Below are 55,028 nucleotides of genomic sequence, written 5' to 3'. Positions count from 1 at the left end.
ATCGTAAGTTCCCGGTGAATGATAAAGTTTACGATCAATATGGCTGCAGCCACCATAGATGTAAAGAGAACGACGACAATATACTTTGAACTGACAATTTCTTTTCGTGTATAAGGCAAAGAATTGAGAAGCATATGTATAGAAGACTTTTCATCTATTGACATGGCATTCATAAAAATAGCAATACTAAATGCAATTCCAACCCAGATGGGGGAAGCATCTAATGTTAAATAAACACATAACCCCAAAAATAAAACTGCCAATGTTTTTTTCTGCAAGACAATGTCCTTACGTATTAAGTTGAACATGCTCTTTAGCTCCTTTCTTCGTATAAAACATAATATCTTCCAGAGTCGGTTTTTCAATTAACACCATATCCCCAAAAATGTTTTCTGTTCGTGATTTATTCGCAGTCAATGCTTCAAATCCATGAGTTGATTTTCGAACCGCTATAAACTCCTGTTCGGTTTCCCGGTCCAACAACTCCATGCCGCCTTTTACAATTGCATATTGTTCTTCAATCTCGTAAAAGTCCTTTGTAAAGATATGCTCTCCTTTATGAATGAACGTGATATAATCTGCAATCTTATCTAAATCAGTTGTTATATGAGTTGAAAAAAAGATCGTCTTATCCCCATCTTGCATGAGCTGATGCAAGATTTCCAACAGCTCACGGCGGAAAATCGGGTCCAGTCCGGCCGTCGGTTCATCCATAATAATTAGTTCCGCATGATGGGACAAAGCGACGGCTAATGATGCTTTCATCATCATCCCTTTTGAGAACGTCTTGATTTTTTTAGTGAGCGGCAAGTTAAATGTGTTCACATAATCATTGAATACTTGTTCATCCCAATTGACATAGGATCTTTTCACAATATCTTTCATTTCAGTCAATGTTAAATGTTCATAAAATATGTTCGAATCAAATACAAAGCCAATTCGTTGTTTGATTTCTTTCTCATGCTCCTTGTAATTCAAGCCAAATACCGTAATCGTTCCGCTGTCAGGCTGCAATAAGTTCATGATCAGTTTAATCGTTGTCGATTTCCCCACGCCATTTCCGCCGATAAATCCGGTGACAAAACCTTTTTTTACATTCATTGAAAAGTCCTTTAGTTGAAAACCATCGAACGATTTATGAACATGCCGGAGTTCAATTACATTGTCCATCATTCTTCCTCCTGATATAAAATGGTAAGCAAATCTTTTAATTCTGTAAGGGGAACGCCAATGTCTTTGCTGTTTTTTATCGCTGCTGTCAACTGCTCTTCAATTGCTTTCATTTTTCCTTCTTTCATCATTTCGTTATTCTGATCTGATACAAAAGAGCCTTTCCCGACTACGGAATAAATGAAGGCATTCTTCTCAAGTTCTTCATAGGCGCGCTTTGACGTAATAAGGCTGACATTTAGATCTTTTGCCAATTGGCGCATAGAAGGCAGCGGCTGTCCAGGCTTCAATTCATCGGCAAGAATATGATCCTTAATTTGGGTGTAAATTTGTTCATAAATGGGTTGCTTTGAACGATTCGAAATTATAATTTTCATTTCAAAACCTCTTTTATTTATACACAATATATACAATATGTACAATATACACAAAAATTGCCTGAATGGCAACGATTTTTTGTACTGAAATTTTCTTGATACTCTACTCACGTCACCTTTTACACTTATATTGAAGAATAGATAGGAAAGGTGACTAAAATGGATGAAGAGCCATCAAAAAAAGCAATCTTTTCAGTACAATTAATGCTTGGAATTTCACTTATTCTTGGTGTTATACCTCCCCTTATTATGTTTTTAATTTCAAGAAAGAAAGACTTATATTACGGTGAATCAAGTCGCAAAGCACTTAACTTTCATTTGACGATTTTCCCATTGTTTGTAATTGGTAGTTTTCTGCCTTCATGGGTTAAGTACGTTATATTGGCTATAGAAACATTAATAATCATGTATGCTATTATTCGAATAGCTTTTCAAAAACCATATTATTATCCAGCCATTCCTTACATTAAAAGTAAAGATGAAAATATAGAAAAGAGGTATTCGCATGTCAAATAATATGTTGACAATCGGACAATTGGCTAAACGAACAGGAGTTTCTATAAGAACACTTAGGTATTACGATAAAATTGGTTTGCTAATACCAACCGACTACAAAGAAGGAGGACACCGACTTTATAGCCTTGATGAACTCTCACGTTTACAACAAATACAATCTCTTAAATTCATAGGCTTTTCACTTAAAGACATCGCAGATTTATTAAAATCGCAATTTATAGAAGAACAGCAACTTAGCTATTCAATTTCATTCAAAAAAAGAGAACTTATTGCAGAACAAGAAAGAATTCGTCAAACGATTGATCAGTTGGATCATATGAAAACTATTATCTCAGGGTATGAAAAGGTAGATATAAAATTATTTAGCTTTATTATTCACTCTATTCTTTTTGAAGAGGAAAATTTTAATGAATATAGTCAAGCTAAAGGTTCTATTCACAATTTTAGAAGCAGTGAAAGAGCTAATTTAGATAAAGAGTACTTTTCATTGTTTATGGATTTGAAGGAACTTATAGCAAACGAAACAAATCCTGAATCCGATGAAGCATTAAAATTTATCAAACAGTTGGTAGATATTTCTAACAGAACGTTATTAAAGATTGATACAGCAGAAATAGAATCAACGGTTCAATATAATGAACCTAATATACTCAATCCCTTCACGGAAGAAGAAAGAGCCTTTCTTAAAAATGCTTTTGCTTATATGTCAAAGTTACAAGAATGATTAATTGAAAAAGAGTACACCCAATGGCTAAAGAAAAAAATTGGCGCTCCCACTTTCTGTGTATAAAGCTTATTTACGGAGGTTTTAGTTTTGGTTCAAGAAATTTTCCAAAGGGTAGAAGAAGTCAATATTATTTATCAATTTATAGCAGTATTTATAATTGGATTTGTGCCTTTCCTTGAGGCTTTCGTAGCTGTACCAATCGGAATACTTTTAGGCCTACCATTTATTCTCGTAGTTTTAGTGGGGGCTACCGCTAACTGGCTGTCTGTTATGGCTGTAATAGTATTTTCTTCTTTTGTGAGATCTTGGTTTTCCAAAAAAGAAAAGAATAACACTGATCATTACATTAACAGACGTTTTCAAAAAGCAAAGTCATACTTCAATAAGTACGGAGTTCCCGGGATCTCACTTTTGGGTCCTATAATAGGAACAAATCACATTGGAGCATTGGTATGTATAATAGCGAAAGCAAATAAAAAAAGGATCATCGTTTGGCAAACTGTCAGTATAGTTATGTGGGCTGCGGGAACTGGAGTTCTGTTAATTTTCGGAGTTGATATCTACAATAATATAAAGAACTAGAATATACTCAATACACCAAATTTTATAATTCTCGATTTGGAAGAGGGTATCGCTTTTTGTTAGAAATATTATCTTATCCTTCACTCCGTCCAAAGTGTGGTGCTATTGCAAACTTATATAAGTATGGCAACTAACAATTATTTTTCGATCTACCAACGTATGCGTGTTGGTATTCATGTCAAACGCCAACGGTAAAAAGGTAGGGAATGTGTCGTTCAAGAAGTAAAAATTACCGTTGTATCATCACATGTTATGAGTGAGTTTATAAAGAAATATATGTTGCTGTCTTTTCCAAAAAGCAATGGTGGAAGTTTTTTTAATCCTCTTTCACAATATTTCAATTACCCGAAGAAAAAATAAACGGGCATATAACATATTGACAATTTGCGATATGAAGATATAATGATTGGTATGGAACCTATTGAAGTTTTCAAAGCTTTATCAAATGAATCAAGGCTGCAAATTTTGCAATGGCTGAAGGAGCCTGATCGTCATTTTGAACCCCATGAAGGGATTGATATGAACACAATCGGGGTATGTGTCAGCCAAATCACAGACAAATTGAAAATGACGCAATCAACGGCTTCTCAATATCTCGCTATTCTTTTAAGAGCCGGCTTGATTAAGGCGGAACGAATCGGAAAGTATACGTACTACAAAAGAGACGAAGAGGCCATCAGAAAGCTTGCTGACTTTCTTAAAACAGAGATATGAGCATTCAAAAAATAAACATCTCTAGATGATGTTTATTTTTACACCATACATATCGACATATTCCGATGTGTTTATTTTTTGATTTACATATCGTTATTTCGTGATATGTAAATGTATAAAACGAAGAAGGAGCGAACGATGATGTTTAGTGCTTGGAAAATTTATATTTTAGCGATCATCAGTTTTTTGGTAGGGACCTCAGAGTACATTATTTCCGGGATTTTGGATCAGATCGCCCAAACACTCGGAATAACTTTAGCTGCCGCGGGCCAGCTGATTACGATCTTTTCACTTGTGTATGCAGTTTTCACACCGGTTCTCATGGCGTTGACGGCAAGTATGGATAGGCGCAAGTTAATGATGTATGCTCTCGCTTTGTTTGTGATCGGAAATATTCTGGCCTTTACCCTGCCTGGCTATGGCTGGTTTGTTGCAGCGCGGGTCATTATGGCATTGGGGGCAGGCATGGTTGTGGTCACGGCATTAACGATTGCCGCCAAAATCGCTCCGGCGGGTAAGCAGGGCAGTGCAATTGCTACAGTGGTCATGGGGTTTACCGCTTCTCTGATCATAGGTGTTCCACTCGGAAGAATGACGGCAGAAGCATTAGGCTGGAAGTCTGTATTTGGAGGAATTGCTTTACTGGGATTCATCGCAATGATTGTTATATTCTTAATCTTGCCGCATACCGAAGGCGATAAGCCTGTTCCTTTGCTTCAACAGCTTTCTCTTTTAAAGAACCGGAAAGTAGCAATGGGGTTATCAATCACTTTTTTCTGGCTCGGAGGGTATTCCGTTGCATATACTTATCTGTCTCCTTACCTTCTGACCGTTTCAGGGATAAGCGGCAATTTGCTTAGCGGCTTTTTGCTTATATTTGGAATCGCCAGCTTGGTTGGATCGAAGTTTGGCGGATATAGCACCGATAAATGGGGCGTTCCTTTTACACTCGTTGGCGGGATGGCGCTGCATATCATCGCACTGATTTTACTGTCGCTTGTCACCCATTCCTATGTCGGAGTACTGTTGATTCTCATATTATGGTCGTTTGCCGCATGGTCTATCGGCCCGACACAGCAATATCACTTAGCGACGCTCGAACCGGAATTGTCAGGTGTATTGCTCGGCATCAATCAATCGATGATGCAATTCGCCATGGCCGTAGGTGCAGGCATCGGAGGAGTTTTTGTGGAAAAAATATCGCTCGCTTCTATTACATGGTTTGGGGCATTGGAGGTTACGATTGCGATTGTCGCTGTTTTGGTGACTTTCAGTTCGCATTACAAACGGAAAGCAGGACCTGTAAGAGAAATCAGCTCATAATACGTTGCCTTGATTGGTGTTGAAGATTCAATGGGTTCATTCCTCATATCTTACTTGTTTTTTTTCGAAGTCTGGCAGGTAGTGTTGAGCCGAAAAATCTAACACCCGCCCGTTGTAAAACGAGCGGGTGTTTTTTATTTAGTCCGCTAAAATCCGCAAATAAGCCCTCCAAGGGCCGACATCATCCTGATACCGTTTCGCCAGCACTCTTGCAATTTGCGAGATGTGAGTAAGGTCGTGGGCAACCCATGTCGAGATCTGTTCTCTCAGTTTGACGATTCCAAACTCAGGGTGCATCCCCGTTTGTTCGAAGTCGGTTTCAGGATCAATGATCTGCTGTAATGTTTTCAGGTTCGCCCGTCTGATGTCTGCAAACTCGTTAAGCAACTGTTCCATCGTTTTTCCGTCGTTTTGATTCAACTGGCTGAAGCGGTCGAACGGCGGAAAAGGTTCTGTTGCTCCTTCTGTCACGATCAATTTGATGCGCGGTAACCAATTGTTTTTTTCTCCTTCAATCAGATGGCCGACGACATCAAAGGCGTTCCACGTGTCTTCGCCTTCATTGCAGCTGATCCAGGGACTTGATAATCCGGTCAGCAGCTGACTCAGCGTTTGTGGTGTGCGCTCCAGGATTTCGATTGCTTCCTCGAGTTGAAAGTTCATGTGAATGACCTCCATTCATAAAAGTTCACGTCAACTGCCGCTCCGCAAACTCACGATACAGCGCATGCGAAGCAATCAGCTCGTGGTGCCGCCCCCGCCCTGTGATCTCGCCTTTTTCGATAAATATAATTTGGTCCGCGTTCACGATTGTCGATAGCCGGTGGGCGATGACGAAGGTGGTGCGGCCTTCCATGAGGCGGGCAAGCGCCTGCTGGACGATGGCTTCTGATTGGCTGTCGAGGCTGGCTGTCGCTTCGTCCATCATTAAAATTTTTGGGTCACGCAGAAAGGCGCGAGCGATGGCGATCCGCTGTCTTTGTCCGCCGGACAGCTTGACGCCGCGTTCGCCGACTTCCGTATCAAGCTGCTCTGGAAATTGTTTAATAAATGTGTCGGCATAAGCCATTTCCGCGACTTTCCACAGTTCTGGATCGTCAATGCTGTCGGCGTAGTCCAAGCCATAGCATAAGTTCTCACGGATGGTGCCGGATATCATCGGGCTGTCTTGAGATACGTAGCCGATCTGGCTGCGCCACGATTTCATCGACAGTTTGTTGATCGGTGTTTCCCCGATGTTAATGGCCCCTGAGTCCGGTTCGTAAAATCGTTCCAAGAGGCCGAACATCGTCGTTTTTCCGCCGCCGCTCGGACCGACAAATGCAATCATCTGCCCGGGATCGACGTCGAAAGATACCTCCCGCAAGACAGGCTCGTCATCGCCGTAAGAGAAAGATACATTCTCGACATGTATCGGAAGATTGGAGATATCCATCTCAAGCCCTTCCTGGCCCTCTTCCTCTTCAGTATGCAAAATCTCGATGATCCGCTCTGTTGCCCCTTTTGCTTTTTGCAGCTGAGTGAAAAACATTGTGAACGATGTGATCGGGAAGATGATTTGAAACAGATAAAGCAAAAAGGCGATCAGTGAACCTGCCGACATCGTCCCCTCAGAGACGCGGATGCCGCCGTAGCCGATGATGGCGACGATCACAATCATAATGACAAGGTGCATAAACGGGGAGACAAGCGCAAATATACGGGCTTCCTTGAGTCCGTATTGAAAGAGCTTCGAAATGCCTGATAGCCCTTTCATTTTTTCTGTATGCTCGGCGTTTGATGCTTTCATTAATCTGATTTCGCTTAATGTCTGCTGGACATGTCCGGTGAAGGAAGCTGTTTCATCCTGCAGCGTTTTGGAGATGCGCTGCATTTTCATGCCGAGCGGGATCATGATGAAGGTCGTGATCGGAACGGAGATCAGCATGAGCAGTGTCATTTTCCAATCCATGATCAGCAAAATGATCACCGATCCGACAATGGTGATGATGCCGGAAACAAACTGCGGAAAATGGTCGGAAATCAAGCTTTCAACAATGCCGGTGTCATTGACAACACGGCTGACGGTTTCACCGCTCGTCTTTTCGTCAAAGTAGCGGACAGGCAGGCGCAGCAGCTTGAACCACATACGCTCGCGCAGGGAAGCGACCACTTTTTGCCCGGCATAGGAAAGAAAATAGGTCGAAAACCCGTCGCAGACCGCTTGAACAATAAAAACGAGCGCAAGGATTCCCGCTAAGGCCAGATTGATCGAATGGACGGAAAAGCCGTCAACCATTTCCCTTGTCAACAGTGGAATGGACAGGCCGACCAATGTAGTGACGAGGCTTGCGGCCAAACCGACGGTTAAAGCCAGCCTGGGGACGCCGGATGTGAGAATCATGGTGAAAAACGGTTTCATGCTATTGTTGTTTTCTGTTTTCATTTGATAAACTCCTTATCGATATAATGTCAAAGAAGTGGATGGCGCAAGCTGTAACTCATCATATTACGATATACACAGCAGAAAGTTCCCGATCATTGCCGATTTTAGCTTCATGCTAAAAAGATTGACAGGAGAGATAATTGTAACTATTATTGTTACATATGGTTGATTGCATATAAGAAAGGAAGAAAAAACATGACGATAAATATTAAAGTATATTCCGATTATGTCTGTCCATTCTGTTTCCTCGGAAAAGACCAATTCGAAAAAGCGATCGAAGGCAAAGATGTGGAAGTCGAGTGGCTGCCATTCGAACTGAGGCCGCGTCCATCTGAGCAGCTTGATCCGTTAAACGACCCGTCCAAATTGGCAATGTGGGACGGCGCCATTAAGCCGCGAATCGAGGCTTGGGACGTCAACATGAAGCTGCCAAACGTCTCACCGCATCCTTATACAGATTTGGCTCATGAAGGCTATCACTTTGCAAAAGAACACGGTAAAGCGAAAGCGTACAATGACCGGGTTTATCAAGCCTTTTTCCAGGAAGATCAAAATATTGGCGACATCGACGTATTAACAGCGCTGGCTAAAGAAGCCGGACTGGATGAGCAGGCTTTTAAAGAAGCTTTAAGCTCCAGAACATATCAGGACGTGCAGCGGAAGGCGCTCCAACACGCTTACGAAGAAGCAGGCATTACGGCCGTTCCGACATTTATCATTGGCAATGAACGGATCGCCGGGGCCGCTGCGAGGGAAGTGTTTGAACAGGTGATCGAAAAAGAAAGCAAACAAAAACCTGTTGACGGCTTGCAGTGCGACCTTGACGGAAACAACTGCTAAGCAGGAAAAATGAGCCATTTGAAGAACCCTTTAATAGGGTTCTTTTTTTATACAGGAAAGAAGAGGGAAGACAGTTGACACTCCACCATTTTATTGCAGCCGATCAGGAGCTTCCGTTGGGGAGCTTCCAGGACCAAACAAAAGAAGGTTTGATTAGTATCGCTGAGCTTGATCAAGGGTACGAAATGGTCAAAACAAAATTCAGCAAGCCGTTTGTATATGAGGCGACCGGCTGTTTACATAGACCGGGAAATGACATAAGGGCGCTATTCAGCTATATCAATTCAAATATGCCCGAGGGTGAAGATATAGAAGTTTACTCTTGCTGGGACGGTGAGGAAGACAGAGAAAAAGACGACCGCTTAGACTTTTTCATTGATATAAACGCTCTTCAGCTGGGCAAGCATGTCAAGCTGGATAAAAAGAAATACATGGATGAAATTGCAGGCATGTTTTATTTTGAGGAGCGGCAGCTGGTCAAGATTCGTAAATAAAACATTTGCTGGCGCAGGGTTTTCACACCTTTTTTCGGCCGGTTCATTTAGATGTTCAATCAGTGCACGCGCATTGTCATAGCTCACAGGCTAAGTACGATTAAGGATGCAGATCTCATATTAGTGCTAAAAGACGGAGAGATTCAAGAGATGGGCAACCATTTACAATTGATTCGCAACCAAGGGTTTTACACCAAATTGTACAATTCAAACAATGACCAAGCGATTGTGGGAGGAGGCTAAAACAGTGAATGATTTATTTGATGAAATAAGAGATGAGTCGATTAATATTGGGGGGATTGATGGTTACAAATTCGGCTCCTTAAAAGAGATATTGCGAAATAAAAGATTTGTATTTCTTGGTGAAAGCAGCCATTGCGTCAAAGAATATATTGAGGCGAAGGCAAGCTTGATCAAATATCTGCATCAGGAATTAGGATTTCGTATTCTTGCTTTCGAAAGTGAATTGGGAGATTGCAGCATAGGAAATTATCTTTCAGAAGAACTTAGTGCCAAAGAAAATATGTCCGGTTCCATCGGGAAAGTTTGGCAAAACGAATTTATGCTTGATTTGTTTGAGTATATGAAGGAAACTCAACAGCGGCAGCCTTTGCATTTAACAGGCGTTGATGTTCAGCAGAGCATGGATAAGCACTTTTCCTCCTACATGCGTTCGCATTTGACAGGGGATCTCAGGAAAACGTTTGTAACATTTGATACGCGTACAAATGAGATGCTCGATAAAGATTATATGTTAAAGCGGCGTTTTAGGAAAACAGTAGAAGAAATTGAAAGAATAGGCCAAGGACTGATAAGGGAGCTTGAAAAACAGACTTTCCCCTCTGCTATGCTTCGTGATGTCGTGTTACAGACGATGAAAAACAGACTCAATTATTTTAAGGCGAATTTTACAAAAGGTTTTTCAAAATTGTTTGAATATCGTGATGAATTAATGGCGAAGAATCTTGAATTTTTATCTCAGCATGTTTATCCTGATGAGAAATTTATCATTTGGGCTCACAACCTTCACATCAAAAAACAAAGCAGCGTCAATCGGTTTTCACCATATCGATCATTTGTAGAAAACCTTCCGGAATTTATGAAAGAGGACAGTTTTGTTATTGGTCTTTACGCGGGAGAAGGAAGAATGGGTGACAACCAAGGAGGCGATCATCCTATCAAAAAAGTTAACAAAAAGCACATGGAGTGGCTGCTCAGCAATTCACCCCATCCCAATTTTTTTATACCATGTGCTTCAAAGTGGGGGGAAAAAAGTGGAAGGCTTTTGAGGGAGGAGGCTTGCGTATTTCTTTCAAGCCGGTTCAACAGTATGACGGAGTTTTATTCTTTAAAAAAGTAACCCCAGCAGTTGTTAATGTTGAATAGGATGTTGACGGGTTAAGCATAACCTCTAAGGTGAAGATCTCTGCTTATAGGAATTTTTTGTTGGGAAAAGAACTTTTTCGTTATATTAAATTGCTGGTGGCGGCCAAAAGGAGGAAAACTGAAAGCTGTTTTTTTGGTTTTCAATGGTGAATGGGATTATTGCATAGAGTGCACAAGTCAGACCCAGGGTAATTTCATGGACGTATTAACTTTTGGTAAAGGCGTTTATCAGGACATCCATGAAAAGATATGTTCGGCAGATGAGGAAGGGAATCCTGTTCCCGAGATGCCGGAGATGGTGGTTGAGGAGAAATATGAAGAACTCCAAAGGTAAACTGGTAACGCGTTCACAGTTTCTTGAGAGGAAGATCTTCAACAAATCATGATAAAGGGATGGCCGAAGGCTTTTCTTCACAGCTGGATCGCCTTGAAGACGATCTGAAAGCCATTCGTTAAAAGAGGGAGGGTATATTGATGACGACGTTTCCTGAGCATTTCATATAACCACGTAATCGCGGACCTCCTCATCAAGTTTTTCTATAACCATTAAAAAGAGGAGGTTGATATACATGCGTACAGAGCAGGAAATCATCGATTTGGTGCTGAAGGTCGCACGGGAGGACGACCGCGTTAGAGCGGTCGGTATGAACGGTTCGCGGACGAATCCGAATGTTCCGAAAGACCCTTTTCGCGATTATGATATGGTCTATGTTGTAACAGATATGCAGTCTTTTCTTGATGAGCCGGGCTGGGTTGACGTTTTTGGGGAGCGGATCATCATGCAGACGCCGGAAGCGATGGAGCTGTTTCCGAATGAGCTTGGCAACCGCTTTTCTTATTTGATGTTATTTACTGACGGTAGCCGCATTGATTTGATTCTTGTGCCTCTTGAAGAAAAGCTGGAATACTGCCGGGAAGACGGATTAACCGTGATCCTGCTCGATAAGGATCAGGACCTGCCCGTTATCCCGCCGCCGACGGATCGGGAATATTGGGTGCAAAAACCGTCCCCGCAATGCTTCGCCGACTGCTGCAATGAATTTTGGTGGACGTCGACATATGTGGCCAAAGGGTTGTGGCGGCAGGAAATTCTTTATGCACTCGATCATTTAAACCTCGTCAGGGCCATGCTGCTGAAAATGCTCGAATGGAAGGTCGGTTTTGAAACGGGCTTTTCGCTGAGCATAGGCAAGAATGCAAAGTTTCTTGATCGCTATGTTGATCGAAATACGTGGGAAAGGCTTTTGGAGACATATCCGCCAGCTGGTTATGAGCGTGTATGGAACAGTTTGTTTAAGATGTGGGATCTGTTTGAAGAGACAGCGGCAGCAGTCGCTGAACATCTGGCTGAACAATATCTTTTCGCAGAAGCCGAGAAAGTCAAACAGTACGTGAGACGCGTTCAGCAGCTGAAGCCTGATGCAAAGGTAATTGACTAATCAGATGATGGCCGCACTCCCGGCAGGTGAGCCGGGAGTGTGTTTTTTGCGGAGGTGAACGCCATGTTCAGTCTTAAAAAAATATTGAAGGGCCATTATGGAATCGACAGTGTGAACATTTCTCCCGAGCAAGGGGGATGGACAGCACTCGCTTATCAAGTAACCGATGGAAAAGCCGCTTTCTTTCTAAAAGTGTATGATAAAAATAGGGCATCGACAGCGAAATGGACGGCTCTGATTGATGATTATATGCCTGTTCTCAGGTGGCTGAGTGACCGCACCGCTCTCAGCGGGAAGCTGCCTGTGCCGCTTTTAACAACAAATGGAGAATACAAGTGCGAAGATGATGATGCGGTTTATGTGCTTTATGAATACATCGCCGGGGAAACCATTGGTGGCCGGCCGCTCGGCAAAGGCTGCGAGGAGAAGCTCGCCAGCATCATAGCGGAGCTGCACCGATATGACGAGACGATCCCGGTGAAGACAGAAAGAATAAAAGAAAACTATGATATTTCGTTTTTAGGCGAGATGAAACAATGGCTTGATCACCTTCCTTGTGAGCTGGCGCCACTCATTCAACCCTACATCGGATCAATCCGCGAGATGATGGAGGCAGCCTTGTCCCTGGCGGATGATTTGAAATGCAGCGACAGAAGATTGGCTTTGTGCCATACAGATATTCATGGATGGAATATGATGAAAACGGGCGGGGAATTGATTCTGATCGATTGGGAGGGCTTGAAATTGGCCCCTGTTGAAGCGGATCTGATATTTTTTGCCAATCAACCGTATGTACAAGAGTTTTTGCGGGTTTATCGCGAGACTCATAAAGGGTTTGAAATTGATCAGAACGCATTGCGGTTTTATCAGATCAGGCGAAGACTGGAGGACATATGGGAGTTTACAGAGCAGCTGGCGTTTGACATTCAGACAGAAAATGAAAAGGCAGAGACGATGAGCTTGCTGAAAAACGAGCTTGAGGCCATAGAGGACAGCAAGATCGACTGTTAAAAAGCTAAATGGAGGAACATCTGTGAAAAATTATCGTACTTTATTTTTTGATGTGGATGACACACTATTAGACTTCGGTGCAGCGGAAAAGTCAGCACTGCGGAAGCTTTTTCAGGAACAGCAAATTCCTTTAACAGCTGAAATAGAAGCGAATTATAGACGTATCAATCAAGGTTTATGGAGGGCGTTTGAAAAAGGGGAGATAGACCGCGGCCAAGTGGTCAATACGCGTTTTTCCCTTTTATTCAAAGAATATGGTCTAGAGGCTGACGGCGTTTTGCTTGAGGAGAAGTATCGCAGCTTCCTTGAAGAAGGGCATCAACTGATAGACGGCGCTTTTGAATTAATTGAAAGCCTGCAGGATCAATATGATTTATATATCGTGACGAACGGTATTTCAAAAACGCAGTATAAGCGTCTGCAAGCTTCGGGATTATACCCGATGTTTAAAGGGATTTTTGTTTCAGAGGACACCGGTTTTCAAAAACCGATGAAAGAATACTTTGATTACGTTTTTGAACGAATTCCTCATTTTTCTGCCGATCAAGGGCTGATCATCGGGGATTCATTGACAGCGGACATAAAAGGGGGGCGGCTGGCCGGATTGGATACATGCTGGATGAATCCAGACATGTCAGCGAATCATACGGACATTGAGCCGACTTATCAAATTCAAAGGCTTAATGAACTCCAGCACATTTTAAATCATGGAAAAGTACCTTCGGCCTGATTGCTGCCGATACGAGTAAATCGGTTTTCCATTACCTTTGTCTGCAAACTGCAACAGGGAGGATGCGGAAGCTGAACTTCCGACGGCCGAGTTGCGGTGGATTTTCCGGGAGCTAAATTAAAACCAAGCAGAGGAAGCCTGGTGAAACATGCAACGAAGAAAGGTTTTGAAAACTGCGGTTTTTTCGTTAGTCGCAGTTTTTGTTCTGTTATTCAGCGCGTTTTTTGTGTGGAGCCGTTTCACATATGAACCATCAAACAAACTCAAAAAGATGATCAACCTTGATCAAGTCGAAAGTAAAAACGGTGTTTACACTTTTCAAGCGGATGGGGCAAATACCGGGATCATTTTATATCCTGGGGCAAAAGTTGAACCGCTTGCTTATGCTTACATCGGCGAAAAGCTGAAACAAAATGGTTACAGTGTCTTTATCCCGCGCATGCCTTTTTCTTTGGCCATATTCAATCCGAATCAAGCAGAAAGAATGATAACAGATAACAGTAATATTGATCATTGGTATCTCGGGGGACATTCTTTAGGAGGTGCGGCAGCAGCCATGTACGCCAAAAAGCATCCAGATAAGATTGACGGGCTTTATTTTCTCGCCTCCTATCCTTCTGATTCACAATCGATAAAAAGTGCGCCGTACCGTGTTCTTTCTATATCAGGTGAACGCGATGGCCTTTCAACTCAAGAAAAAACAGCAGCCTCCGGAAAGAACCTGCCTGATACAACAGTGTTTGAGGAAATCAAAGGGGGAAACCACGCCCAATTTGGTATGTACGGCGAACAAAGGGGGGATCGTCCCGCGAAGATCCCAGCTGTTAAACAGCAGGAGGAGATCGTGAACGTGATGCTTGACTGGATCAAATCATAAAGAAAGCTCTCGCTTTTTGCGAGAGCTTTTTTTGTTTATGATCCTCTCCTTTAAAGCGCTTTAACCCGTTTCTTCATTTGCCGGCTAAGGCCTATACGGAGCCGTTTGAATCATTTGAATAAAGTTGCTGGCGGAAGGAGCAAGGTGATCATCTCTTCTAATGCATAATGAAATAGGATTTTTTAAATCGACTTGTTCGACATGAACCCGCGCTATATCTCCCCGGTCAATATATTCGTTTACTTCAAGAGAGGATGTGAAAGCGACTCCATAACCTTCCATAACCGTTCTGATCGTTTCATTCAATCCGTTTATTTGTATACCTATTCTGGGTTTGTCGACATGATGCAATGTGCATAAAGAAATTAATTTCTCCCGGGAAAGACTTCCTTCTTCACGAAAGATAAAAGGTTCTTTCACTACTTCTTTCAATGTCGTGTACTGTGATGCAAGCCTATGATTTTTATTGACGACAAACAGCATGTCATCTTCTAAAAGCAGCGTCCCTTTTATGAAAGGATCGAATTCCGTTGTCCCGCCGATCAGGCCAATGTCCGCTTCATAGTTGATCAACTGCTCACAAGCTTTTTGAAAGTTCGTTGTCGTGATTTCAACTTCTGTCTTGGGAAATTGCTGTTTATAGCGGCTGAGCCATCTTGGCAGCAAATAATTGGCGGGGAGGAAGGTGGCGGCAATACGCAGTTTTCCAATTGACCCTTCCCTTAACTGTTCCACGTACAATTCAATTTCTTTTTCAAGTGAGAACAGCCGCTTTGCCTGTTTTGCAAGCTCTGCGCCGGACTGTGTCAGCAGAATCCCCCTGCCTTTAGGAACGAATAAGGTGCAGTCGATCTCGCGTTCTAATTTCTTAATTTGAGAGGTGACGGCAGGCTGGCTGATGTTTAACTGTTTGGCAGCTTGGGTGACGCTGCCTGTTTCCGCGACCGAATAGAACAATCGCAGTGCATGAAGATTCATATTTCACACCTCTATTTATAAATAAAAGTTATCAATATCAAATAAAGATATATTAGAGTTATCTAAATACTTTTACTATTATAAAGTTGAACAACATGTTTTACAAGAAAGGAGAAACGGCTATGAGTACGCTTATCCTAAATAAAACAGCTTATTGCAAGTCTCCGTATGATGTATGGATGGAGGAATTGAACGAACCGGTGGCCATGCTGACTTCAACCGATCGTGCGGATGAATGCAGAAATTATGATGTGATCGAAGCGTTTGACGATTATCCGGTTAATGGATGCATCGAAATGCGTGCTTTGGAGCTGAATGAAACGTATCACTTTAAAACGATTATTGCATCATCAGAATTTGATATGTTGAGGGCGGGGAAGCTGAGGTCGCTTTTGGGTATAAAAGGGCAGTCTTACGAAAGCGCTCTGTTGTTCCGCAACAAAATATTAATGAAAGAGCAGGTCAGAAAAGCCGGTGTAAAGGTTCCGGACTTTAAGAAAATCGACTCGGCGGCCGACTTATATACGTTTGTTCAAACTTTCGGTTTTCCTGTGGTCGTTAAGCCTATTTGCGGATCGGGGTCTGTTGATACAACCGTTTTAAGGGATCGGCAGGACGTGTGGAATTTTCTTTCGAAAGGTCTTCCTGATCATCTGGAGGTTGAGTCGTTTATCGAAGGGGATATGTATCATATAGACGGTCTGATCCTTGATGGAGAGACTGTCCTCAGCTGGCCGTCGCGTTATATCAACGGATGTCTGGCTTTTCAGGAACAACAGTTTTTAGGCAGCCTCCAGCTTGAACGGGAAAATCCGCTCACCCGGCGGTTGACTGATTTTGTTCAAAAAGCGCTTGCTGCCCTTCCTGTTCCGGATATTACAACATTCCATGCTGAAGTGTTTCATACACCGGATGATGAACTGTTGTTTTGTGAAGTGGCCAGCAGAACCGGCGGCGCTATGGTCCGCGAAGCTACTGCGCAGACTTTCGGCTTTGATATCAATGAAGCGTGTGTTAAAGCGCAATGCGGCCTGGACTTTCATATTCCGGCGGTGAACAACAATCCGCACCGCCTAAGCGGCTGGCTGTTGATTCCACCAAAAGACGGCGTGCTGAAAGAAATCATGCCGGCACCAGCTACAGACTGGCTAGCGAAACAAAATATTTTCGCTCAAGCCGGAGACAGGTTCCACGGCTCGTCTTCCAGTGTAGACGCAATAGCAGGCTGTTTGATTACCGGGCACACAGAAGCCGAATTAAGCGGCCGCATCAGCCGGCTTGCAACGTGGTTTCATGATCATACCGAATGGGAAAAGACTTCGGATGTTTGCGCAATTTAAAGCATTCAGCCGCCTTCACCCGTTGATCCGATTTTTGCTGATAGGCACGCTTGTCACAAAGGCGGCTAAGTCGATGACAACCCCGTTTTTGGCACTCTATCTTCATATGAAAACGGGAGCCGATTTTGGAACCATCGGGCTTGTGATCGGTTTAGGCTATTTTTCAAGCACTGTAGGAGGGGTAGTCGGAGGAGCGCTTTCAGATAAAATCGGCAGAAAAAAAGTGATGCTTTCATCCATTTTCATTTGGAGCTTTGTATTCATTCTTTTTGGACTTGTCCATGATTTCATGTGGTTTTTATTGCTAAATATTTTAAGCGGGCTTTGCCATTCGTGTTTTGAACCTGTGTCAAAGGCTTTGATGGCTGAGTTATCGGAACGGGAGATGAGATTCCGCATTTTCTCTTTGCGGTATTTGGCCATTAATATTGGAGCCGCTGTCGGACCTTTATTAGGCACTTATTTCGGTCTTGCCAAAACCGGAACGCCGTTTATCATCACAGGGCTTGTCTATTTTGGCTATGCTGCACTTTTAAGCTTGATGATGATTCGGCTGATCACGGTGAAAGAGACAAAAACCGCTTCTGAAAAAATTCAGGCAGGTTCCGTTTTGAAAACGTTAAAGCAAGACAAGGCTCTTCGATTTTACATAGCCGGCGGCATCCTTTTTTTGTTCAGCTATTCGCAAATGGAAAGTACTTTGCTGCAGTATTTAAATAACGACTTTGCAAACGGAGTTAAAATATTTTCGACTTTAATTACGTTAAACGCAGTGACGGTCATCCTTTTACAAGTGCCGCTCACCCGTTTATTTGAGAAGTATAAATCCTTAACAACAATATCAATAGGAACCGTTTTTTGCATGTTGGGGAATGTCGGTTTTTCTGTCGCAAATGGCTGGATTGTTTTTATGCTTTCAATGTTTGTTCTGACAATCGGCGAAATTTTATGTTTTCCTTCAATGAATGTCCTTTTGGACGAGCTTGCTCCGGATCATATGAAGGGCGCGTATTACGGCATGCAAAACTTATACAACATCGGTGAATTTTTAGGGCCTTGGCTGGGGGGAATGATGCTTGCCTTGTACGGGGGAAAAGCCGTCTTTCTCATTGCTGCGTGTTCAGTCTTCTTCGCTCTAGGTGCCTACCATCTGGGAAGGAGAAAGTTTTTATCTGCACAGCATCATGGTGTATCACCTTTTTCTTATTGAAAATTTAGGCCGCTCATGCATGAATCATCAAGAATTCACCCAACCTATAAGGTAAAAAAGGAGATTGAATCATGGACACAACATTGGGCTACCTCCGTGAGTCACTGTCGAATCACCTTGAACACGGCATAGGACAAAACATTTACAGAAAAATCGTTTCCGGGCAATATGCCAATGAGGAAGAGTTTGTCGAACACTTGGAGGTGCGGGAAATGGAATTTCTGAATCAAGTGCTTGAACATGAGATGAAATATGCGCTGAATGAACAGGACCATAAACGAACAAGAGAATTAAACGAAGTGTATGAACTGTTGTTTTGAAAGGCGGGCATGATCAATGGGTGCAATAGAGCGGAACGGATACACGTTTGAACCGGAATACAGCGTGACCAGACAAAACGGCGCCATCCATGTATACCGGCGCGGCCGGTTTGTCGAGGAGATTCCCTTTGAGTTTCACGGAGAGTTTCCAGAACATGATTTAATTGAAGAGCTTGTCAATCATTATTGCTATGAAAATAAAATATAAGGTTTGAAGAGGCTGCCGACCGGGCGGCTTTTATTTTTGGATTTTGATATCTATAATCCGCTTGCAGTTTTTAGAACGGCAGCAGAAAAGCTGCCATAAATAAATATGACAGCTCATGCATCGCTATTTTTTCTTTTCGTCGTAGTATTGAACAGGGTACATGGATCCTTCCGATACCATTTTGTTATCTTCGATATCATGCGGAGACGGATGGCCTGCTTTTTCAACCGGGAATGAATCTACGTTGGGTTTTTCCGAAAAGTAAGGGATCTTTTCTTTAACGCTTTGCAAGTACGATTTCAGTTTTTGTCTGTTTGTTTCGTCTTTGAGCATATATGCGGTGACTCCGGCGACAACGGCGAGACCTGAGATCAGATTCTTTTGCTTCATGGTCATAACCCCTTTCTGATTAGGTGTTTGCAGATGTTATTCCCATGATGGCATCCGTTTAAACCAACTGATCGAGTGCTTCGTCTATATTCGTCGTCGGCTGTCTGCAGGCGAAGTTTTCACAAATATAGACAGTCGTTTTGTTATCGACTGCTTTGTATTCGGCCGCAAAGTCGGCAATCCCTTTGAAATCGTCAGGCGATTCTGCGGCGAGGACGGCGTAGTTCGGCTGGAAGGCCTGCTGCAAAGCGCTTACGATCTTCTGTCTGTCCGGGTCATGGCGCTTTCCGAGCACAACGATTTCTTTTTGCGGCATGACATGGCTCAGCAGGCCTTGGAGAAAGTTTGTATGGCCGCTCGGATAAGCGGAGACATCTCCATTGAATGCCGAAAACATTTTTGCCGCTTGATCATGGAGCGATAAATCGCCTGTCAGCCGACCCAGCCGGGACAGCTGCACGGCCAGGACGCCGTTTCCGGACGGGAGGGCGCCATCATATACTTCTTTATCCCGTACGATCAACGCCTCGGCATCGCTTCCCGTAAAATAAAAACCGCCGTGCTCTTCATCCCAGAACAGCCCGGTCATGTCCTCTGCCAGCTTTTTGGCTTTTCGCAAATCGGTTAAATCAAGGGATGCTTCATACAATTCGATGTAGGCCCACAGCAGGAAGGCGTAGTCATCGATAAACCCTTTATTTTTCACCTCGCCGTCACGGTAGCGGACCATGACGCGTCCGTCTTGAATCAATTCATTCTCGATGAACGCGACTGCAGCTCGCGCCATTTCCAGGTATTCGGGCGTATTGTAGACTTTCGCCGCTTTGGCAAGACCCGCGATCATCAGAGCGTTCCAAGATGTCAGCACTTTGTCGTCAACATGGGGATACGTTCTTTCCTGCCGTTTTTCAAAAAGTTTTATTCTCGCTTCTTCAAGCTTGTTCTGAAGCTCTTCATCTGTCAGCGCGAATTCATCTTTAATGTCTTCCAGCCTGGTGTAGATCAAGTTTGGAATATTGCGGCCTTCAAAATTCCCTTCTTGCGTGATGTTGTAGACAGCGCAATACAATTCGCCGAGTTCATCCCCAAGCGTTTCAAGGACTTCGTCTTTTGACCACACATAATATTTGCCTTCTACGCCTTCCGTGTCGGCATCAAGCGCTGAATAAAAAGCGCCTTTGTCATCGGTCATTTCGCGGCGGACAAATGTGATGATCTGCTCGGAAATCTGTTTATATCGTTCGTTTTTCGTGATTTGATAGGCTTCAGTATATGCGATCAGCAATAAAGCGTTATCGTAAAGCATTTTTTCAAAGTGGGGAACGAGCCATTCATCGTCTGTCGAATAGCGGGCGAACCCGTAGCCGACATGGTCGTAAATGCCGCCGTTCGCCATGCTGTCCAACGTTTTCGTCACGCTGTACAGCGCGTTCTCCTCGCCGCTGTATTGGTGATAGCGAAGCAGAAATTCCAGCATATGGGGGATCGGAAATTTCGGTGCGCTTCCGAAACCGCCGTATGCCGCATCGAAGCTGTTGATCAGCTGTTGATACGTCCGCCTCAACATGTCTTCGCCGAGCGAATCACCGGCATCGCTTTTCGCTTTGATTCTCAGGTTGTTGGCGGCTTTTTCGGCAATATCCTCAACATGTTCCCGGTTTTTCGCAAAAGTATCGGAAAGCTGCTTCACCACCTCAACAAACCCCGGGCGGTTAAACCGGCTTGTCTTCGGAAAATATGTACCCGCATAAAACGGCTTCTGATCAGGCGTTAAAAACACGTTCAGCGGCCAGCCGCCCTGCCCCGTCATCATCTGGCAGATCGTCATATAAATTGAATCCACATCAGGCCGCTCCTCGCGGTCCACTTTAATAGAGACGAATTTTTCATTCAGGAGCTTCGCGACTTCTTCATCTTCGAAGCTTTCATGAGCCATGACATGGCACCAATGACAAGTCGAATAACCGATGCTGACAAGTACCGGCTTGTTTTCGTGTTTCGCTTTTTCGAAGGCTTCTTCGCCCCAGGGGTACCAGTCGACGGGGTTGTGGGCGTGTTGGAGTAAGTATGGTGACTTCTCAGCGATTAATCTATTGGGTTTACTTTTGTTTGGCATGGGATCACCTTCTTCCTAGAATTAGTGTATATTTAACTTAACACATTTTTTCAAAAATAATCCCTGTTTCTTTATACAGCTGACTGTTCTTTAGTATTGTACTTAGGAATGCGTATTACCCCCGAAGCAGTTAGAACGCCCAATATAACTAACACAGCCCCAATAACTTGCAATGCCTTTATCGGTGTTCCAACAGCAAATGAAATAATCATCGTTACAACGGGAACAAGGTTGAAAAATAAAGATGTTTTACTTGCCCCAATCTCCTTAATCCCTTGATTCCACCATAGGTAACCCAAAACACTTGTAAAGAAAGCCATAAAGGCAATTGCTCCCCAAACTCCAATCGGGATGTTCGGTAAAGAAGCAGGATTGGATGTAAATAAGGAAGCTACTATTAAACTAACAGCACCGATAACCATCGTATAAGTGGTTGTAGATAGCGGAGTTCCATCCTTTACAAACCGACGTCCAATTACACCATAAAGTGCCCAACAAACGTTACCTGTAAAGATTATTAAGTCTCCGCCTGAAATTGATAAGGTTTTAATGGTTTCGATAGAACCTTGTGTAATAACTAACAATACACCGATGAAAGCAAAGAATATACCGAGCACTTGTTTTTTTGTCATTTTGTCCTTTAAGATAATTCGAGCGAGAATTGCTGTTAATAAAGGATTCAGCCCCATTATTAATGCTCCGTTAACGGGAGATGTATATTTCAAACCAACAAAAAACAATGCATTAAATCCAAAGATCCCTATAATTCCAAGAACAATGTATGAAACGGCGTTTTTCCGTAATTGACTCTTGTTTATACCTTCAGTAAAAATCAAAATGATGAGCATCACTGCAGCCGCTAAACCGAAACGCCATGCCGCAGAAGACGAGGGAGAAAAATATCCAACTGTATATTTTGCAAGATTAAAAGTAGCTCCCGTGAAAATAGAGAAACCAAGTAACATCATGTATATATTTAAATGTTTCATTTGTTTTCCACTTCCTCTTTCAAAATTGAATAATATGTATCCAATTTTCCTTTTGTAGTAGAAATCACTTCTTCCAGCTCCCTTTTTTTAATTTCCATTTTCTCTAAGTGTTTGGTTAAAATCTCAATACGTTTATTTATAGATGGGGAGAGTTGTGCCGATTTAACATCCGAACTGATTTTTTCCAAAATGCATCCGTCTTTGACAAACTCATTAATATCCTCCAAAGACATACCTGTTTCCTTTAAACTTTTCAGGAATAACATGAACTGAATATCAGTCTCCGTATAAAAACGCCTTCCGCTGTTTTTTCGTTTTGGTGGTGGAAGTAACCCAATCTTTTCATAATATCTTAATGTATACGAACTAATACTAGTCTTCTCAGCAGCTTTACTAATGGAATACAACAAACATCATCCCTCTCATTTGATTAAAGTTAGTTTACAACTTAGAGTTAACTCTAAGTCAAGCAAATAAAAAAACCTGCTACCGCATGGTTACGGATGACAGGTTTTAAAAAATGAATGACATAAAAGGTAAACTGTATTATTTGAACAAATGGCATTATCGTTTAAAATGGCTGCTGTTATCTTTTAATGATGTTCCACACGAGTTGATTATCCCGGGCTATTAATGACAAGTCGAATAGCCGATGCTGGCAAGTATCGGCTTTTTTCGTGTTTCGTTTTTTGAAAAGGGTTCCAGTCGACGGGGTTGTGGGCGTGTTGGTGTAAGTATGGTGACCTCTAAGAAAACTAATTGCAATCGCGCCAAGAGGCTTTGCAACCAGCTTAATTCCAAACTTCCTCATATTTTATATCCCGTTCCAGTTTTAATGTTATAGGGTGTTTGGGGTCTTCTTCTATTTTTTCTCTAATTTTTGTAATGTGCACCATCATATTATTGTCCGATTTCAAAAAGTCTTCCTTCCATCGACCTGGCACACAGCAATCTCTCTAAAGCGGGATTCGGCAGCCAGGTATCGGATATGACAGAACCGGCTCTGGAAAGCCTTGAAACATTAGCCGGCAATCAAAAGCGATTCGATTTTTTCTTTATCGATGCAGACAAAGGAAATTATGAACATTACCTGGCGTATTGCATCAAATTGGCGGAACCTGGCGCTATAATCGTTGCCGATAACGTACTTGCAGGGGGAAGTATAGGAGACGATGATGCTACACCGAAGCGTCATACCGAATCCATGAAGAAATTCAATCAAGCGGTCGCCGCCCATCCTCAATTAGAATACCTGTCGATGCCGATCGGCGATGGGATGACCGTTTCAAGAGTGAAAAAAGAACCGATTTGCGACTGAGTTTGATTGCTGTAATCTTGTTAAAGAGCAAATAAAGGTGCTAAAACTGTATTTTAAAGGAAGACCAAACTATCCAATCATATAGGAGGGGACTTCCAGTAAGAAAATTGGTAGGACGTATAGCAAATGCACAAAGCACAATCTTGTTTTTTCACTTCGCTTCTTCCCTTAAAGGGGACCGCCAAAAGATTGTGGGTGTGTTAAGTATATCTTCGATAGGGCGGCTGTTGTCGCTGTATTATCGTTTTTGATCTGGAATTTAAAGGTCTTTTAAACATATATTATTAGGGGGATTTTGAAGGTACACAGTTTATGTGAATAGAATAATTTCTATGTTGAGAAGACATGTTGAAAGGTAAGTTATGTTAAAATAGGAAATACAGGTTTGCTATTTTAATTGTAACCGCTATTTATTATTGTTTATTATTGGACACATCTTAAAACTTGATTTTTGGAAAGACGAAATACAAAAAAGTGGGGGAAATATTATGAACTTACTTTTAAAACAAAATAATAAAGCATATTGCAGCAGTCGCTTCGAGAATCATCGTTTTGCACTTCTTAGTTTGAAAGATATTTATTCGATTGAGGAATTAATAAATACCATGTAGGCTCCAATTTTAATATAGTAGCTAGTATACGAATAAAGATAACGTTAAATTTGTTTGCTGTGATTACTTAAAATGTACAGGATAGAGGTTTTTAATATGACGGCTTCTTTTAAAGGTTTTTTTAAGGACGTAAAACTACAATGTTCTCGATGTGGAAAAGAAATAAATGAAAATGATGAGATGACTGTAGCTATTAGAATGCCGAATAAAAGGCGGATGCCTGTCGGTCCTTTAGACAGAGTGTTATCTAAATTTGCTCACGAAATTTTATGTACCAAGTGTAAATAGGAAGATTTAATAGTTGTCGCAAGTCAAGAATTAACAGAACATCATCTGACTAGTTACTGATTCGGTGACTAGTTTTTTTAATACCTGAAACCGAAATGCCACCACAATCTAAAATCGGAATATGGATAGATTCAGTTCATAAAATGTTGAAGGGGACATGCTCTTAACAAATTTACAAAAGGTGCTTTTGTAAAAATTCAACTATTCATAAACGAAAAATTGTGATGGTTGCGATTATGACCATGACTCCCGTTCATATGCAGTGCCACGGACACAGCTTGGAGATGTCGGGATCGTGATAGGTTTTCATAGTCAATGTATCTTCCATCACTTGTCACAGGGGTTCTTGTTGACAAAATTGGCCGGACAGCCATGAGCATCGCCTCAGGAGTAACCTTACTGCTCGCTGGTGCAGTGGTGGCGCTGGATCCCTTTATTGATCGTTGCCCTCAACACGTGCGAAAGGGCAAGGAATGCATGATGTTTTGATCGCATTGGCGGGAGGGCTGTTATCCCTGGCTCTGATTCCATCCGTCATTTGGTCGCGAAGAAAAACAGACACTCAAAAAGGGTAGGAAAAGAATCCATCGATATGAGGCCTATCGGACATCGCCGCCGGGCTTTCTTAATTTAAAAACGATAAAATCAGGACATCTGAAATCTTCTGCAAATGACGGATATTTTTTCAGTATTTCTTCTGATGGCTTTGGTTCTACTATGCTTTCGAGCACGAAGCCCGTTTTCCTCAAAGTGTTAATATAGCTCGTCAAGGTTCTATGGAAGAACAGCATATTCTCCCGATCGCCAAGCTTTTGTTCGTATGTACCTTCATAAAAATACCGGTCTACATTCCAATGCAGTTTTTTTCCGTCTTTTGTTTTTTCCCAGCCGCTTTCCGGCGTAATGAAGCAGGGATGCAAAATTGAAAAAATAAAAAATCCGCGGTCTGTCAGCAGCCGATGCATTTCCTGAAACGCTTTTTCATAATCCGCAAGGTCTTGCATGACCATATTCGATATAATTAAATCAAAGCTTTTGTCTTCTAACATATTCAGGTCTTCACAGTTCCCGTGCTGATACTCAATCGGCAAATCATCCGGCGTTCTTTCCTTGGCAATGTCGATCATTCTCGGCGAGTAATCGACAGCCGTTACATTGGCTCCGGCCTTGGCCAGCAGCCTGCTGAAATACCCTTCACCGCACCCGGCATCGAGCACACGTTGATTCTTTACCGTTTCAATGAGAGAAAAAATAGCAGGATTTAAAAACACTTCTTTGTGGATGTCTCCAAGTTCGGTATGATTGGCGGCATACGCATCGGCAAATCGATTCCATCTTTGAATGGCTTCTTCTGTGCCAATTTTCTTTGTCATATTTCTCCTCCTTTTCAAAGTCTGTTTATTCATTTAACACGATATCCCCTGATCATAAAACTGATCAATTTTTTCAAAGACCCTTTGAATAAGGGTATTAGAGATAAAAGGATTTAACAAAACGGCACGGAGCCAGCGGTTTCCCCTATATGCAGGCAATGAAAAGAAGACGTTTTCTTCATTCAACAAAAACTGCTGCAATTCGAGATTCCAGTTATCCCATTGAGCTTCATCAAGGTGATGCGGGATCCCTCTAAAGCAGACAACGTTTGTATCCGGCTCGCTGGACAGTTCGAGATAATGGCGCTGTTTCACCTGCTTGGTAAACTCGTCTTTTAATGCGAGGCTTTCATGCAACAGCTCCCTGTAGCCTTTTAATCCAATGTGCTGAAGCGATAAATATAACTTTAGGATATCCGCATGCCGCGTGCCCTGCACACTGATTTCGCCCAAGTTAGCAAAGGCTGTTTCATTCATATAAGGGGCGGAAATGCGAAAACCGGTTTCCAAAACGCCGTGATTTTTGAATAAAACCATTGCACAAGTCTTCGCAATGTACATCCATTTTTGCGGATTGAATGTGATGGAATCTGCCATTTCGATTCCGTTCAGCTTATCGCGGTAAGCTTCTGAAAAAATGAGTGCTCCTCCGTATGCCGCGTCGACATGCAGCCATAATCCGTTTTCCTTTGCGATGTCAGCGATCGATCGAATGGGATCAATGCTTCCTGTGACTGTCGTTCCGGCCGTGGCTGCGATTGCAAAAGGAATCTTGCCTTCATTTTTTGCCTGCTTGATTTTCTTTCTTAAATCGTCAAGATCCATTTTCGAATCGCTGCTGCTTTTCACCGGGATTACGCTGGAGGTACCCAGTCCCAACAGCATCGCTGCTTTATGTAAGGAAGTATGGCTGACGTCTGAAGCAAAGATGACCGGCTGTCCGGAAAGACCGAATAACCCCGATTCCTTTACCTTCAATTGATCGTTTCGTGCTGCTGCGAGCGCTTGAAGATTCGCGAGGCTTCCGCCGCTTGTCATCACACCCCCTGAGTTGTCGTCATATCCAAACATACGGGCAATGGTGCCCAAAAGCTGTACTTCCATCTTCGAAAAGACAGGCGACATTTCAAGGCTCAGCATATTGTTATTGATTGAAGTGCTGACGAATTCGCCCAGACAAGACATTAGAGTCGGTATGGAATCCATATGCCCCATATAATTCGGGCCTAGAGGATTCATGGAGTTTTTTACAATCGCCTGCAACTTTTTTAAGAGCTCTTCTAATTCGATTCCGGTCTCGGGTATATCGCCGTAATGTGATGATTCCGGAGAAGGCAAAGTGCGGTGATTTCCGGCGTTGCTTGTGTGCTCAATGACAAATTTGACGATTTGATCAACAAGAATCGATATTTCCTTAATATTCTGTCCGTTCGGATCGATAAAAGTGTTACTGGGCAAAAAGGATAGTTTCATAGTTCACACGCTGCTTTCTTTCACATTTTTTCTCAATTATAGCATTTTGATTTTGGCGTATCATGGTTGATTGCTGAGTATATAAGGTTCGAAGGAAAAAAATAATGTGGTGACAGAAGCTGCTATGACGCCGGTCACAAGACATTTGAGCATGTCTATCGACAGAAGCCCGACACCACGCCGCGTTCTCTTTGGTTCATGTGAGCGTCGCTAAACAATAGGTAGCTTATCGCCGATCATAAAAGTAAGGATATTGATGCAAAAGGATAGATGAATGGAGTTTTTTGAAAATGGAATTTAACGAGCTTATCGAAACGCGTCACTCTGCAAATAATTTTCTGGAAGATGTTCAAATTACGGTGAAAGATTTGGAGCCTATCTTTGAGGATATCAAGCTAGCGCCTTCAGCGTTCAATTTGCAGCACGCAGAGTATAAAGTGGTATTGGAGAAGGATTTAAAAGAAAAAATCAGGGAAGCTGCGAGCGGCCAATATAAAGTGCATTCAGCCTCTGCCGTGATTTTAGTGACGGGAGACCGCTACGCCTACCGGCAAACGGAAAAAATCAACGAAGGCATGAGGGATTTAGGAATTATTAAGGACTTTGAGCTGCAGGAAATGGTTGAAAACAATACCCAATTTTACGAGACGCGCGGGGAGCCATTCATGAAGGAAGAAGCGATTCGCAATGCTTCTCTTTCTGCGATGATGTTTATGCTTGCCGCCAAAAACCGGGGGTGGGACACATGCCCAATGATCGGATTTGACAGCGATCAGGTCCGCGAGTTGCTCGAGATCCCGGATACACATGAAATCGTCCTCATGATTACGATCGGCAAAGAAAAAGAAAGCAGCCGACGCTTGAGAGGATATCGCAAGCCGGTTAATGAATTTGTTTCTTTCTATTAAAAAAAGGAGAGGGCGCCTTAAGACAGGCAGCCCTCTTTATCATTTTTCCCCGCGGTGAGACAGTACTTCGACTAAGTGGTCAAGATCAAGCTTAAGGTGGCGAATCATCGCTTTTGATGCCTGCTCGTCGTCTCTTTGTTTCATATGGCGGAAAATTTCCCGATGCTGCTCCAAAATGGCTTCAGCCCGTTTTTCTCCTTCAAAATTCAAAATGCGGAAATAATAAATTAATCCTTCCAAATCGTTGAGCTGCTTCCGCAATAGACTGTTTCGTGTATATTGGATAATTAAGTCGTGAAATGTATCATTTAATTGGATAATTGTGTTTTGATCCTTGGATTGAAGGATGGCTTCCTCCGTTTTTTGCAAAACGTCTTCAATCGTTTTCAGTTCCTCTGCCGTTGCAATTCTTGCCGTCAATCCCGCAGCGAATGATTCAAGCGCCGTTCTGCAAAAATAGATTTCTTCAACGTCCTTGATTGTCGGCTGATAGACCTTCACTCTTGAGTCGATGACGATGAGCCCCTCTTTTTCCAGAACTCTGATCGCTTCTCTCAAAGGGCTTTTGCTGACGCCGAGCTCCTTAGCTAACTTCGCTTCGGCGATTCGTTCACCGGGCTTTAATTTCCCTTCAAATATCATTCGCTTAATCGCATGGTAGGATTGTTCATAAAACGGTTTTGGTTTTTCAATCACGCTTCTCATCCTCGTATTCGTTTTCATTTCGTATTTTACCACAGGTTCCTTCGTGATCTCCCGCTATAGTCATTCCAAGTTAATTAAAATAAGAGAATGAACCCTGAAACGGCGGGAGTTAAAAATAAACCCGATTTCAAGACGACTTTCGGCAGGACATTGGTGAATTTAGCTCCGACATAAGCGCCGCACATCGTACCGATCAAGATTTTGACCAACAGAACATAATCGACGAAGCCTTCTGAAATATAGCCCGCCCCACCGCCTAACGAGAGCGGAATAATGACGAGCATCGTCGTTCCTACGGAATGGCGAATAGACAGGTTCAGCATCATCATCAACCCGATTTGAATAAAAGGCGCCGAGCCGATTCCGAACGTTCCGGACAGGATGCCGGCTACGATTCCCAATAAACTGGCCTTGATCCAAAAGGCAAGGTTCGTTTCCTGGTCAGCTTCTTTTTCTTGCAAAAAGAATAATCTGATTAAAATCAGAATGGCCGATAAGAATAACATTCCTGCGGTCATATAGTGCAATGAACTTGAAGGTATCAGAGAAGTCAGCTTAGCTCCTGCAAAGGATCCTATTGCAGCAAAACAGCCGACGGTTAAGCCGATTTTCAGCTTGATATTTCCTTCGCGAAAGTGGCTGTACGTTCCTGATAAGCTCGTAAAAGCCATACCGGCCAGAGATGTTCCCAATGCTGTATGAATCGGAATGTGAAACATCATCGTTAACAGTGCGATGACGAATCCGGCTCCGCCGGCCCCGACAAAGCCAAGCACAAGACCTAATAAAAACATAACCAACACAATCAACATGTTGCTTCTTCCCCTTTATGAATAACTGATTTCGCATCATCTGAGGGTCGACGGTATCTGGTCGACCAAAATCAATGATAACATCTTACTCTATTATTCCCATATTGACAAGAGAGCCGGGAGGGCGTATATCGTCTACTTTTATTTTTTTAGCCAAGTGAAGGACATTCCTGTTGACAATCAGTCTATTTGTAATTATGATAGTTACATCAAGTGTAACGTTTTTTGTTACAGTTCGACATTAAAACATCAGGAGGAATTTGAGTATGAAAATGTTAGTAACAGGAGCAACTGGAAAATTAGGATCGAAAGTTGTGAAAAAACTGCTGGAAACTGTACCGGCGGATCAGTTGGCGGTCAGCGTGCGCAATCCGGAAAAAGCGGAAGCGCTGCAGGCGCGAGGAGTCGATGTGCGTCAAGGGGATTTTGACCGCTCGGAAACATTGGCATCCGCATTTCAAGGCGTTGACCGTCTGCTGATCATCTCTGCCGATGGAGACAATGAGACGAGAATCCGTCAGCACGGCAATGCGGTAGCCGCCGCAGAACGCGCGGGAGTTCGGTTTATCGCTTATACGAGTATTGCGAATGCCCGCGAAAGCAAAAACTTCCTTGCGCCTACTCACAAAGCAACTGAAGAAGCGATTTTGAAAACGGGGATTCCATACTCCTTCTTGCGCAATAACTGGTACTTGGAAAATGAAATGTCGAGTATTCAAGGTGTTTTGGCGGGAGCCTCTTGGGTGACGTCAGCAGAGAACGGCAAGGTGGGCTGGGCGCTGCAGCAGGATTACGCGGATGCAGCGGCAGCGGTTCTGTCCGGCGAAGGCCACGAAAACACCGTCTACGAACTTTCAGGCAAACTATTAACTCAGGAAGAAATCGCTTCAGCCCTTGGAGAAGTATTGGGCAAAGAAGTATCCGTTCAGCATGTTGACGATGCTGCCTATCGCGATATCATGAAAAATGCGGGTGTACCGGATTTTCTGATTCCGATGGTTGTCGAAATTCAAAAAGGCATTCGTGAAGGCACACTTGAAGTCGAAAGCGATGATTTTGAAAAAGTGCTCGGCCGTCCGCTCACTCCAATTAAAGAAGGATTGGCTCAAATCGTTGCAAAAATCTCAGAAGCGAAATAATTAACGGCATTCGAAAGAGTGATGAACAAGATTACAGTGTTCATCACTCTTTCTTTAAAGATAGATAACTAAAAAACTCACCACAATCACCGCGCATACCTTATAGCCTTAAATAAGTAAAAAATCGACTGGATTCCAGAGCTAATGATGAAGGCGTAAAAAAAGTGTTCAAATGTAAAGTGAAATCCGCGAAATATAAATTGCATGAAAAGGGCGATACCGGTCAGGTAAAACCAGCCGTGATCATCTAACATTTTTTTATATTCGGATTTAGCTTCATCAGTGGAAGATATAGAAACAGATTCAGTTGACAGCTCTCTTTTTAAAGTTAAAAAGCCGGCTGCGAGAACCGAGACCCCTAAAATAAATAGAATAATTGCTTCGAACATTGAATACCTCCGTTTCGACTAACAATAAAAATCCGTCGGGGACGACCATTTTGAATCTTTACAAATATGCACCTGACCGTTATTTGATCTTTTGTTGCTGTATTAAACTTACGGCCACAAGCATGGCGGTGCCGAGTAAGGCAACCGGAAGAAACCATCCGCCAAATCCGCTTCCCCAATCTAAAGCGATTGACACAGATTCCATTAATATGAGAGAAAAAATGATTAAACATGCATTTTTTAAGCGGTTGATCAACTTTCGGCTGAGCAGGTAGAACTGTTCAGCGTTTGTTTCATTCAGGCGCTTTGGATGGTTGTGAATCTCAGGATGCTTTTCTAAGAATTGCATGAACAAAAGGATAAGTAATCCGATTCCCGGCAAAATGAAAAGCTCCCATTTTGCCCCCCAGCGATCGACTTCACCGAGTGCGTTGTAATGTGCAGGCACCTTTTCGGGGAGCGATCCCCAGACAGCGGCCAAAAAGATAATTGATCCCAGGTAAAAGAAATAGCCAAATGCGTTCCAAACCCGTTCCCCTTTTGTCTTTTTAATTTTAATGTGAGTACCGTTAGCTCTGTTTGGCATATGTGATCTCTCCTTTAGTTTTAAATACGGTTTAACCCATGAAAAAGTTCGGGATTTTTGCCTGTTGGAATAGGGTATATTTGCGATCAGTCCAGGCAATGTTAAGGGAATGTAAATCATCAGCCGGCAATGTTAAGTTATTGTAAATTTTCGATTTGAATCGTTTACATAGGCTTTAATCTCCATCATAATCATAGTGTTTGGTTTGTAGATTTATGTCGAATTAGGGGGGCAAGACGTTGGAAATAGATGTGCAGAAATTGCTTTTTGAATTCATTGGAGGTCTCGGGATCTTTCTTCTCGGTATTAAGTTTATGGGGGAAGGACTCCAAAAATCAGCCGGAGATAAGCTGAGAGACATTTTGGATCGTTTTACAAGCAACCCTCTGATGGGTGTTTTGGCTGGTATCATTGTCACGGTTTTAATTCAAAGCAGTTCCGGCACGACCGTTATCACTGTCGGTCTCGTCAGCGCCGGCTTTATGACCCTCCGCCAGGCGATCGGCGTCATTATGGGTGCGAACATCGGAACGACGGTCACGGCATTTATTATCGGCTTTGACGTTGGTGCATATGCGCTTCCGATCCTCGCCATTGGTTCATTCTTGCTGTTTTTCTTAAAGAGCAAAAAATTTCAGAACCTCGGCCAAGTTCTGTTCGGATTTGGTGCACTTTTCTATGGCTTGGAATTAATGAGCAGCGGAATGAAGCCGCTTCGAACGATTGAAGCTTTTCATGATTTAACCGTCAGCATGAGTACGAACCCTGTTCTCGGAGTGCTTGTCGGCACGCTTTTCACCGTTCTCGTCCAAAGTTCAAGTGCAACGATCGGGATCCTGCAAGGGCTGTTTGCCGATTCATTAATAGATCTAAATGGCGCTCTTCCTGTATTATTCGGGGACAATATCGGTACGACGATTACCGCTGTACTGGCATCTCTTGGCGCCTCCGTCGCAGCGAGACGGGCTGCGGCCGTTCACGTATTGTTTAACCTGATTGGAACAGCAATCTTCCTGATCTTGCTGAAGCCGTTCACAAGTTTGATTTTAATGCTTCAATCCTCTTTAGGACTGGATCCTAAGATGGTGATTGCGTTTGCCCATGGGATCTTTAATACGTCAAATACGCTGATTCAGCTTCCGTTTGTCGGCATATTGGCTTTGATCGTTACGAAGCTTATTCCGGGCAAAGATTCGGTTGTGGACTATAAAGCAACACATCTGGACCCGCTGTTCATTCAGCAGTCGCCTTCAATTGCCCTGGGACAGGCCAAAGAAGAAGTACTGCGTATGGGTGAATTTGCAGTAAAGGGACTTGAGGAAACAAAAGAGTTTTTTAATACAAAACAGGCAAAACATGCGCAAAGCGCTTTTCAAATAGAAGATGCGATTAACAATTTGGACAGAAAGATTACTGATTATTTGATCGAACTGTCAGCGACCACTCTTTCTGAACAAGAATCTGAAGAACATCATATGTTAATGGACACAGTCAGAGACATTGAAAGAATCGGCGATCACTTTGAAAACTTGGTTGAGCTTGGGGAGTACCAGCAATCCAACAGGGTGAAAATTTCCGAAGCGGCAATGGCGGACTTAACAGAAATGCTTGATCTGACCATTTCCACTGTTAAGGAGTCTATCACAGCTCTTGGAGAAAATAACGAAGATGCCGCAAGACATGTAGTCGAAAAAGAAAATCAAATCGATAAAATGGAACGCAAGCTTCGCAAAAAGCACATTCTTCGCTTAAACGACGGATTATGCAGCGGACAAGCAGGCGTGATCTTCGTCGATATCACCAGCAATCTGGAAAGGATCGGCGACCATGCCGTCAATATTGCAGAAGCTGTTTTAGGCGAAGAAAAGCATTAAAAACCGGGAGTCATTCCCGGTTTTTTATTTTGTAGGCCTTTTTTATCACTGTGTGACATATATACTAAATTATGTGTGGGAAGGAAGAACATTCTTCTTCTGTTGACCTAAATAAAGTATAATAGTTTTATTCTTTAGGAGGTATTAAGATGCAGAAACACAGAAGAAGAAACACAACGGCCTTTACGGTTATGTCATATTTCACATTTTTTGCGGGGGTCTTTTTGTTCGGTATCGGCCTTTACAATGCGGACAACCTGCAGCTCAATGAAAAAGGCTATTACATAGCTGTGATGATTTTAGTGGCGGTCGGCGCGATTTTGACGCAGAAAGTGACGAGAGACAACGCTGAGGATAATGAAATCATCGCGGAGCAGGAGAGAAGACAGAATTTGTCGAGTGGTGAGTAAACATGAAAAAAGCATCTTTAGGGATGCTTTTTTAATTTGAAATATTTTTATGTTTGTTTTCCAAAACGAAGTCAATCATTCCAATAATTTTTGTATGGTTCGCTTTTTTTCTAAAGTGTAAAAAGTTTTGGTCTTTGTTTCTTTGCGATTTAGTGATTGTGCCGAACACCCAGATGGAGCTTATTACAAGTAATATCGATAACATAGTCGGAAAATAACCTTTTGAAACGTCAGGTAAAATGGAATTGGCCTGACCCGAGAATACAGTAGTTACAATAGAAGCAAATATGGAACTGGCGAGCGAAGCTTTGATCACGTGGCTAATTTTTAGCGTAGGACCCGAAAAATAAACTTTCAGCCGGTTTAACGTGGATAAATCTTGTTTTTCGAGGTATGCCATCAGCTCTTCATCGTTTTCAGCTTTTGATAATAATATAGCTTCTGCCATTTGTTTTGTTTTTTCGAATAATTGTTTGTCTGTTTGCATGTCATTTGTCCTTCTTTTTTTGTTTGATTGTTAGAGAATCAAAGCAGAGGTGAATGTTCCTCTGCTTTCTAATTGAGTTCTTTTTTTAAACGTTCTTCTAAAATAAAATCAATCATACCCGTGATTCTGGAATATTCCGCTCTTTTTTGGAAATGCAGGATTGTTTGCATTGGTCCTTTTCGCGAGGTGATTAGCATTTTGACGATCCAAAGCAAAGAGAACATCAGATAGAACATGAAGCAGAATGAAAAAAACCTTGAAAGGTCATGGGTGAAGGTGGAGACTTGACCAGATAAAAAGGCCGCCATAATTACAGCAGTCATACTACTAAAAAAAATGCCTTTAATAAAATATGTTAAAGTAAAGCTGGGGTTTGAAAAATAGATTTTTAGCTGATTTAATGCAACAGAATCTTGATTTGCAAGGTATGTAAGCAGCTCTTCGTCACTTTTGTGAGATTCAAGGAGTTTGGCTGTATGTTCGGCTTTTTCAAATAATTGTTTTTCGTTTCTCATTGGATTGTCACTCCTATTTCATAAAAAACATGAGAGTTTATTGGTACGGTGTATTCAATACCTTTTGGTATTTTTGTTGTAAAACATAATCAATCATTTTTACGATACGTGCAAACTCGGCTTTCCTGGAAAAGTGGGTAATGAATTGAATCGGCTTTTTTTTCAGGATGACAAGCTGTTTAAGCACCCAGAAGAAACACCCCACAAATATAACAGCTAATATTAAAATGGAGATGCCGGAAAAGAAAGGGAATATCGAAGCTGCTTGACCAGAAAGAATTGCAGTTATGAAGGTAGCCAATATTATACTGAAAAATGCTGCACTAATGAAATAATGAAGCGCAAATGAAGGATCTGAGTAATAGACTTTCAGTTGATTTAAGGTTAATGAATCTTGTTTAGCGAGAAAGGCTAATAACTCTTCGTCACTCTTATCGCGGTAAGTTTTAAGGGTTTTGGCTGTTTTTTGCGTTTCAATGAATACTTGTTTGTCTGTGTTCAATGTTAATACCTCCACGATACTTTAATTTTGAAAAACTGAATAAATACATTATAATATGTATTTATTTAGCTTTCATTAAATAAGGAAATTAATGAGATATTAGTTATCTAAATATCACAGCAGACACCGCCGTGCCAATAGCGATTTCAGATGCTGAGTTCCAGCTAATTACACCAGCTGTTGTTATGATAATTCCTCCAACTGCAACCCCAATTGTTCCTCTTTTTACTATTGACAAAAAAATACGGAAATTGACTCCTTCATTAAATGAAGCGAAATCAATTTCCGTATTTTGTTTATCTCAACAGCCCCAAGCTTCCTGTCAGCCGCGCGACTTTTTTCTTATCGCCGCAAACGCCGATTCCAAAATAGCGGTAATCGGAAGCTGCGGTGCTTTGAAATGTTTCAATAAATTTTTCATATGTATGAATGCCTTGCGCGACATCGGTGAAATCGACCGTCAGAATATCGTTGAATTCGTCGGTCAACAGCTTTTGTCTTAATTGATGAAGCAGCTCGGCGTTGCCTTTTAAAATGGGGATTGGAAGTTTGACGATACCCAAATGGTCGATTCCCGAGCCGTCCGTTACATTTTCTCCGAGCAGGCCGGGTTTGTTTTTGCCGAGTGCAGCCCCCAGGATTGCAGCTGTATTGGCAATTAGCCCGAGCGGCAGGCTTTCATCGATGATCAATGCGCATTTTGTCTCTTCTATCAAATTTGTTCCTCCTTCAGCTGAGGTTTTGGTTTTGTTTCAGAAATATAAAGACCGGCCAATGTGAGCGCTCCTCCGCAAAAAGCAACCCATGTCAGTTTTTCTTGCAGAATGACGACGGATGCGGCAATGGTGATGACGGGTACCATATAGATATAAGCGCTCGTTTTTACCGCCCCAAGCACACCGACCGACCAGTTCCATGTCACAAAGCAAAGCGCAGAAGCGCCCGCACCTAAGAACAGGATATTCAGCCAATTGGCGGGGGAGGCTAAAGGGCTTGCGTCGAAGCGGAAATCAAACAGGAACAGAGCGGGAACCATGAATAGCAAGCCGTACAGAAAGATCCGCTGTGTGCATTGGATTGTATGATAACCGAATGTGCTGATTTTTTTCATCAAAATCGCATATGCCGCCCAGACGAATGCAGAGGCAGCAGCAAGAATGTCGCCGAGCGGATTCAGCTTGAGCATCATTTGTCCGTTAAAGAAAATGAGCGCAAGTCCTGTAAAAGCGGCGGCGAATCCAATGAAGAAACGGGGCTCCAGCTTTTCGCCCGAAAGGAAAAAATGCGCCAATACCGCGGTGATCATCGGAATAACTGCGACGATCATGCCGGCGTTTGAGGCGTAGGTAAGGGTAAGCGCGATGTTTTCCAACAGAAAATAAAGCGTCACCCCGCATAAACCTGCTCCCGCAAACAGCGCTTCCTGCCTCCAGCTCCGGAATGTCAGCACATGCGGATGCACCATAATCAGCACGATCAATCCGATGAGAAACCGGTAAAACAATATATCTACGGGCGCAAAATCCTCGAGCAGCACCTTTGTCGAGACAAAAGTGGTACCCCAGATGATGATCGTGATAACAGCTGCGAGGTGTCCGGCGGTTTCGCGTCTTGTCTTCATCCTTTGATCTCCTGCCTGTCATATTCAAAGATTTTCATATATTGTTTCGGAGTCAGCCCGACCTGCCGCTTGAAAAATTTCGTCATATGGCTCTGATCGCTGAAGCCTGTTTGGAAAGCGGCATCGATTGGTTTTACGCCTTCTTCCAACAGCTTTTTCGCATGATTGATACGGACGGTTTCCAAGTAGCTGTAGGGGGAAATTCCTTTCTGCTTCGTAAACGACCGCAGGAGGTGATACTTGCTCCAGCCTGCCAGCTTGCTTAAATGTTCAAGCGTAATGTTTTCCTGGTAATGGGATTCCAAATAACCGCACACCGCTTTGACTTCGTCGGACGGTTCAGGCGCATTTTCGAGAAACGCAACATCAGAATACGTCCGAATCAACTCCTCGAGGAGGTTGAGAAAAAGCTCCTCTTTTTTCAAGGCTTTTTCTTTCTGCAATATTTGAATGTGAAGCTCCTTCAAGCTGGCGTTCAGCTCATGACGGAACAAGACATTTTCCGTGAAATATGGGAGGCTGTCGGTTCCGGTGATCTCCTTCACAAATTTTCTCATAACGTCAGGCATCACATTTATGCAGCGATAATCGAGCGCCTTTCCGTCAATCTGCTCGCAACTGTGCGTGTCATAAGGATTGAAAAGCACGAGATCGCCCTGATTAATGATGTATTCTTCTCCTTTGCAAAGCAAATAGCGCTGCCCCTTCTCAATAAAACCAATCACAAAGTACTCGTGAAAGTGATTCGGAAACTTCTGCATAATGCCTTTAAAGCGGTAGGCTTCAACATTTAGATCAGGGTCGAGGAAAAGCGTGCGGGTTTCATTTCGCATGTCGGGCCTCCTTGGTGTGATGATGTTTAAGTTTATCATGTTTTTGAGAAATTTCTTGTATGATGTTGCTTAATGAAAAAATCGTATTTTTTGTGAAAAGAATGAGCAATTTGAAGCTGTCGTGGAATGGAATCACAATGGTGAAGATCATAAGGAGAGTGTTAAACTGACAGCAATTACAGGGTCATAAAAATTGAACCATTGTAACTTTTAGTGTAATATTACACTAAAAAGAACATCGGAGGTTCCTCCATGGATAAAGAATACATAACCGAACTCATTTCATCCAAGTTAAGATTAATCCGTGCGGAAAGCGGCTATACGCAGGAGAAAATGGCGAACGTGCTCGGGATGTCGAAGAAAACGCTCGTGCAAATTGAAAAGGGCAGGTCGGCAGCGGGGTGGGCGCATGTTGTCGCGGTATGCGCGCTTTTTCGGAACAGTGAGGTGCTGCAGGCCGTGCTCGGGGATGAGCCCCTTGAGGTGGTGGAGACTGTCGCTCACCGAAGCATCGACAGACCAAAAGGGAAGACGCTCGGCGGAAAAGTGTGGTGGCGGGACATTGAGAAAAAAGGCGAGTTTCGCCTTCAGCAAAACTTGATTTCTCACCATTACCGCATTTTGGATTCGTATGACGACCTATGGTTCAGCACCTTTGAAAAACAGGATGCTGTGGCGCGTTTGGACGAGCTGTTCAATGAACAGGATGGGGTGGAATGAAGAAAAAGTTAAGTCCTCTGAATTTGCTGGTCTTCATTCCTCCAAGATAAGACATAGTGAAAAACACTGCGTGTCTTGTCTGTGGAATCGGAGTTGAGAACAGTTTTCCACCTTATTCTCACTCCAGCACATCATCAAGCAGCTTCCACATCAGCTCCCTCCGGTTTCCTGCGCCCGTCTTCAAAAAAATCGATTTCAAGTGGTCTTGAACGGTGTAAGCTGATATATGCAATTCGTCTCCGATGGCTTTTGTTGAAAGTCCGCGGATGACCCGGTACACGATGTCTTTTTCCCGGTCGGACAGGTTGTAGGCTTCTGCTATCAGCGGTATGGTTTCTGCCGGTGAAGCAGGCTCGAATGAAACGGCGATCTGGCCTGATGGACCAAAGCCGTCTAAACGACTCGCTTTAATGGATAGGCAGGAATGACCCGGAATCGAGATGACCGTTTTTGCCGGATCGGCAGTTTCAGCCGCTGCCCGCGTGCAGACGGCCCGGACAGGTCTCGGCACGGCATCGCTGCCGATCCTTTCCCAGCCGCGCAAGATATTTAGCCAATGGAGGGCCGCTCGGTTGCATGACAAGGGCTGCAGGTCTTCCGACAAAATCAGAATGCCTCCGACATGTTTCATGTGAAACACGTCTTTTTTTGACAGGTGGTGTCTGAATTGCTGAAGGTGCCGGCCGATAAGCGGTGCGAGTGAAGCGAGCAAGCTCTTATCCTTTTCTGTAAACAGCGGCTGTCCTCTTTTCCTCAACAGGGTAAGGTATCCCCGGCACTCCCCCTTGCTGAGCAGAATGGCGCGCAATTCATCTTCATAGCCTGCAGGCCCAAGAATGTTGCTGTAGCGTTTGCTTTGCCGGAAGTCTCCTTTGACCGATTCACTTAATATAGCCGCTGTCTGCCGTGCATGAATTAAGGCTTCGAATCGATTCACATCCTCCTGCGTGTACTCAAGCTCGAATAATTGCGGATGGATCGCTTCAATTTGATCGTCTGTGACGGCTCCGATGGACAGTAAGGTCTTGGGGTCTACAGCCGTGCAGCATGATGCATCAAACGGAATCGCCTGTTTTAATGCAGACAGCATGGCTTCGATATATTGGGGCGAAGAACGGGTTGTGCGCTGCAGTTCGTTCAGTATGTCTTTTAACGGCCGGTTCATGTCGGTCCTCCTCTTTAAAAATCCCAGGTTTAAGGGATGGTGGTTTGTTGAAACTCCTTTATAATTGAGAACAATTCTTAATTAATTTTACTAAAAGGAGAACGGCTTGTCATGAACATGGACTGGAATCATCCTGATGTCTATCAATACGAAAAGAAAATCCCTTTAAAAATCCCATGCTATGAAATGCTCTACGATATGATGGATCGCTTGTTGACGGTCCGGCTTTCTGAAGATGCGGCTAATGTGATGGTCGTCGGGGCCGGAGGTGGGCAGGAGCTCGTGACGCTTGCAAAAAGACACCCGAATTGGTCATTTACAGGAGTCGATCCGTCTGCCAGCATGCTCGGTTTGGCGAGAAAAAGGCTGGAGCTCGCCGGAATTCAGCTTCAAGCCGATCTGATTGAAGGAGAAGTACAGCAGCTTGAGTGCGGATTTCAATATGATGCTGCGACATGCATGCTTGTGCTTCACTTTGTCCGCCATAAGCTTGAATTTTTGCAGCAGATCGCCTCAAGATTGGCGGATGGCGCTCCATTTTTCATTGCGGCCATTCAAGGCGACATGACGTCAGAGGCATTCAAGTGGCAGATGTGTGCCTGGAAGGAGCATATGCTGGCAGGCGGGATTTCTGAACAGGAATGGGAGAGCTTTTCCGCTTCAATCGGCAGCCGCTCTCATCCGGTGCCGGCTTCAGAGGTGGAGGATCTGCTCGGCAAAGCAGGCTTTACAAACGCAACGAGATTTTTCAGCGCTTATGTAATCGACGGCTGGTTTGCTGTGAAAGGAGGCGGCAAACAATGAAGAAACATATTGTCGTGATCGGCGGGTACGGTCATGTCGGCGCCCAAATCTGCCGGAGTCTCGGGGGAAAATATCCGGGCCGTGTGTATGCTGCCGGAAGAAACCTGGATCACGCCGAGCGTTTTAGTCAGGAAACGGGCGGCCAAGTGAAGCCGATGCGTTTCAACAGAGATGCACCGGCTGACTGGGATTGGCTCAAGACGACGAAGCTGGTGATCGTGTGCATCGATCAGGAAAACACTGAGTTGGCAGAGGCTTGTCTGGCGAGCGGCACGGATTATATCGACATTACGGCGAACGGTTCATTTTTGGCTCAGCTTGAACAGCTGAATGACAAAGCATGCCGCGGCACGGGATTATTAAGCGTCGGCCTGGCTCCGGGGCTTACCAATTTACTTGCGCAGAAAGCCGCCCAGGCTCTCGATGAAACGAGTCGGATTGATATTGCGATCATGCTCGGTTTAGGTGACAGCCACGGAAAAGCGGCGATCGAGTGGACAGTTGACCATCTGAATACGGTGTATGATGTGAAAGAAAATGGACGCTTGATGGAAGTCAGCAGTTTTACAGACGGCCGGCGGACAAACTTCGGCGGGCGATTGGGGCGCCGGACAGCCTACCGGTTTCCTTTTTCCGATCAGGTGACATTGCCAGGCACATTAGCCGTCCCTTCTGTTTCTACCCGGCTTTGCTTTGATCCAAGGCCTGCCACTGTGCTGATTGCGGCCATGCAAAAAATCGGCGCAGTCAAGCTCTTAAACAATAAGGGAATTCGAAATCTGGCGGTCCGTATGCTGGGGGCGCTCAACATCGGATCAGCGCAATACGCGGTAAAGGTGGATGCTGAAGGATTGAAAAACGGCCGGAGCGCCGGGACAGGCATCGCGCTGTTCGGCGAAAATGAATCATTCATTACCGCACAGACAGCCGCTGCAGCCGCGTCAGCTTTGTATACCGGAAGCTTTCCGCACGGAATATTTCATTTGGAACAGCTGTTTGAGCTTGAATGGGAAGGAAGAGAGTCTTGCTTAATTCAGAAAGAAACCGGTGACCGGTTTGTGATATCGTTTGACATCTTGTTAGAAAGTGAGATGATAAATATTAGAAAATAATAGAAGGAGTGGGAAATATGCAGCCTGAAGATATTGTCAGAAGCGGTCCGAACCAGTACGTTTGCAGAGAGGGGATCGCGAAAGAACTGCCGTCATTTGCGAATGTATTCGAACGGCCCGTCATCATTACTGGAGTCAAATCGTTTAAAGCTTTTACGAGTTATACAACGCCTCCAAACGATTGGAAAGTCGTTCAGCATACGGGCTGCAGTTCCCTAAATAAGATTAAAAAAGCAGCAGAAGCAGCAGAATCGGCAGATGTCATCATCGGGATAGGCGGGGGAACCGTCTTAGATACGGCGAAGGCAGCCGCCGATTTGTTGAACATTGAAGTCATGATGATTCCGACGATCCCGGGAACATGCGCGGCAAGCACGCCGTTAAGCGTGATCTATGATGATGACGGCAACTTTTCGGGCGTCCAATACCATAAGCGCTCAAGCTATTTGACGCTGGTCGATCCGCTGCTTCTCCTTTCTTCGCCGGTCGCTTATGTGAAAAGCGGAATCGGTGATACGCTGGCGAAATGGTATGAGGCCGAAGCGATCATCAGAAATACGGCCGATTCGCTTTCCATCATGGTTCAGACAGGGCTGAGGCAGTCTGTCTATATTCGGGATATTTTGTTGACAGAAAGTCTGAAAGCCATAGAAAGTCTTGAAAAAGGCGAAACCTCCTCATCTTTCGCACATGTCCTCGAAGCGGTTATCGCGCTGGCTGGCACAGTAGGCGGATATGCGGGACGCTATGGCAGAATGGCCGGAGCCCATGCCATTCACAACGGCTTAACGTTCATCCCCGAAACCCATCGTGTGCTGCATGGCCAAAAGGTAGCCTACGGGATACTCGTGCAGCTTGCTTTAGAAGGACGGACAGATGAAATTGCCGAACTGATTCCCTTTTATGAAGGGCTCGGTTTTCCGAGAAGACTTAGCGATTTAGGCATTTTAGAAAACGTTGAAGAGGCAAAACGGACCGTTGCCGCTCATGCCGTGCGGCCGGATGAATCTTTATGTTTGATGGGATCTTTTCATGAAGCTGATGTGATGGCGGCGATAGAGTCGCTTGAATAAACCTGATAAATAAAACGAGTCAGCCATCCTGTAACGGATGGCTGACTTTGTTAAATTTCCACTTTCACATCGGCGCTTTTTTTCAGTTTTTCAACCTGCTGTCCGAGTTTTTCCTGTCTTTTTTGCTGTTTGAGCATGTCTTGGATTTGTTTCTTGACATCGTCAAACGCAGGTGTGTTTTTCTGTCCGCTGTCTTTTTGCTGTGCGGCAAATTGATCATAGTAATCTTTGATTTCTTTGTCTGTGACCTGATCTGCCGGCAGTTCTTTGTCAATATATTTTTCTGTTTTGATATTGTCGGCAATGTCACTTTTCAGCGTGTTCATGTTTAAGCCGGCTTTCTTGACAGCTTCCTCAAAATCTTGTTCATTTTTATACTGCTTTTTGCTTTCGTCCAGCTGTTTTTCAATTTCTTTCTCAGATGCTTTGTAGCCTTTTTTGTCCGCTTCTTGGGTAATTAAAGCCTGTCCGACCAGGCTGTCGATGGCCTGCTTTTTGATTTGCTGTGCCGCATCTTTTGAAGTCGGATCCTGTCCTGTTTGCTGATACTGCATTTGTGCGGTTGATAATACGCTGTTATAGTCCTTGCCTGTGATCTTTTCATCGTTAACGACAGCCACTGTTTTTGTTTCATCGACTTTTTGCTGATCAAGCTTTTTCTGAATGGCTTTCATTTGCTTTTCTTGATCCTGCTGCCCGCTTTGGGCTGTTTTTTCTTGATTGTTTGCCTTGGATTGCTGATCATCATGATTTGAAGTGCAGGCGCCCAATACGACAGCCAATAATCCGATCATGAGAGATGATATGCCTTTTTTCATAATATATCTCCTTTCTTCAAACAGAAGTGAATCTTAAAATGACCTTTAGTGGGCATTCTAAACGATCGGCTCTAAAAAAGAAACCATTTGGAATCAATTTTCCAAAATGTAATCGAATTGAAAGGAGATCGTAATGTGATGGCCGAGTTCCGGTTTACTTGATATGTTTCGGATCAAAGCCGTAGACTTCGAAGTCCTTCGCAAAAATATCCTGCACCAGCTCTTTTGTTTCGTCATTGTAAAAGCTCTCAAAAGTCGGTAACACCCAGTCGAAGGATGACATGGTGAAAACGGTGTCCGCGAATTTTCCTTTTTTGAGCATAGTATCGGAAAGATGGTGCGGTGATTTCGACAGCTGTGATATCGGAGATTTCAATAATTTGTATTTGTTTTCAATCTCTCTGATTTGCGCGCTGAATTGCTCGAGGTAAATATAATTGGTGACAAACTCTTCTTCTCCTTCGAGATACTGAGGACCAAGGTGCCGGTCAATGGCGCTGATTTCCGGCCCCAAATCTTTTAAATGATGCAAGAATTGGGTGAAAGACAGCCCTGTTTTCATGTCACTGTTGAACAGACAGATAAAATTCGGGGAGCAAATTGCCGCCAGAAAGGAACTGACTGCTCTCCGGAAAGGGTTGCGCACAAGCTTGTAAGTGTCCTTTTTTCCCTCTCTTAATTCTGCCAGAAGATCCTTCACATAATCCGGCTGCTGCGTATAGATCGTATTTCTGTAGTGATGAACCTCCCCCGCGCATCTTCGGCCAACATCTTCAATCAGTCCGTTTTGGAAAAAGAACCAGCGATTCAGCGTCGTGCAGCCGCTTTTTGGAATCCAGAACAGAATGATCGGAAAATCTTTCGCAAAAAGAGGGGTATAAAGGTAAATCAAGCGATTCAGTCTCTCATCTTCAAACATGCAGAACACATCCACTTCTTTCTTTGTTTTGGTCCGCCTGAGACAGCGGTTGCCTTTATACACAAAGTATGCCGTCACCAATGAATTGATAGGGCGATAATATGAATATATTTCAAAATGATAAGATCTGGCAGACGGTTCCTTATTGAACCATATATAGAAAAATAAGTTTATGCTTTAAAACAATCTTATGATACTAGAGCATGCCTGTACAGTTTATATTTAATGGAACTTTCTGTTTCACTGTATGCTCCGCCTGAGGTAACATGAAAATGAGAAATGCCTGGGAGCGTTCTGAAAGGTCAGATGCTCAAGGAAAATGGAATAAAGGGAGGGTCGCTCATGCAGATTCGCATGACTGAATATCATGTTCCCAACCCCGAGTCGGGGCCGTACGGGATCGCCGTATGTGCAAACGGGCGCATTTGGTTTACTGAACAAAAGGGAAACCGGATTGGTATGCTCACAGAGTCTGGAGATATTACCGAATATACGATTCCGACGAAGAGCGCAGGCGCCTCGATTATTACTCCCGGGATTAGCGGTGAGCTATGGTTTACGGAGTATAAAGCGGGGAAAATCGGAAAAATGACGCCTCAAGGGGAAATAACCGAGTATGCCCTTCCTCTAGGTACTGCCCCGTTTGGGATCGCCGTAGGCTGTGACGATGCCATGTGGTATACCGATATGGCCGGACATCAAATCGGCAGGCTGTCATCTTCAGGCGAAATCACTGAATATAAACTGCCCAAACCGGGAGCCTTCCCGTCATTTATTACAAGGGGAGCAGACGATGCACTCTGGTTTACACAAAATCAAAGCGGCTCCATCGGGCGAATAACGGCAGATGGAGACATCAGCGAGTACCCGCTTCCTGGAGAACAATCCGGACCGGTCGGAATCACTGCAGGCCCGGACGGAGCTTTGTGGTTTACAGAAATAAACGGAAATCAAATTGGGAGAATTGCGGTCTCAGGGAAGATCAGCGAATACCCGCTTCCGACAGCCAATGCCCGCCCGCACGCGATTACCGCCGGCGGCGATGGTGCCCTGTGGTTTACGGAATGGGGTGCGGGTCAAATCGGCCGCATTACAGTCAACGGGGATATTACGGAATATCCAATTCCGACGGCCGAGTCTGAACCGCACGGGATAGCGGCCGGACCAGCCCAATCGATCTGGTTTGCAGAAGAGTGCGGCCGTATTGGGAAAATCTCTATTCTTGATTAAAAAACGTCCAGTTTGCTGGACGTTTTTTTATATATTATTCCGTTCTCGTTTCCATTCTGCGGTTGGGAGAGCCAAGGCCTTTATTCATCAAGTAAAAATGGAAAATGTATTCACCGATTGCCATAGCGACTGCTGCAAAAAACGCGGCCAATGCAGCGGTGTTTGCAGCCGTTCCCGTCGCAAGAGCCATCAGCCAAACGACAAGAAAAGCGACGCCTAAATCGGCTAAAGTGGCTGTGATGTTATTGGTCTTCGGCAAAATAAACAAATCACCCAGCAAATAGGATACCGCGCCAAGAACAATTGTGATGAAGAGGGTGTTTTCAAAACTGAAACTAAACCCGAGCCCGAGAACAAGGTACAGTATCACAATTGTCATGATGCCTTTAATGGCAAGGGCTTTCACATGTTCCATAACAATTCGCTCCTTTATACGAGATTTTAGTTTTTCTTTTCCTCGTATTCAGAAAACGAAACATGCAAACTTGCTTTTTTAACGGGCTCAGACATTTTTCCGCCATTCTTTCTGTTTCTTGCATAGTAGATGATATAGCATAACGCCATAAATGGAACACCGCAAAAAAGGGCGATTCTTTGGTTCGGATCAAAGGCAATGCCGATGCAGGATGCCAGACATAATAGAAAAGCGGCAATCGGTACTGCCGGATAAAACGGTGTCCGGTATTTTAAGCCGTCTGCGGTGTTTCCTTCAGCCAAAAAGCGTCTGCGGAACATGAACTGCGAGGCTGCAATGCTCATCCAGACGGCAACAACGGCAAAGCCTGAAATTGATACAAGAACGATATAGACGGAATCAGGTGCAAAAACACTGGAGAGCAGCGACAGAATGCCGCCGATCATACTGAAAATCAGCGCGTTCAACGGAATTCCCCGTGAAGTCAGCTTTTGAAAAACGGGGTGTAACGTTTTTTCTTTTGACAGTGACCAGAGCATCCGGGAGCAAGCATATAAGCCTGAGTTGGCCGCGGAAAGCAGAGCCGTCAGAATCACAAAATTCATAATGTCGGCCGCGTATGGAACACCGATACGGTCAAAAACGACGACGAACGGGCTTTTGATCACACCGGCTTCTTTGACCGGAATGAGGCATGAGAGCACGAAAATCGTTCCGATGAAGAAAAGCACCAGTCTCCAGAGTGTTGTCTTGATCGCTTTTGGAATGTTCTTTTCCGGTTCGGCGCTTTCTCCGGCGGCAATCCCGATCAGCTCCGTACCCGAAAACGCAAAATTCACGGAGAGCATCGCCATAAAAATTGGAAGGAAACCGTTCGGAAAGAGCCCGCCTTCTCCTGCAAAGTTTGAAAGAAGCGGTGCGGAATCTGTATTTTGTAGCGGGATGATGCCGAATATCGCCGCTCCGCCTAAAATAATAAACAATATAATGGCAAGCACTTTAATGCTCGAAAACCAAAATTCGGACTCGGCAAAAAATCTCACTGAGACAGCATTGAACACGAAAATCAGTGCAGCGAAAACCGCGCTCCACATCCACACCGAAGTATCGGGGAACCAGCGCTGCATTAATAACCCGGCAGCGGTAAATTCCGAACCCAGCGCGACAGCCCAGGTCAGCCAGTAAAGCCAGGCGACGGTGAATCCGGTGCCCGGCCCGATGAATTTAGAGGCATACATATGAAACGATCCGGTCACAGGCATGGCGACCGATAATTCGCCGAGGCAGAGCATGACAAGGTAGACGATCAGAGCCCCGACTAAGTAGGCTAAAATCGTTCCGGCAGGACCCGCCTGTGAGATCGTATAACCGGAACTTAAGAAAAGACCCGTGCCGATAACGCCTCCCAAGGAGAGCATGATCAGGTGTCTCGTTTGCATTTTTCTTTGAAAGTTCTGACGATTGTTGTTTGACTGTTCCATCATATCTCCAGCTTTCTCGCCCAGTCGGCGACGGCTTTTATGTCTTCAGGTGTTGTTCTGCAGCAGCCGCCGATCAGCTGTGCTCCTTGGTTGTACCAGCTGCGGGCGCTTTCTCCGAAGGAAGCTTTGCATGCCGCACCATGCCATGTTTTTGTCTCCGGATCATACTGTTCACCGGAATTCGGATAGACGATAATCGGTTTAGCTGTATGCTTTTTGATGCCGCCAATGAGCGAAGAGACATGCTCCAGCCGCGTACAGTTTACGCCAACTGCCGCAACCTGGTCATGCTGATCGAGCCATTTCGCGCATTCGCCGGCTTTCGTGCCGTCGCTGATATGACGTCCGTCTTTAGCGCTGAAACTGATCCACGCATGTGTGTCAGGGAATTCTTTCAATAAATGAACGATTGCTTTTGCTTCTGAAAGGCACGGTATTGTTTCACAGGCTAACATATCGGCGCCTGCATCGATTAAAGCGGCCATTCGCTGCCTGTGAAAATCGGCCAATTCGTCTTCTGTGACGTCATAATCCCCCCGATATTCGGAACCATCCGCTAAAAAAGCGCCGTAAGGGCCTACTGAAGCGGCTACAAACGGTTTGGGCCGGCCTTTGCGGTTTTCCGGAACCGCCCAAAATTCATCGCGTGCTTCTACAGCAAGACGTACAGACTCCCGGATAAGGTGGAGCGCTTCTTGTTCACTGAGGCCGCGTTTTGTGAAACCTTCAACCGTCGACTGATAGCTGGCTGTCATCGCGCAATCGGCGCCCGCACGGAAATAATCCAGATGCACTTGTTTGATAAGCTCGGGGTTTTCGATGAGCATTTTTGCAGACCACAGGCTGTCGTTCAAATCACAGCCGTACCGTTCAAGCTCGGTGGCCATCGCGCCGTCAAGTGTGATGATAGGAAATTGTTCTAAAATCGATTGGATCGGATTGGTCATCTCATTGTTGAGGATCTGTCGTTTGAGACCCCGGCCTCCTTTTTTAGAGTTTTTAAAAATATATGAAAAATAGTTTAAAAGACTTCAGTAGCTTTTGTCAATCTACCAAAATCAGTTTTTACTAGTAGCTTTTGTCGTTTTCTATTTAGGGTAAAACGGTACGTCTCCGCATATTTTTTTAAAAAAAGACTGATAAGGGGTATTGGATGGATGAAAAAACTGATTATCAATGCTGATGATTTTGGATATTCAAGAGGCGTGAACTATGGAATTATTGATGCCTATAAGCTGGGGATTTTAACATCAGCGACGTTCATGACAAATATGCCGGGCGCAGGTCATGCGGCGCGGCTGGCTCGCGAATCGCCCGGGCTCGGGATCGGCGTACATTTGGTGCTGACCTGCGGAAGGCCGCTTTTGTCTGATCACCGGACGATCGTCGATGCAAAGGGGAATTTTCGCAATCTCGCATTTTATCAAGGTGCTTTTACAATTGATACTGATGAAGTATACCGCGAGTGGAAAGCGCAGATTGAAACATGCATCAACATGGGCTTGGAACCCGATCATTTGGACAGCCACCATCACATCAACGCTTCCCCGGCCATCTCAGACGCATTTTTGACGCTCGCCAAAGAGTACCGTTTGCCTGTCAGGCGCAATATGGAGAGTGCTGTGATCACGGAAAAAGGAGTGAAGACAACAGACTTTTTTTTACCTGTCCTCGAAGCGGCTTTAAAGGATGAAGAAGCCGTCTCTGAACTGTTTGAAGAGCATGATACCGTGGAGGTCATGACCCACCCGGCATACATCGATAAGGAGCTTTTGACGAACTCTTCTTATACTTATCCGAGAGTCGATGAACTTGAATTTTTAACCGATCCGGACGTTGTCATCCGTTTGAATAAGCTTACTGATGTCCAGCTCGTATCATTTAGGAATTTGACATAAGGAGAATGCCGAAATGAAACATATTTTTCAGCTGCTGGGAAAGTCTTTGCTGATTCCGATTACCGTTCTTCCGATCGCCGGCCTGCTGCTGCGTCTTTCTGCGGAAGATATGCTGAATATACCGCTTTTTCAAGCGTCAGGCGTGATATTGAACAATATGGATGTCCTGATCGCAATCGGCATCGCCATGGGCTTTGCCCGTTCAAAAGATAAAGGAATTCCTGCGCTGACAGGATATTTGGCGATAACCGTATTAAAAGAGGGGCTCGGCATCTTGAATCCTGATCTTGATATGAGCGTCTTCGGCGGGGTGCTCGCCGGCCTGATGGCGGCTTTCATTTATAACCGGTTTCAACATACGAAACTGCCAAGCATGTTTTCATTTTTTGGCGGAGAGAAGTTTCCGATTACGATGATCGTATTGGTGACGATTCCGGTGGCAGGCTTTTTTTCAATCGTCTGGCCTTATGCAGAAGCGGCGATCGACACTTTTAGCCAGTCGCTTGTAGGTCTTGGCGCTTTCGGGGTGTTTGTATTCGGATTTCTGAATCGGTTTTTGCTGCCGTTCGGCCTTCACCATGTCATGAATACGTATATTTATTTTGGGCTTGGGCGCTATGAGACGGCATCCGGCGAAGCGGTGACAGGGGAAATTACGCGGTTTTTGAATGGAGACCCGACAGCCGGCTACTTTCTCGGCGGCTTTTTTATCACGATGATGTTTGGCATTCCGGCGATCGCTTTGGCAATCGCGCATGCAGCCAGAACGAGAAAAAAGGAAACGAAAGCGCTCATGTCTTCAGGAGCAGCCACATCACTGATCACCGGGATTACGGAACCAGTTGAATTCACGTTTTTATTTACTTCGCCTTTATTGTACTTTCTTCACTCGGTCTATACGGGACTTGCCGGAGCGGTGCTCTGTTTGCTTGGGATTCGTCACGGCTTCTCATGGGGAGCAGGCGTAATCGATTATTTGCTGAACCTTAATTTATCAGACGGCGGATTATGGATCATACCCGTCGGCCTTGCCTTTTTTGCTCTCTATTATGTTACGTTTTACTTTGTGATTATAAAGCGAAACATTCCGGTGATCGGAAGGGAACAGGAAACACCTGAAGGAAACCGGCTGCATCGGTCTATGGCTGCAGGCATTCTTAAGCATATCGGCGGCCGTGAGAATGTCGTGACTTGCGAAAACTGTATAACCCGTTTGCGAATGAAATTAAAAGACACGTCCTTGGCGGATGAAGCGCAATTAAAGCAATTAGGAGCGCACGGTGTGGTCAAAATTGACCAGCATCATATCCAGATTGTGATCGGAACGGATGCTGGGAATGTGAAAAAAGATTTGCAGAACTTAATCGGGGAGACTCCGCCGGATTAAAAACTGGAGTTGATTGTCCCGTACCTTTTGGAAAAATCACGAGTCTGCGAAAAATAAGCTTGCACCTCCAGCAGCGTGAGGCGTTATGATAGGAATAAATCGTCAGTTGGAGGGGATTTTTATGGAAAATGACGGATATTATCCAATCGGTGTTTTTTCAGAAATGACAGGGACATCCATTCGGACGCTCCACTATTACGATGAAATCGGCCTGTTGAAGCCTGAAAAACAGCCGGGAACAGGCCGCCGTTTCTACACAGACAGAGATGCGAGAGAGTTGCAGAAAATCACATGTTTTAAGTTTCTCGGGTACAGTCTTGAACAAATTCGCGCTTTCATGAAGGATGCATGCTTTGATGCCGGTCTGATTGAGGCGCTGCAGGAGCAGAAAAAGGTGCTGGAGGAGAAAAAGGAACATATTGAAACAGGGCTGAAAGCGATAAACAGGACAATCGGTCTTCTGGAGGAGGAAGAGGAAATCGACAGTTCTGTTTTCATGAGCCTGCTGAACAGCATCCAGACTGAGAAGGAGCAGCGCATATGGCTTGAACAGCAGGTGTCCAAACGTTTTGCCGATGATGTATTCGGCAAATCAGAAGATGAGATGGCCAAATTGGATCAAGAGTATGTTCGTTTATCTAAGGAAGCCAAGCGGCTCATGGGAAAACCGGTTGATGACCCCGAAGTGCAGGAAATGGCGGACCGATATATGAAGACGAGTTTGGAATTTGTCGGAGAGGGCGTGCTGTCGGCTTTAGGACAGATGGAGACAATCGAATCGCAGCAGCTGGCAGAGAAGTTTTCTTCACCTTTTACAAAAGAAGAGGATGAGTGGCTGCAGCAGGTGTTCGAATATTACATGATTCACAACGATTTCTGTCCCGAAAACGGCCGATGAAAAAATCCGCCGGAGCTTTTAATGCAAAAGCTCCGGCTCAATTTTCGCCGTTTCATTATCAAGTGAAACATGCAGTTGATGGTTTTGATTAACCGAAGCGAAAAAGATTTCATCCATTCGTTCAAGCCCTTTCTTCTTCAGCTGGTTTTTGAGCCAGTTTTCCGTTACATTCAATTGGTGAAGGACAGATGTGTACACTTTCCCTTCAATGATGACCGGATATGAAAATTCGCCGCCGCTTTTTTGAATCCCCATATCTTCAGCCGTGACTTCCATTTTATTTGGCTTTTTGTATACCGTTAAATTTCCATTCGCCTCTATAAACGCCATTTCTACGTCGCTGACATTGAAAACATCTTTTTCACGAAGCATTTGCAGAACATTATCCACCGAATATCTGATTCGTTTTAAATTGCCGACAATAAACGTTCCATTTTTGATGACGATGGTCGGTTCAAATGTAATCAGACGTCCGAGTGTTCTGTTTTTGATCATGATTTTTGAAGCGAGTCTTTGCAGTAGGGCAATCGCAGCCACCGCAGCGGCGGTATGCAAATGTTCAATCCTCGGATCGGCTATGTCAGCTCCGACGACAGCCCCCAATGTAATAATGATTAAAAAATCAAATACAGGCATTTCGCCGATTGAGCGTTTTCCCATTAGCAATGTAACAGCCAATAAAAGCGGAAGGATGGTGATGATTCGCCCGTAGACAACCAAAATTTCTTTCATAGTTTCCATTTTCTCGCTTCCTTTTTATAGCCTTTTGCCAATTCAAGATTGACGGCCGTCATTTTCGAGTTGAGGTCATGATATGGATAAGAATCGCTTATTTCAGGAAGCCGGTTGGCATCCTCCTGGTTTGAAATCACACGACCCGCCGAAACAAACCGTTTTGGGGGAATTGTAACACCGATTACTGTTGCTCCCGGTTCAATCACCGTATTCTCTTGGATATAGGCATCAAAAACAAGGCTTTGCATCCCGACAAAAACATTGTTGTCAATTCGTACGGGACCGTGAATTTGACATTGCGGGGCAAGTGAGACTTTCTCGCCTATGTAAATGGAATACGATTCACGATCCTTAAAAACGGATTGTTCAGTAACTGGGCTGTTGTACTCATAGTTTTTCAATCCGTGCAAAACAACTCCGTCCTGGATATTGCAATCATGGCCGATGTAGATTTTTAATCCCGTGTCCCCTCTGATCGAAGAGAAAGGCCCGATGAAAACGTTGCGCCCGATGACCACACTGCCGATGACCGAGGCGAAATGATGGATGTATGAGGACGCATCAATATCCGGAATATCTGCTTCTTGATTAAATGACGCGGTAATATTGGGACTGACATTGTCTTGGATCAGCAGCTTTTCAAGAAACTTCCCGGCGAGTGACGAAACCGTTAACCCGAGGATGAGTTTGTTGCTTAATTTCATATGACCTGCCTCCTTTATTCAGGTAGTCTGTCTAAAAAACGGGATAATATTTATGGGCGGCGGTCTGAAACTAAAAAAGAGGATATGGGGAGATAACGGCTAATAAAGCAATGGAATAGGTTTTAGGAAGCGTTCAAGACGATTACCATTTTCATCTCTAAAAAAACAAAGGAAATGATTCATTTAGAGGAGGAAATTTACGGTCAGCTTGCCTTGGATGACTCCTCGACTTATTTTAAGGGAGGTTGAAACTTTGAATCTATCTTTGGCAGTTGCATTAGTTATATCTGTGTTTTTAAATATATTTCAGCTGGCACAACTCAAATCCAATAACCGAAAAACGCAAACTGGGAAGAGAGTACAAAAAGGCCGCTCAACCCCTTCGCTGCCATCCTATGGACTTATTTCGCCATTATCATTCTTTTGATGTTGGCTGCATTAGTAACCGTTATCATACAGCTTAACGAATAATATTAGCGCTTCTCTTCTGCTGCCGGCTTTTTATTATTGCCACAGTCATAACGAAAAATGCGCAGAAATTGCAAGGAGAAAAAACGATGAAAACGGGATCGCTCGCTTTGACACACACGGAAACGATTGCCCCGAAGAGATCTATTTTAAATGAAGAGACGTTCGAATTTGAAACTCAAAAAAGATGGGCAAATCGTAAAGCATGCGGTAGAAAATCATAAGGAAGAGACAAATACCGCAGCTCCTCCTGCCAAAAAGGATAGAGACATTGGACATGTCAAAAAAAACAGGAGGCAACCCGCTGCCGAATACAGGAAATAATCGCCTGTACCGTGCTTTACTCATTGGACCCATCCTTCTTATTATCGGACTTGCTATGTTTGTTTTAAACTGTAAAAAGACTCAAAATCAAAGTGCGTAAATATTCCCCAAAAGACAGCGTTACGGCTGTCTTTTTCGTTTGCGGAACAGCACTTCGCCCACGGCACCTGCGGAAACGCCGAGCACATAAGCCAATAAATCGCTCCACAAAAATCCATAACCGAGAATGAGTCCGCCGAGCGGAACGGCTCTGATATCATCAATCCATGGAGCGTGATACAGCTGGCTGCATTCGATTAAAAAACAAAATGCGAGCGCAATCAGCGCTACTGAAGCTGTCTTCGCGTTTTTGAACAAAAAGCCTGCGCCGAAGAAAATCATCAGCGCCCACAGCGCATCCCCTAAATAGGCATTCACGATGTCCGGCAGCATATCGGCCGCCTTTCTTGAAGCAAGCCCCGCCGCCATCGCTGCGAATATCATCGCAAGCCGGCGGATACGGCTTCTTTTCATATTCATGGCTGGACCCCTTTTCTGCCAAAGCAGGTGAAGTAAATCTTCGGAGACATGACGGATACAAGAGGAAAAACGTTTTATTATTTTGGACGGTTTAAAATGAACGAAAAAAGCCGCCGGATACGGCGGCTTGCAGACTGTTGACAAAATAGGTCGGATTTTTATAATCCGACCTATTTTTGTCCAATTTATTCTGTTTTTTCGATGAGAATGCTGGCGAATTGGACTTTTCCAAGTCCAATTCGCCAGCTTTTTGAGATTCATGGCAGTGAAAACAAGCATCGCCTGCATGGACAATTTTTTCTTACCCCGTAGGGTTGTCCAGCGCAGGCCATGCTTGTGTTTTAAATCCGCA

General features: G+C 44.0%; 61 protein-coding genes and 6 pseudogenes (1 of these 67 running past the window's edge). 33 read left to right on the top strand and 34 right to left on the bottom strand.

Annotated features, from left to right (window positions below; genetic code table 11):
* The 3 genes in view from KI350_RS21000 to KI350_RS20990 are tightly spaced (each overlapping or abutting the next) and all read right to left on the bottom strand, a layout consistent with a single transcriptional unit that may run on beyond the window.
* Window positions 1-308, bottom strand: the 5' portion of a protein-coding gene (locus KI350_RS21000; protein ID WP_025810875.1) for an ABC-2 transporter permease. The gene continues 301 nt to the left of window position 1, outside the view; the window shows 308 of its 609 coding nt (coding positions 1-308); the start codon lies at window positions 306-308; its stop codon lies off the left edge, out of view.
* Entirely contained in the window at window positions 289-1,170 is an 882-nt protein-coding gene (locus KI350_RS20995; RefSeq protein WP_023857689.1) for an ABC transporter ATP-binding protein, read from the bottom strand. The genes KI350_RS21000 and KI350_RS20995 overlap by 20 nt, the downstream gene beginning before the upstream one ends.
* Window positions 1,170-1,547, bottom strand: a complete 378-nt coding sequence (locus tag KI350_RS20990) for a GntR family transcriptional regulator (protein ID WP_023857690.1) — start codon at window positions 1,545-1,547, stop codon at window positions 1,170-1,172. The genes KI350_RS20995 and KI350_RS20990 overlap by 1 nt, the downstream gene beginning before the upstream one ends.
* Before the next feature lie 159 nt (window positions 1,548-1,706).
* On the opposite strand from KI350_RS20990, the gene KI350_RS20985 reads away from it, so the two are divergent.
* The 5 genes from KI350_RS20985 to KI350_RS20965 all read left to right on the top strand — a co-directional run bounded on the left by KI350_RS20985 (window position 1,707) and on the right by KI350_RS20965 (window position 5,409).
* Complete coding sequence (locus KI350_RS20985) at window positions 1,707-2,063, top strand: DUF4870 domain-containing protein (protein WP_025810874.1); 357 nt, start codon at window positions 1,707-1,709, stop codon at window positions 2,061-2,063.
* Window positions 2,053-2,787: a MerR family transcriptional regulator gene (locus KI350_RS20980; RefSeq protein ID WP_023857692.1), complete on the top strand. Its 735-nt coding sequence runs from the start codon at window positions 2,053-2,055 to the stop codon at window positions 2,785-2,787. The genes KI350_RS20985 and KI350_RS20980 overlap by 11 nt, the downstream gene beginning before the upstream one ends.
* A 90-nt stretch (window positions 2,788-2,877) precedes the next feature.
* Window positions 2,878-3,372, top strand: coding sequence for a small multi-drug export protein (locus tag KI350_RS20975; protein WP_025810873.1), 495 nt, complete (start codon window positions 2,878-2,880; stop codon window positions 3,370-3,372).
* 411 nt (window positions 3,373-3,783) lie between these two features.
* Window positions 3,784-4,086 (top strand): ArsR/SmtB family transcription factor, encoded by a 303-nt coding sequence (locus KI350_RS20970; protein WP_025810872.1) that lies wholly within the window; start codon window positions 3,784-3,786, stop codon window positions 4,084-4,086.
* Between the two features lie 141 nt (window positions 4,087-4,227).
* Window positions 4,228-5,409 carry an MFS transporter gene (locus KI350_RS20965; protein WP_025810871.1) on the top strand — a complete coding sequence of 394 codons (1,182 nt, stop codon included), beginning with the start codon at window positions 4,228-4,230 and terminating at the stop codon, window positions 5,407-5,409.
* A gap of 138 nt (window positions 5,410-5,547) precedes the next feature.
* Here the strand turns inward: KI350_RS20965 and KI350_RS20960 are convergent, their stop codons facing one another.
* Window positions 5,548-6,072 carry a DinB family protein gene (locus tag KI350_RS20960; RefSeq protein WP_025810870.1) on the bottom strand — a complete coding sequence of 175 codons (525 nt, stop codon included), beginning with the start codon at window positions 6,070-6,072 and terminating at the stop codon, window positions 5,548-5,550.
* Between the two features lie 25 nt (window positions 6,073-6,097).
* A complete protein-coding gene (locus tag KI350_RS20955; RefSeq protein WP_025810869.1) occupies window positions 6,098-7,834 on the bottom strand; it encodes an ABC transporter ATP-binding protein in 1,737 nt (578 codons plus the stop codon).
* Between the two features lie 195 nt (window positions 7,835-8,029).
* On the opposite strand from KI350_RS20955, the gene KI350_RS20950 reads away from it, so the two are divergent.
* From KI350_RS20950 to KI350_RS20915, 9 genes and pseudogenes are all read left to right on the top strand, one after another.
* On the top strand, window positions 8,030-8,674 hold the full coding sequence (locus tag KI350_RS20950; protein WP_023857705.1) for a DsbA family oxidoreductase: 645 nt from the start codon (window positions 8,030-8,032) through the stop codon (window positions 8,672-8,674).
* Window positions 8,675-8,748: 74 nt separating this feature from the next.
* Window positions 8,749-9,168 (top strand): hypothetical protein, encoded by a 420-nt coding sequence (locus tag KI350_RS20945; RefSeq protein WP_020449935.1) that lies wholly within the window; start codon window positions 8,749-8,751, stop codon window positions 9,166-9,168.
* A 66-nt stretch (window positions 9,169-9,234) separates the two neighbouring features.
* Window positions 9,235-9,411: pseudogene (locus KI350_RS23485) on the top strand (hypothetical protein); the annotation flags it as partial.
* 4 nt (window positions 9,412-9,415) lie between these two features.
* Entirely contained in the window at window positions 9,416-10,528 is a 1,113-nt protein-coding gene (locus tag KI350_RS20940; RefSeq protein WP_236808634.1) for an erythromycin esterase family protein, read from the top strand.
* Between the two features lie 222 nt (window positions 10,529-10,750).
* On the top strand, window positions 10,751-10,888 hold the full coding sequence (locus tag KI350_RS20935; protein ID WP_153247060.1) for a hypothetical protein: 138 nt from the start codon (window positions 10,751-10,753) through the stop codon (window positions 10,886-10,888).
* 235 nt (window positions 10,889-11,123) lie between these two features.
* A complete protein-coding gene (locus KI350_RS20930; RefSeq protein WP_020449938.1) occupies window positions 11,124-11,993 on the top strand; it encodes an aminoglycoside 6-adenylyltransferase in 870 nt (289 codons plus the stop codon).
* A 63-nt stretch (window positions 11,994-12,056) separates the two neighbouring features.
* Window positions 12,057-13,004 carry an aminoglycoside phosphotransferase family protein gene (locus KI350_RS20925; RefSeq protein WP_020449939.1) on the top strand — a complete coding sequence of 316 codons (948 nt, stop codon included), beginning with the start codon at window positions 12,057-12,059 and terminating at the stop codon, window positions 13,002-13,004.
* Between the two features lie 22 nt (window positions 13,005-13,026).
* Window positions 13,027-13,734, top strand: a complete 708-nt coding sequence (locus KI350_RS20920; protein WP_020449940.1) for a YjjG family noncanonical pyrimidine nucleotidase — start codon at window positions 13,027-13,029, stop codon at window positions 13,732-13,734.
* A 148-nt stretch (window positions 13,735-13,882) separates the two neighbouring features.
* Entirely contained in the window at window positions 13,883-14,611 is a 729-nt protein-coding gene (locus KI350_RS20915; protein ID WP_020449941.1) for an alpha/beta fold hydrolase, read from the top strand.
* An 84-nt stretch (window positions 14,612-14,695) separates the two neighbouring features.
* Here KI350_RS20915 and KI350_RS20910 read toward each other — a convergent pair whose 3' ends face one another.
* Window positions 14,696-15,589 (bottom strand): LysR family transcriptional regulator, encoded by an 894-nt coding sequence (locus KI350_RS20910; RefSeq protein ID WP_025810868.1) that lies wholly within the window; start codon window positions 15,587-15,589, stop codon window positions 14,696-14,698.
* A 122-nt stretch (window positions 15,590-15,711) separates the two neighbouring features.
* Between KI350_RS20910 and KI350_RS20905 the strand changes: the two genes are divergently transcribed.
* From KI350_RS20905 to KI350_RS20890, 4 genes are all read left to right on the top strand, one after another.
* Window positions 15,712-16,929 carry an ATP-grasp domain-containing protein gene (locus KI350_RS20905; protein WP_025810867.1) on the top strand — a complete coding sequence of 406 codons (1,218 nt, stop codon included), beginning with the start codon at window positions 15,712-15,714 and terminating at the stop codon, window positions 16,927-16,929.
* A complete protein-coding gene (locus KI350_RS20900; RefSeq protein WP_025810866.1) occupies window positions 16,913-18,139 on the top strand; it encodes an MDR family MFS transporter in 1,227 nt (408 codons plus the stop codon). The genes KI350_RS20905 and KI350_RS20900 overlap by 17 nt, the downstream gene beginning before the upstream one ends.
* Before the next feature lie 71 nt (window positions 18,140-18,210).
* Window positions 18,211-18,459, top strand: a complete 249-nt coding sequence (locus KI350_RS20895) for a sigma-G-dependent sporulation-specific acid-soluble spore protein CsgA (RefSeq protein ID WP_025810865.1) — start codon at window positions 18,211-18,213, stop codon at window positions 18,457-18,459.
* A 16-nt stretch (window positions 18,460-18,475) separates the two neighbouring features.
* A complete protein-coding gene (locus tag KI350_RS20890) occupies window positions 18,476-18,667 on the top strand; it encodes a YbxH family protein (RefSeq protein ID WP_003178500.1) in 192 nt (63 codons plus the stop codon).
* A gap of 123 nt (window positions 18,668-18,790) precedes the next feature.
* Here KI350_RS20890 and KI350_RS20885 read toward each other — a convergent pair whose 3' ends face one another.
* From KI350_RS20885 to KI350_RS20860, 6 genes and pseudogenes are all read right to left on the bottom strand, one after another.
* Window positions 18,791-19,057, bottom strand: coding sequence for a hypothetical protein (locus tag KI350_RS20885; protein ID WP_212930583.1), 267 nt, complete (start codon window positions 19,055-19,057; stop codon window positions 18,791-18,793).
* 58 nt (window positions 19,058-19,115) lie between these two features.
* Window positions 19,116-21,173 (bottom strand): thioredoxin domain-containing protein, encoded by a 2,058-nt coding sequence (locus KI350_RS20880; RefSeq protein WP_212930582.1) that lies wholly within the window; start codon window positions 21,171-21,173, stop codon window positions 19,116-19,118.
* A 71-nt stretch (window positions 21,174-21,244) separates the two neighbouring features.
* Entirely contained in the window at window positions 21,245-22,162 is a 918-nt protein-coding gene (locus KI350_RS20875) for a DMT family transporter (protein WP_020449948.1), read from the bottom strand.
* Window positions 22,159-22,572 carry a MerR family transcriptional regulator gene (locus KI350_RS20870; protein ID WP_050820846.1) on the bottom strand — a complete coding sequence of 138 codons (414 nt, stop codon included), beginning with the start codon at window positions 22,570-22,572 and terminating at the stop codon, window positions 22,159-22,161. The genes KI350_RS20875 and KI350_RS20870 overlap by 4 nt, the downstream gene beginning before the upstream one ends.
* Before the next feature lie 223 nt (window positions 22,573-22,795).
* Window positions 22,796-22,908 (bottom strand): annotated as a pseudogene (locus KI350_RS23480) (DUF255 domain-containing protein); the annotation flags it as partial.
* Window positions 22,909-22,969: 61 nt separating this feature from the next.
* Window positions 22,970-23,094: pseudogene (locus tag KI350_RS20860) on the bottom strand (winged helix-turn-helix domain-containing protein); the annotation flags it as partial.
* A gap of 5 nt (window positions 23,095-23,099) precedes the next feature.
* On the opposite strand from KI350_RS20860, the pseudogene KI350_RS20855 reads away from it, so the two are divergent.
* Window positions 23,100-23,480, top strand: a pseudogene (locus KI350_RS20855) (O-methyltransferase); the annotation flags it as partial.
* 1,114 nt (window positions 23,481-24,594) lie between these two features.
* A pseudogene (locus KI350_RS20850) lies at window positions 24,595-24,954 on the top strand (MFS transporter); the annotation flags it as partial.
* A 24-nt stretch (window positions 24,955-24,978) separates the two neighbouring features.
* Here KI350_RS20850 and KI350_RS20845 read toward each other — a convergent pair.
* Window positions 24,979-25,752 carry a class I SAM-dependent methyltransferase gene (locus tag KI350_RS20845; RefSeq protein WP_041817140.1) on the bottom strand — a complete coding sequence of 258 codons (774 nt, stop codon included), beginning with the start codon at window positions 25,750-25,752 and terminating at the stop codon, window positions 24,979-24,981.
* A 33-nt stretch (window positions 25,753-25,785) separates the two neighbouring features.
* Window positions 25,786-27,225 carry a pyridoxal phosphate-dependent decarboxylase family protein gene (locus KI350_RS20840; protein ID WP_079289387.1) on the bottom strand — a complete coding sequence of 480 codons (1,440 nt, stop codon included), beginning with the start codon at window positions 27,223-27,225 and terminating at the stop codon, window positions 25,786-25,788.
* Between the two features lie 290 nt (window positions 27,226-27,515).
* Here KI350_RS20840 and KI350_RS20835 point away from each other — a divergent pair, with 290 nt between their 5' ends.
* A complete protein-coding gene (locus KI350_RS20835) occupies window positions 27,516-28,133 on the top strand; it encodes a nitroreductase family protein (protein WP_020449953.1) in 618 nt (205 codons plus the stop codon).
* A 39-nt stretch (window positions 28,134-28,172) separates the two neighbouring features.
* Here KI350_RS20835 and KI350_RS20830 read toward each other — a convergent pair whose 3' ends face one another.
* Window positions 28,173-28,838, bottom strand: coding sequence for a GntR family transcriptional regulator (locus KI350_RS20830; protein WP_039073258.1), 666 nt, complete (start codon window positions 28,836-28,838; stop codon window positions 28,173-28,175).
* Window positions 28,839-28,912: 74 nt separating this feature from the next.
* A complete protein-coding gene (locus KI350_RS20825) occupies window positions 28,913-29,650 on the bottom strand; it encodes a sulfite exporter TauE/SafE family protein (RefSeq protein WP_020449955.1) in 738 nt (245 codons plus the stop codon).
* A 266-nt stretch (window positions 29,651-29,916) separates the two neighbouring features.
* On the opposite strand from KI350_RS20825, the gene KI350_RS20820 reads away from it, so the two are divergent.
* Window positions 29,917-30,789 (top strand): SDR family oxidoreductase, encoded by an 873-nt coding sequence (locus KI350_RS20820; RefSeq protein ID WP_079289390.1) that lies wholly within the window; start codon window positions 29,917-29,919, stop codon window positions 30,787-30,789.
* 86 nt (window positions 30,790-30,875) lie between these two features.
* Here the strand turns inward: KI350_RS20820 and KI350_RS20815 are convergent, their stop codons facing one another.
* Window positions 30,876-31,178, bottom strand: a complete 303-nt coding sequence (locus KI350_RS20815; protein ID WP_223254829.1) for a hypothetical protein — start codon at window positions 31,176-31,178, stop codon at window positions 30,876-30,878.
* 79 nt (window positions 31,179-31,257) lie between these two features.
* A complete protein-coding gene (locus KI350_RS20810; RefSeq protein ID WP_103750363.1) occupies window positions 31,258-31,764 on the bottom strand; it encodes an SdpI family protein in 507 nt (168 codons plus the stop codon).
* Window positions 31,765-32,003: 239 nt separating this feature from the next.
* On the opposite strand from KI350_RS20810, the gene KI350_RS20805 reads away from it, so the two are divergent.
* Window positions 32,004-33,638, top strand: coding sequence for a Na/Pi cotransporter family protein (locus tag KI350_RS20805; protein ID WP_065643397.1), 1,635 nt, complete (start codon window positions 32,004-32,006; stop codon window positions 33,636-33,638).
* 149 nt (window positions 33,639-33,787) lie between these two features.
* Window positions 33,788-34,048, top strand: coding sequence for a YiaA/YiaB family inner membrane protein (locus KI350_RS20800; protein WP_020449960.1), 261 nt, complete (start codon window positions 33,788-33,790; stop codon window positions 34,046-34,048).
* A gap of 31 nt (window positions 34,049-34,079) precedes the next feature.
* Here KI350_RS20800 and KI350_RS20795 read toward each other — a convergent pair whose 3' ends face one another.
* The 6 genes from KI350_RS20795 to KI350_RS20770 all read right to left on the bottom strand — a co-directional run bounded on the left by KI350_RS20795 (window position 34,080) and on the right by KI350_RS20770 (window position 38,006).
* Window positions 34,080-34,535 (bottom strand): hypothetical protein, encoded by a 456-nt coding sequence (locus KI350_RS20795; protein WP_106070954.1) that lies wholly within the window; start codon window positions 34,533-34,535, stop codon window positions 34,080-34,082.
* A 68-nt stretch (window positions 34,536-34,603) separates the two neighbouring features.
* Window positions 34,604-35,050 (bottom strand): hypothetical protein, encoded by a 447-nt coding sequence (locus KI350_RS20790; RefSeq protein WP_020449962.1) that lies wholly within the window; start codon window positions 35,048-35,050, stop codon window positions 34,604-34,606.
* A 37-nt stretch (window positions 35,051-35,087) separates the two neighbouring features.
* Window positions 35,088-35,552 (bottom strand): hypothetical protein, encoded by a 465-nt coding sequence (locus KI350_RS20785; protein ID WP_059230769.1) that lies wholly within the window; start codon window positions 35,550-35,552, stop codon window positions 35,088-35,090.
* 296 nt (window positions 35,553-35,848) lie between these two features.
* A complete protein-coding gene (locus KI350_RS20780) occupies window positions 35,849-36,268 on the bottom strand; it encodes a DUF2000 domain-containing protein (protein WP_035400503.1) in 420 nt (139 codons plus the stop codon).
* Window positions 36,265-37,173 carry a DMT family transporter gene (locus tag KI350_RS20775; protein WP_026580446.1) on the bottom strand — a complete coding sequence of 303 codons (909 nt, stop codon included), beginning with the start codon at window positions 37,171-37,173 and terminating at the stop codon, window positions 36,265-36,267. Before KI350_RS20775 ends, KI350_RS20780 begins: the two co-directional genes overlap by 4 nt.
* Window positions 37,170-38,006, bottom strand: coding sequence for an AraC family ligand binding domain-containing protein (locus KI350_RS20770; protein ID WP_023857734.1), 837 nt, complete (start codon window positions 38,004-38,006; stop codon window positions 37,170-37,172). The genes KI350_RS20775 and KI350_RS20770 overlap by 4 nt, the downstream gene beginning before the upstream one ends.
* Window positions 38,007-38,258: 252 nt before the next feature.
* Between KI350_RS20770 and KI350_RS20765 the strand changes: the two genes are divergently transcribed.
* The gene (locus KI350_RS20765; protein ID WP_025810853.1) at window positions 38,259-38,726 is read left to right on the top strand and encodes a helix-turn-helix domain-containing protein; all 468 of its coding nucleotides are present in this window, start codon (window positions 38,259-38,261) and stop codon (window positions 38,724-38,726) included.
* A gap of 118 nt (window positions 38,727-38,844) precedes the next feature.
* On the opposite strand, the gene KI350_RS23125 is transcribed toward KI350_RS20765, so the two are convergent.
* Window positions 38,845-39,891, bottom strand: coding sequence for a helix-turn-helix transcriptional regulator (locus tag KI350_RS23125; RefSeq protein ID WP_223254830.1), 1,047 nt, complete (start codon window positions 39,889-39,891; stop codon window positions 38,845-38,847).
* Window positions 39,892-40,002: 111 nt separating this feature from the next.
* Between KI350_RS23125 and KI350_RS20755 the strand changes: the two genes are divergently transcribed.
* The 3 genes from KI350_RS20755 to KI350_RS20745 are packed head-to-tail and all read left to right on the top strand — an operon-like array spanning window position 40,003 to window position 42,880.
* The gene (locus tag KI350_RS20755; RefSeq protein WP_059230768.1) at window positions 40,003-40,695 is read left to right on the top strand and encodes a class I SAM-dependent methyltransferase; all 693 of its coding nucleotides are present in this window, start codon (window positions 40,003-40,005) and stop codon (window positions 40,693-40,695) included.
* A complete protein-coding gene (locus tag KI350_RS20750) occupies window positions 40,692-41,807 on the top strand; it encodes a saccharopine dehydrogenase family protein (protein ID WP_059230765.1) in 1,116 nt (371 codons plus the stop codon). The genes KI350_RS20755 and KI350_RS20750 overlap by 4 nt, the downstream gene beginning before the upstream one ends.
* A gap of 17 nt (window positions 41,808-41,824) precedes the next feature.
* Window positions 41,825-42,880, top strand: a complete 1,056-nt coding sequence (locus tag KI350_RS20745; protein WP_059230764.1) for an iron-containing alcohol dehydrogenase family protein — start codon at window positions 41,825-41,827, stop codon at window positions 42,878-42,880.
* A 50-nt stretch (window positions 42,881-42,930) separates the two neighbouring features.
* On the opposite strand, the gene KI350_RS20740 is transcribed toward KI350_RS20745, so the two are convergent.
* Both KI350_RS20740 and KI350_RS20735 read right to left on the bottom strand, forming a co-directional pair.
* Window positions 42,931-43,698: a SurA N-terminal domain-containing protein gene (locus KI350_RS20740; RefSeq protein ID WP_059230762.1), complete on the bottom strand. Its 768-nt coding sequence runs from the start codon at window positions 43,696-43,698 to the stop codon at window positions 42,931-42,933.
* A 154-nt stretch (window positions 43,699-43,852) separates the two neighbouring features.
* Window positions 43,853-44,617 (bottom strand): sulfotransferase family 2 domain-containing protein, encoded by a 765-nt coding sequence (locus KI350_RS20735; RefSeq protein WP_059230760.1) that lies wholly within the window; start codon window positions 44,615-44,617, stop codon window positions 43,853-43,855.
* Window positions 44,618-44,959: 342 nt separating this feature from the next.
* Here KI350_RS20735 and KI350_RS20730 point away from each other — a divergent pair, with 342 nt between their 5' ends.
* Window positions 44,960-45,847: a Vgb family protein gene (locus KI350_RS20730; protein WP_146875270.1), complete on the top strand. Its 888-nt coding sequence runs from the start codon at window positions 44,960-44,962 to the stop codon at window positions 45,845-45,847.
* A 34-nt stretch (window positions 45,848-45,881) separates the two neighbouring features.
* On the opposite strand, the gene KI350_RS20725 is transcribed toward KI350_RS20730, so the two are convergent.
* From KI350_RS20725 to mmuM, 3 genes are read right to left on the bottom strand one after another with little or no spacing between them, the layout of a single operon-like run.
* Window positions 45,882-46,262 (bottom strand): DUF2512 family protein, encoded by a 381-nt coding sequence (locus tag KI350_RS20725; RefSeq protein WP_025810846.1) that lies wholly within the window; start codon window positions 46,260-46,262, stop codon window positions 45,882-45,884.
* 26 nt (window positions 46,263-46,288) lie between these two features.
* Window positions 46,289-47,743, bottom strand: coding sequence for an S-methylmethionine permease (mmuP, locus tag KI350_RS20720; protein WP_020449975.1), 1,455 nt, complete (start codon window positions 47,741-47,743; stop codon window positions 46,289-46,291).
* Window positions 47,743-48,690: a homocysteine S-methyltransferase gene (gene mmuM / locus KI350_RS20715; protein ID WP_023857745.1), complete on the bottom strand. Its 948-nt coding sequence runs from the start codon at window positions 48,688-48,690 to the stop codon at window positions 47,743-47,745. The genes mmuP and mmuM overlap by 1 nt, the downstream gene beginning before the upstream one ends.
* Window positions 48,691-48,900: 210 nt before the next feature.
* Between mmuM and chbG the strand changes: the two genes are divergently transcribed.
* The 3 genes from chbG (at window position 48,901) to KI350_RS20700 (ending at window position 51,926) form a co-directional block, all read left to right on the top strand.
* Complete coding sequence (chbG, locus tag KI350_RS20710) at window positions 48,901-49,641, top strand: chitin disaccharide deacetylase (RefSeq protein ID WP_043054028.1); 741 nt, start codon at window positions 48,901-48,903, stop codon at window positions 49,639-49,641.
* Between the two features lie 13 nt (window positions 49,642-49,654).
* Window positions 49,655-51,028, top strand: coding sequence for a PTS transporter subunit EIIC (locus KI350_RS20705; protein WP_025810842.1), 1,374 nt, complete (start codon window positions 49,655-49,657; stop codon window positions 51,026-51,028).
* 121 nt (window positions 51,029-51,149) lie between these two features.
* The gene (locus KI350_RS20700) at window positions 51,150-51,926 is read left to right on the top strand and encodes a MerR family transcriptional regulator (RefSeq protein WP_025810841.1); all 777 of its coding nucleotides are present in this window, start codon (window positions 51,150-51,152) and stop codon (window positions 51,924-51,926) included.
* 18 nt (window positions 51,927-51,944) lie between these two features.
* Here KI350_RS20700 and KI350_RS20695 read toward each other — a convergent pair whose 3' ends face one another.
* Together KI350_RS20695 and KI350_RS20690 are read right to left on the bottom strand one after the other, a co-directional pair.
* A complete protein-coding gene (locus tag KI350_RS20695) occupies window positions 51,945-52,667 on the bottom strand; it encodes a DUF421 domain-containing protein (protein WP_023857748.1) in 723 nt (240 codons plus the stop codon).
* Window positions 52,655-53,365, bottom strand: coding sequence for a gamma carbonic anhydrase family protein (locus tag KI350_RS20690; RefSeq protein ID WP_035337368.1), 711 nt, complete (start codon window positions 53,363-53,365; stop codon window positions 52,655-52,657). The genes KI350_RS20695 and KI350_RS20690 overlap by 13 nt, the downstream gene beginning before the upstream one ends.
* Before the next feature lie 557 nt (window positions 53,366-53,922).
* On the opposite strand from KI350_RS20690, the gene KI350_RS23275 reads away from it, so the two are divergent.
* Window positions 53,923-54,057, top strand: a complete 135-nt coding sequence (locus tag KI350_RS23275; protein WP_256164202.1) for a hypothetical protein — start codon at window positions 53,923-53,925, stop codon at window positions 54,055-54,057.
* A 220-nt stretch (window positions 54,058-54,277) separates the two neighbouring features.
* On the opposite strand, the gene KI350_RS20685 is transcribed toward KI350_RS23275, so the two are convergent.
* Window positions 54,278-54,676 carry a ribosomal maturation YjgA family protein gene (locus KI350_RS20685; RefSeq protein ID WP_035337363.1) on the bottom strand — a complete coding sequence of 133 codons (399 nt, stop codon included), beginning with the start codon at window positions 54,674-54,676 and terminating at the stop codon, window positions 54,278-54,280.
* A 225-nt stretch (window positions 54,677-54,901) separates the two neighbouring features.
* Window positions 54,902-55,028, bottom strand: a pseudogene (locus KI350_RS20680) (transposase); the annotation flags it as partial.

It is taken from the genome of Bacillus sp. J41TS8 (genome assembly GCF_018333035.1).
GTDB lineage: Bacteria > Bacillota > Bacilli > Bacillales > Bacillaceae > Bacillus > Bacillus paralicheniformis.
Note: the sequence above shows the minus strand (reverse complement) of the source record. Positions and strands in the feature narration are given on the sequence as shown.

What these genes read in the sequence shown, in the direction of transcription:
- KI350_RS20995 (WP_023857689.1), bottom strand. Translation starts at nt 1,170, where the DNA reads ATGGACAATGTAATTGAACTCCGGCATGTTCATAAATCGTTCGATGGT.
- KI350_RS20990 (WP_023857690.1), bottom strand. Translation starts at nt 1,547, where the DNA reads ATGAAAATTATAATTTCGAATCGTTCAAAGCAACCCATTTATGAACAA.
- KI350_RS20985 (WP_025810874.1), top strand. Translation starts at nt 1,707, where the DNA reads ATGGATGAAGAGCCATCAAAAAAAGCAATCTTTTCAGTACAATTAATG.
- KI350_RS20980 (WP_023857692.1), top strand. Translation starts at nt 2,053, where the DNA reads ATGTCAAATAATATGTTGACAATCGGACAATTGGCTAAACGAACAGGA.
- KI350_RS20970 (WP_025810872.1), top strand. Translation starts at nt 3,784, where the DNA reads ATGGAACCTATTGAAGTTTTCAAAGCTTTATCAAATGAATCAAGGCTG.
- KI350_RS20965 (WP_025810871.1), top strand. Translation starts at nt 4,228, where the DNA reads ATGTTTAGTGCTTGGAAAATTTATATTTTAGCGATCATCAGTTTTTTG.
- KI350_RS20960 (WP_025810870.1), bottom strand. Translation starts at nt 6,072, where the DNA reads ATGAACTTTCAACTCGAGGAAGCAATCGAAATCCTGGAGCGCACACCA.
- KI350_RS20955 (WP_025810869.1), bottom strand. Translation starts at nt 7,834, where the DNA reads ATGAAAACAGAAAACAACAATAGCATGAAACCGTTTTTCACCATGATT.
- KI350_RS20950 (WP_023857705.1), top strand. Translation starts at nt 8,030, where the DNA reads ATGACGATAAATATTAAAGTATATTCCGATTATGTCTGTCCATTCTGT.
- KI350_RS20935 (WP_153247060.1), top strand. Translation starts at nt 10,751, where the DNA reads ATGGACGTATTAACTTTTGGTAAAGGCGTTTATCAGGACATCCATGAA.
- KI350_RS20930 (WP_020449938.1), top strand. Translation starts at nt 11,124, where the DNA reads ATGCGTACAGAGCAGGAAATCATCGATTTGGTGCTGAAGGTCGCACGG.
- KI350_RS20925 (WP_020449939.1), top strand. Translation starts at nt 12,057, where the DNA reads ATGTTCAGTCTTAAAAAAATATTGAAGGGCCATTATGGAATCGACAGT.
- KI350_RS20915 (WP_020449941.1), top strand. Translation starts at nt 13,883, where the DNA reads ATGCAACGAAGAAAGGTTTTGAAAACTGCGGTTTTTTCGTTAGTCGCA.
- KI350_RS20910 (WP_025810868.1), bottom strand. Translation starts at nt 15,589, where the DNA reads ATGAATCTTCATGCACTGCGATTGTTCTATTCGGTCGCGGAAACAGGC.
- KI350_RS20905 (WP_025810867.1), top strand. Translation starts at nt 15,712, where the DNA reads ATGAGTACGCTTATCCTAAATAAAACAGCTTATTGCAAGTCTCCGTAT.
- KI350_RS20900 (WP_025810866.1), top strand. Translation starts at nt 16,913, where the DNA reads ATGTTTGCGCAATTTAAAGCATTCAGCCGCCTTCACCCGTTGATCCGA.
- KI350_RS20895 (WP_025810865.1), top strand. Translation starts at nt 18,211, where the DNA reads ATGGACACAACATTGGGCTACCTCCGTGAGTCACTGTCGAATCACCTT.
- KI350_RS20890 (WP_003178500.1), top strand. Translation starts at nt 18,476, where the DNA reads ATGGGTGCAATAGAGCGGAACGGATACACGTTTGAACCGGAATACAGC.
- KI350_RS20885 (WP_212930583.1), bottom strand. Translation starts at nt 19,057, where the DNA reads ATGAAGCAAAAGAATCTGATCTCAGGTCTCGCCGTTGTCGCCGGAGTC.
- KI350_RS20880 (WP_212930582.1), bottom strand. Translation starts at nt 21,173, where the DNA reads ATGCCAAACAAAAGTAAACCCAATAGATTAATCGCTGAGAAGTCACCA.
- KI350_RS20875 (WP_020449948.1), bottom strand. Translation starts at nt 22,162, where the DNA reads ATGAAACATTTAAATATATACATGATGTTACTTGGTTTCTCTATTTTC.
- KI350_RS20845 (WP_041817140.1), bottom strand. Translation starts at nt 25,752, where the DNA reads ATGACAAAGAAAATTGGCACAGAAGAAGCCATTCAAAGATGGAATCGA.
- KI350_RS20840 (WP_079289387.1), bottom strand. Translation starts at nt 27,225, where the DNA reads ATGAAACTATCCTTTTTGCCCAGTAACACTTTTATCGATCCGAACGGA.
- KI350_RS20835 (WP_020449953.1), top strand. Translation starts at nt 27,516, where the DNA reads ATGGAATTTAACGAGCTTATCGAAACGCGTCACTCTGCAAATAATTTT.
- KI350_RS20830 (WP_039073258.1), bottom strand. Translation starts at nt 28,838, where the DNA reads ATGAGAAGCGTGATTGAAAAACCAAAACCGTTTTATGAACAATCCTAC.
- KI350_RS20825 (WP_020449955.1), bottom strand. Translation starts at nt 29,650, where the DNA reads ATGTTGATTGTGTTGGTTATGTTTTTATTAGGTCTTGTGCTTGGCTTT.
- KI350_RS20820 (WP_079289390.1), top strand. Translation starts at nt 29,917, where the DNA reads ATGAAAATGTTAGTAACAGGAGCAACTGGAAAATTAGGATCGAAAGTT.
- KI350_RS20815 (WP_223254829.1), bottom strand. Translation starts at nt 31,178, where the DNA reads ATGTTCGAAGCAATTATTCTATTTATTTTAGGGGTCTCGGTTCTCGCA.
- KI350_RS20810 (WP_103750363.1), bottom strand. Translation starts at nt 31,764, where the DNA reads ATGCCAAACAGAGCTAACGGTACTCACATTAAAATTAAAAAGACAAAA.
- KI350_RS20800 (WP_020449960.1), top strand. Translation starts at nt 33,788, where the DNA reads ATGCAGAAACACAGAAGAAGAAACACAACGGCCTTTACGGTTATGTCA.
- KI350_RS20795 (WP_106070954.1), bottom strand. Translation starts at nt 34,535, where the DNA reads ATGCAAACAGACAAACAATTATTCGAAAAAACAAAACAAATGGCAGAA.
- KI350_RS20790 (WP_020449962.1), bottom strand. Translation starts at nt 35,050, where the DNA reads ATGAGAAACGAAAAACAATTATTTGAAAAAGCCGAACATACAGCCAAA.
- KI350_RS20775 (WP_026580446.1), bottom strand. Translation starts at nt 37,173, where the DNA reads ATGAAGACAAGACGCGAAACCGCCGGACACCTCGCAGCTGTTATCACG.
- KI350_RS20770 (WP_023857734.1), bottom strand. Translation starts at nt 38,006, where the DNA reads ATGCGAAATGAAACCCGCACGCTTTTCCTCGACCCTGATCTAAATGTT.
- KI350_RS20765 (WP_025810853.1), top strand. Translation starts at nt 38,259, where the DNA reads ATGGATAAAGAATACATAACCGAACTCATTTCATCCAAGTTAAGATTA.
- KI350_RS23125 (WP_223254830.1), bottom strand. Translation starts at nt 39,891, where the DNA reads ATGAACCGGCCGTTAAAAGACATACTGAACGAACTGCAGCGCACAACC.
- KI350_RS20755 (WP_059230768.1), top strand. Translation starts at nt 40,003, where the DNA reads ATGAACATGGACTGGAATCATCCTGATGTCTATCAATACGAAAAGAAA.
- KI350_RS20750 (WP_059230765.1), top strand. Translation starts at nt 40,692, where the DNA reads ATGAAGAAACATATTGTCGTGATCGGCGGGTACGGTCATGTCGGCGCC.
- KI350_RS20745 (WP_059230764.1), top strand. Translation starts at nt 41,825, where the DNA reads ATGCAGCCTGAAGATATTGTCAGAAGCGGTCCGAACCAGTACGTTTGC.
- KI350_RS20740 (WP_059230762.1), bottom strand. Translation starts at nt 43,698, where the DNA reads ATGAAAAAAGGCATATCATCTCTCATGATCGGATTATTGGCTGTCGTA.
- KI350_RS20735 (WP_059230760.1), bottom strand. Translation starts at nt 44,617, where the DNA reads ATGTTTGAAGATGAGAGACTGAATCGCTTGATTTACCTTTATACCCCT.
- KI350_RS20730 (WP_146875270.1), top strand. Translation starts at nt 44,960, where the DNA reads ATGCAGATTCGCATGACTGAATATCATGTTCCCAACCCCGAGTCGGGG.
- KI350_RS20725 (WP_025810846.1), bottom strand. Translation starts at nt 46,262, where the DNA reads ATGGAACATGTGAAAGCCCTTGCCATTAAAGGCATCATGACAATTGTG.
- mmuP (WP_020449975.1), bottom strand. Translation starts at nt 47,743, where the DNA reads ATGGAACAGTCAAACAACAATCGTCAGAACTTTCAAAGAAAAATGCAA.
- mmuM (WP_023857745.1), bottom strand. Translation starts at nt 48,690, where the DNA reads ATGACCAATCCGATCCAATCGATTTTAGAACAATTTCCTATCATCACA.
- chbG (WP_043054028.1), top strand. Translation starts at nt 48,901, where the DNA reads ATGAAAAAACTGATTATCAATGCTGATGATTTTGGATATTCAAGAGGC.
- KI350_RS20705 (WP_025810842.1), top strand. Translation starts at nt 49,655, where the DNA reads ATGAAACATATTTTTCAGCTGCTGGGAAAGTCTTTGCTGATTCCGATT.
- KI350_RS20700 (WP_025810841.1), top strand. Translation starts at nt 51,150, where the DNA reads ATGGAAAATGACGGATATTATCCAATCGGTGTTTTTTCAGAAATGACA.
- KI350_RS20695 (WP_023857748.1), bottom strand. Translation starts at nt 52,667, where the DNA reads ATGGAAACTATGAAAGAAATTTTGGTTGTCTACGGGCGAATCATCACC.
- KI350_RS20690 (WP_035337368.1), bottom strand. Translation starts at nt 53,365, where the DNA reads ATGAAATTAAGCAACAAACTCATCCTCGGGTTAACGGTTTCGTCACTC.
- KI350_RS23275 (WP_256164202.1), top strand. Translation starts at nt 53,923, where the DNA reads ATGAAAACGGGATCGCTCGCTTTGACACACACGGAAACGATTGCCCCG.
- KI350_RS20685 (WP_035337363.1), bottom strand. Translation starts at nt 54,676, where the DNA reads ATGAATATGAAAAGAAGCCGTATCCGCCGGCTTGCGATGATATTCGCA.